The organism is Streptomyces sp. NPDC000151 (assembly GCF_040301705.1).
In the GTDB taxonomy this organism is placed as follows: domain Bacteria; phylum Actinomycetota; class Actinomycetes; order Streptomycetales; family Streptomycetaceae; genus Streptomyces.
This window is the reverse complement of record NZ_JBEPFC010000045.1, coordinates 1-45,263: the sequence shown is the minus strand read 5'-3', so window position 1 is coordinate 45,263 and position 45,263 is coordinate 1. Positions and strand designations below refer to the sequence as shown.

Sequence of the window (45,263 nt, the reverse complement as noted above, 5' to 3'; positions counted from 1 at the left end):
GGCCCGCCCGCCGACAAGCCGCGCCGCCGCGGCGGCCTGATCGCCGCCGTACTGGTCGCGGCGCTGGTCGCGGGCGGCGTCGGCGGCGGCATCGGCTACTGGGCCGCCGGCCAGGACGACACGGCCTCCACGACCGTCTCGGCCTCCGGCGACCCCCAGGCGCTGAACCGCAAGCCGACCTCGGTCTCCGGCATCGCCCAGCGCGCGCTGCCCAGCGTCGTGACCATAGACGCGCAGGGCGCCGGCGGCGAGGGCGGTACGGGCACCGGCTTCGTGTACGACAAGCAGGGCCACATCCTCACCAACAACCACGTCGTGGCGAGCGCCGCGGACGGCGGCAAGCTGACGGTGACGTTCTCCAACGGCAAGAAGTACGACGCCGAGGTCGTGGGCCGCGCCCAGGGCTACGACGTCGCCGTCATAAAGCTCAAGAACGCCTCCGACGCCAAGCTCAGCCCGCTCCCGCTGGGCAAGTCCGCGAACGTCGCGGTCGGCGACGCGACCATCGCCATCGGCGCCCCCTACGGCCTGTCCGGCACGGTCACCACCGGCATCGTCAGCGCCAAGGACCGCCCGGTGGCGTCCAGCGACGGCGGCGGTACGAACGCCTCGTACATGTCCGCGCTGCAGACGGACGCGTCGATCAACCCCGGCAATTCCGGCGGCCCGCTGATGGACGCCTCCGGCAACGTGATCGGCATCAACTCCGCGATCCAGTCGGCGAGCCAGGGCGGCGGCGGGTTCGGCGGCGAGAGCCAGTCCGGCAGCATCGGCCTGGGCTTCGCCATCCCGATCGACCAGGCCAAGCGGGTCGCCGACGACCTGATCCGTACGGGCAAGCCGGTCTACCCGCAGATCGGCGTGCAGGTCGGCATGCGGGAGTCCAGCGACGGCGCGACGATCGCCGACCGAGGCAACGGCGGCACGGCCGCCGTCACCCGCAACGGCCCGGCCGACAAGGCCGGCCTCAAGCCCGGCGACAAGATCACCAAGCTCGACGACACGGTCATCGACAGCGGCCCGACCCTGATCAGCGAAATCTGGCAACACCGCCCCGGCGACAAGGTAACCCTCACCTACGACCGCAACGGCAAGCAGCACACCACAGAGGTAACCCTCGGCCAACGCGTCGGCGACAGCTGACCCGGCACCGGGCCCGCGCCGGCAACAGCGGATCCCCGCGCCGGGCCCGCGCCGGAACCGCTGATACCCGCGCCCGGCCCCCCCGGAAACCGCTGACGTGCTCGAACAGCACGCCCGCCGACGCCGGCCACCGCGCTCGGACAGCGCACGGAGCGAGCTGACGCGCTACCCTGATCCCCGCGTCACCGTCGGCCGGCCGCCGACAGGTGCCGCGGGGAGGCTTGCCCGAGCGGCCTAAGGGAACAGTCTTGAAAACTGTCGTGGCGGCAACGCCACCGTGGGTTCAAATCCCACAGCCTCCGCCACAGGCCACATAACTGCAGGCCAAAAGGGGTGCCCGAGTCGAACGGGCACCCCTTTCGCGTTGATCTTGTCTCACCTCGTAACGCGTGGATCTCGCTTTGGATCAGGCCGTGTGGACCAGGCGTGGACCAGAATCAACGGTTCGAGCGCGGTGACTCGACTTCCCGCTCGCGTCGGCTGGGCGGAGAGCCACCGCTCACGCAACCTGCTGACCAGCAGGCATCTCCTGCAGCCCAACCGACCCGAAGACCGACAGGCACGCTGGGCTGCCTCCTCTTCGATCACTACCTGACCGGCTCCATCGGTGCCGTACTGAGCGGCGGGTCGCCTGGCGCCAGGGCAGCGGTCCGTCTAGTCCGGGATGTGCGTCGAGGACGGGGCGGTGCCCTCACCGGTCTCCGGGGGCGTGCCGGGCGGCACCGCGCGGGAGCGAGGACGGAGCTTGCGGACGCTCCAGGCGCTGGCGGTAAGGACGAGGGCGGCGCCCAGGCTACCGAGGAACTCGGGCAGGGCAGCACGGAGAAGGTTGTACACGGGCAGGCGACGCGCCACAGGGGCGGGGCCGACCGCGCGTCTGCTCCTTCGCGTACGAGGGGATCGTCGGCACCACGCCCCGACCCGAGGACGCTGGCGGGCGGCCCCCGTAGGCAAGAGGCCGTCTGTGCCAACGAGCAGCATGCCGGACGCGCGACCGCCACGAGGTCGGTTCGGCGTTTTCTCCCCGTCTGGCCCGGACAGTGCGCCAAGGCAAGGACGCTGAGCTCGCGACGAAGCGGGGTTGCAGCTCGCGGGCACTGGCCGCAGGGCGGGAGCGCCTTCCCTGACGCGCGAAGATGGTCTGCAGAAGAGCCCCATGGTGGGGCAGATACAAGGGGGGCGCGTGAGCGAGCGACTGGAGAGCATCTTCGTTCCGGACGATGGCCCGGAAGCGCCGAGTGAGGCCAAGAGCCAGGCGCTGAATTTCGTGTGGACCTGGGCGGAGGAAGTCCTCCGGCAGGTGGAGCGGGTGGAGACGACACGCGGCAGGATGCGGAGCGCCGATCGGATGCACGGGGACGAGCCGGGCATCGACCAGGTCTACCTGGATGGGCTCTTCCGGGAGCTGTGGGCCGCGGAGCACACCCTGTTGTGGGCGGCCTACCAGCTCGAACGCTGGCGAAAGCGGCTTGACCGGGAGCGGGGGCACACCGAGCGGGAGTACGACAGGGCTCTGCAGGCCGCCCGCAACGTCCTGGAGCACCTGGATGCTGCCGACTTCGCCGGCGGACGGGCCGTCGCCCCGCCCTGGGAGCCTCCGCAAAAGCAGCGGAAGCCGCAGGATCCGTACCGGAGCCTGCGCAAGCGTGGCGGTTTGGACCTGGGCATCGCCGACGATGGCGCGTTCTGCGGTATCCCCAGTGCTGAACTGCGCGAGCGCGCGCTCGGTGTCGTCCACTCTGTCGAGGACGATCTCGCGGACGAAGTAGTGGACCATCTCGTTGAACTGCACCGCGGGCGCTGAGGCACTCGGCACAATAGACGGCCTCGGTCCGTACTGACCGGGTCCGTGTAGCGAGAGGGGGTCGGGCTACCGCTCTCCGGCCCGCCCCAAGTTCAGCTCGGGGTAGCTGCGGACGTTCTCGTCGAAGCTGCGGTGCTCGTCGGCGAGGGACGGCACTTTGGGTCAAGGGGGTTCGCCAAACCGACCCGGCACCCCCAACTGCGCTTGCATATCCACGGCTTGACACGAACCCGCCAGCTGCGGCAGGCTCGGTGCCCACAACCGAATACAGGCGCACGAGGTTGAGCTCTAGCTCCCTCAAGCGCGACCCGCCCGAGGTGACGCACCACGAGGTCCCTTGGGCGTAGCAACTAGCACAACAAAGGCAGCACTACCGGGGTCGATAGCACCATCTCAATCCCCCGGGCCCAACGGTTTCATCCCGTGGGCACGCCACCACCGGGGTCGATGCACCTCCGTCCCCCGAGTTCCCACATCCCGCACATAGCTCTGCGCGACCCCGATTGCCCTCCGGCGGCCGGGGCCGTTCTGCTGCCCGCGCAGGGATCACAGGTTCGGCACCGTCGTGGTTGCCGAGCTAACTGTCGCCTGGCTCAAGGTTGCAGCCGTGCGGCCCAATCCGTTCCGCCACTCTGCCCCGCGTCCCCGTCCCGGACGCCCGAAAACGAAGGAGACCGCCCATTCCGCCACCCCCGCCGACCCGTCCCCCTCGCCCTAGCCCGAAAGCAAGTACAAGGCCCCGCTCAGCGGGGCCTTTGCCTTTCCGCGGCGGCTTGCGGGGCTAACCCGCCCCTCCTCCACGGTGCCGTAAGTGCCGCCGGGCCGGGGCTCGCCCAGAGCCTGACCGCAGCAGAACGGAGCACGCACGCGGTCCCGCGCCGCAGCTTGCGGGGCTAACCCCCACACCGGCCACGGTGCACCCACCCGCCCCCAATGGCGCCCACGGGGGCGGTGCCCACTCACCTCTACACCTGAAGGAACAACCACCATGACCGTCAGCCACACCGACCCGTCCCCGAGCCCTGACCCGTCCCCGCGGCCGCCCCGGCGCTGGGCCGTCCTGCTCTGGGCGATGGCCTTCGGCCTGATGCTTGCGGCTGGCCTGCTCGTCCTGAGCCTGTGCGTCCCCACGCTTGCCGGGCCGCTGCAGACGGCCATCGCCGGAACCGCGCTGTACGCCGCTCTCGTCCGGCGCCTCATCCGTCGGCTCCTCCGGTAGCCGACGGCCGCTCTGGCTGGGATGTCTCCTCCCGCCGTGTCGCTACTCGGCGGGAGGAGACAGATAGTCGCGCAGCTCGATGTCGTTGACGGTGATCCCTTTGCGTTCGGCGAGGCGCTGCAGCTGTTCTTCCCGCATGGGAAGGGACGCTTCGCCGTCCAGGAACTCTTCCAGCCATTCACCGGTGTGCCGGTTGTACGGGAGTAGCCTCGTCGCGGCGCTGCTTGCCCAGACCGAGGTTCGATTCACTGAGAAGCCTGTGCCCTCGGCCACTTGGCGAACCCGCGCTTCGCACTGTTCGACGAACTGCTTCGGCGGGTGGTCTGAGCCATTGCTGAAAAAGGCGGAGATGGCCCCGGGCTCCAATCGGTCCCTCTTGGCTGTGATGCCTGCCGCCTGGATCGCGGACAGTGCGCTGTCGAAGAGGTCGGCTGGTCCGTAGAGGATCACGTTCACTACGCCGCGTACGTCTTCCATGGCACAACTCTACGGGCGGCTCAGATCGGGCCTCTGCTCAAGTCGGGCGAGCAACCGCAACCGCTGCTGAGCCTGCACGCTTTCACTGTCTTCCTGAGCGCGGCCGCTGGCGGATCAATCGTGGGCCTCCTGACGTCTGCTCAGACTCACTGCTTGCCGGTGCCGCGGCCGTCGGTGGGGGTAGCTTCTGCTTCGACGTGCCGAGCCTGCACAAGCTCGTCGGTAAGGAGCCACGCGGCCGCGGTACGGCACGACGGGGCCCAGGAAACAGATCCGGGCCCCCGTTGGCCAGCGACGTCATGCGCTCACGTGGTCTGGTCGTCGCAATCGTCGATTCCACCTATCGGGATCGCTCGGTCTCGCGCAGGGCCTGCTCGATCTGTGCGTTGGCCTGGTCACGCTTGCCGTCCAGCACCTTGGCGTAGAAGCGGTAGAGCACAGCCACGCTGTGGCCGGCGCGACGGGCGACTTCGGTGGGGTCGACGCCGGAGGCCAGCCACAGCGAGACTCCTGCGTGCCGGAGTGAGTACGGCACCTTCGCGAGCGGCGTCTTGACATGTTCCTCGGAGAGCGCTGCCTTGCGGGCGTCCTTCCAGACCTCTGCGTACTCCTTGGTGAGCAGAACGCCCCCGCGCGACGCTCGGAACAGTCGGCCGTCCGGGGCGGTTCCGTAGCGCGCCAGGTGACCACGTAGGAGAGCGACGAGCACCGGAGGGATGGGTACGTCCCGAGTCGCCGAGCGGGCCCGCCGCTTCAAGCCGCGCTCCTCGTACGACTTCCCGTCGTCCGTCCACGAAGACCCTGACCGGGGCGAACTGCCGGAGAGCAGCAGAGAGCCCCAGCCGTTTTTCGGCAGCGTGCAGTCGGCCTTCCGGAGGTTCATGGCTTCCGCCGGCCGGGTGGCCGCGTAGTAGCCACAGCCGTAGAACGCCTGCAGGTGCTCACCGCGAGGGCCAAGCGTGCCCACTGCGTCTATCAGGGCCTTGGCCTGGCGTGGATTGGGGACGTACCGCCAGTCGATCTCATCGTCGGTGTCCGGGGGAGTCCAGTCCACGAACTGCAGTGGATTGGTGGGTAGCAGTTTGCGCTCGACCGCGTAGCGCAAAGCGTTGTTGAAGACCATCCGCTTCCGCTTGGTGGTGTTGGCCGCGGCGGTTTTGCCGTCGAGCTTCAGGCTCAGCGCCTCCAGAGCGAGCCGGACAGTGTCGGAGTCCTCCAGCCGAGGCATCGGGAGAGACTTCCTGGCGATCCATTCCAGGGCTACGGCGATAGGCGCCGCTGGCTCACCGCGCTGGTCGGAGAAGTTGAAGGCCCAGCAGGACAGTGCCCGACGGAGGACGGCGGGCTTTGGTGCCCCTTTGGAGTCCACCACCAGCGCAGACGTGACGGTGGCGAGCGCGTCGGCACGTGTGGCGCGACTCTTCGCGGAGGATCGCTTCCACTTCATCTCGGCGTAGTGCCTGGCGTGCTCGTACCAGGTCGGTTGCGGCTCCTGAGCGCGCAGTTCAGACTGCGGCAGTCCGGTCTTCACGTCGAACATCTCGCCGCGCTGAGCTGCGGCCATCAACTGTGCCCGCCTGCCATCGGCGAGCGTCTTGGTCCGGAATGCCTTGGAGTGGGGGCGCGGACCGACCTTCCACCGCAGCTGAAACGGCTTGGGGCGGTCCTGCCTCTCACGGATCGAGTAGATGGTGAACTCGAAGGTCAGCACCGAGGGGGCTCCTGAGAAGGGAAGGGGCCCGGCCATGGTGCGGCCGGGCCCATCGGGTGGGTGTCAGACTGCGCAGTCCTGTTCCTGGCTGGCCCACCAGGCATCCAGGTCACTGCGGCGTACGCGGAGCTGGCCGTTCGGGAGCTTGTAGAGCTTGGGTGCCTTGCCGCGGGCGCGCATGCGGTAAAAGGCGGCGCGGCTCATGTCGATCTCTTCGAGAACTTCGGGGAGCTTGAGCATCTTGGCCTTGGGCATGTCAGTGCTCCTCTTGGTGCGAGATGTGCTGCCGGGCTGGGATGGAGCGATAAGCGCGGTAGGGGTGGTAAGCCCTTTGACCTGCGGTTTCGTGGAGGCGGTAAGGGGGCCGGGAAGCGGGGCGATAAGTCTTGGCGCACTGGATGGCTGGCTTATCGCTCCGCTAACCGCTCCTCTTTCCGCGCTGGTGTTTCCACAGGTCGGGAGGCTTATCGGCTATCTCGCCTTATCGCGCTCAGCCCGCATAGCTCACGACGGTGGTGGGGCGACCACCCGTCGGCTTCTGATGGCGGCTGTAACCGGGAAGGTCGAGCAGTTCGGCGACCAGCCGGTCCCGCTCCGCTCGCGTGGTGTTCTTGAACAGGCGCCGGATGCGGTCGGCCGTGAGCCCGTCCGGTCCGGCGGCGCGGACCGCCTCGGCGAGCTTGTTCACCTTCGGGTCGCCGGTGGTGTCGCCGAGGAGGTGAACGGCCGAGGCGCGGGCGTAGTTGAGGAGCTGCCAGGCGGCGCGCATGTGGGCTTCGGAGATGGTGTCGGTGTGGTCGCACAGGGCGTAGACCATGGCGACCCGCTGGACGTACGGGGCGGCGCGGGCGGTGAACTGGGCGATGACGCCGCCGGCGGAATCGTCGCTCAGCGCCGGGTAGACCTCATCGCAGTACAACTCCCAGGCGCCTGAGCTGAACTTGACCTCGTCGACGCGAGAAGCGTCGGCGAGAACCGTGCGCCAGCCGGCGGCGAGGTTGGCCACCAGCTCAGGGCTGGCGCCGCGCGAGCCCGGCAGGACGAGGTTGCGGTGGCAGAAGATCGGCAGGAACCGGTTGTACGTGCCGCCGGCCATCTCCGAGTCCTGCATCTTGGCCCGGAACTCCTCCGGAGTGATGTGCCCCAGAATCGCGATGTGCGGATCCGTGGCTGTCAGCGAGTCCCGGACCATTGAGCCGAGGGAGTCCCCGTCCCATGCTTGCCGCAGCACGCCGGGCAGGGAGCTGCCCTCTCGGCGGCCGCGGCTCATGGTCACCGCGTACTCCGATTCCAGCACCCACAGCCGCTTGTCGATGCTGGCGTGCGAGGCGTCGTCGCTGTCGTCGTCCTTGACGTACTCGATCAGCCCTTCCCCGGAGTTCAGCCCGCGCGGGGTGTGCTCGGGGCCGAAGAAATCCGGCAGGGCCTCCGCCAGCACCCGCCGGGCGGTCGACGTCGCCGACCCCTTGCGGCCCGACGACGTGGGGCCGATGGTCAGGGCCCAGATCAGGGTGGGGTGCCGGTCGTTGCCGATCATCAGGTGCGGGCGCCGGCCGATGGCCGCTCCGGCTGCGGAGAGGAGGTTGGCCAGCACCGCGACCGGATCTGCCTCCGTGGTGGGGTCCAGCTCTCGGACCGTCTCGCCCACCCAGCCGCAGAACACGTCTGGATGCGGCGTGGGGCCAGGCCGGTGCGGGCGGTGGAGGCCCGGACGCCGGTCGTACAGCGGATTGGGCGGGCCGCTCGGTGCCGCGTCCTCGTCGGACGGTTCGGTGGGGCGTGCGGTCAGCTCGGTGATCTGCCGCAGCACCGTGGCGCGGAGCTCGTCAGCGTCGGTGTTCGGGGCGGAAGCCGCCTGTACGAGACGCGTACCGGCTTCGATCAAGCGGCGGCGTTCGGCCTTCTCCCGCACGATCTCTGCGTAGTACTCGGCGTTGGCCGCGGTCGGCACGGCCTGGACGAGGGTGTGGAGGTAGGACGCTCCGCCGACCTTGCGCAGGTCTCCGCGCTTGTTGAGATGGTCCGCAACGGTGATCGGGTCGGAGGACTGCCCGCGGTCGTACAGGTCGCAGATCGCGCGGTGGATCATCTCGTGCGCGGGCCGGTAGTAGTCGCCGGGGTCCATCGTTTCGATCACGTCCGCGATGGCCTGAGCGGAGAGCAGCATGGCGCCCAACGCGGACTGTTCGGCTTCGAGATCCTGGGGCGGCTGGGAGCCGGCCAGGGGTGCGAGGTCGCCGTGGAGAGACCGCACATTGTCGTACGGTGCCGGTGCGGCCTCAGGTGACATGATGGGTGTCTCCTGTTCTGTCTTCGGACGGGCAGGGAGAACCGGGGCGGCGGCGTGTCCTTGCACGGGAGTGCCGCCGCCTCGGCGCATTCAGAGTCAGGTCGCGGTCATCCGCCGCCAGGCCGCGTACTCCTGGCGGACGTACGGCCGGTAGCTCGGGTCCCACAGCGGGGAGTCGGGCGGGATCGGGCCGTTGCTCGTGGCGAACGGTCCGCCGCCACGTTCCCGGTCGTACTGAGCGAGCCGGTGAGCCGCCCTGGCGGCGAGGGTGCTGGCCTCCGCAATGGCCTCGGGGATGCCCTCCCCCTCGGTCTCGCGAAGGGCGAGCCGGTCCAGCAACGCGGCCTTACGGAGCCAGAACTCCCGGCTCAGCCGCATGCCGGAGGCGTGGGTAGCCACCTGGTCAGTGACCCAGGTCATTTCGGCGAGGAGGTGCGGAGCTTCGTCGTACGCGTCGATGGACGTGGTGTGTTCGTGCACGAGCGGTCCCTACAGATTGTGGACGGCGTAGACGACTGCTGCGGTGAGCTGGTTGACCTGGTGGGCGATGCCGGTGGAGGCGAGGTAGAAGCCGAACATCACGGCGATGAAGGCGGAGCCGTAGCCGAGGGTCTTGGAGCGGAGCAGGAAGATCAGGACGAGACCGAACAGGGCGACGAGGGAGACGGTGACAGCCACGAGGGCCTCCTCTGTGGGGTGAGAGGTGAAGGTCAGCGGGTGCCGGTGCGGTGGATGCGGGACGCGATGTTGAAGAGGTGGCGGCCGATCCGTATGCGCTTGCGGTCGCCGTGGCAGCGGCGGCAGAGCTTGCCCGGCCGCAGACGGCCCTTCCGGTCCTTGATGAGCTGGAAGCCGAAGCCACGGCACTTGCGGCAGTCGCCGAACGGGCTGACCGCGCAGAGCGCGGCGTAACACAGCGTGTAGCCCGTGAAGAGCGTGATAGCAGCTGAGGTGAGGGTCATCGCGGGTCCTCTCTGGCGTTTTCAGGGCACGCTCGAAGGAGGCCGCTAGCCGCTAGCGGCCTGGTCAGAGTGGAAATGGGGCGCTAGCGGGGCCGCTAACGTTAGCGAGGGTTGCTGCTAGCGCTAGCGGCCCCGGAGCGTTATCCGGCGTCGCGGTTTCCGTCACGCTCCGCGACAGCGGCGGTAATGTGGGCGCGCTCGATGCCGCGCCGGTTGACGACCTTGCCGTTGATGCGGCGGCCGATCTGGACGGTCTCGATGCCGTACGGCTTGAGCGCCGAGGTGAGCTGTTCGGCGGCCCACTCGCCGTAGACGTCCGGCCGTAGCTCCGCCAGGCGGGCCACGACGGTCTCGCTCCAGACCTTGGCTTCCTCGACCGGGATGACGCCGAGCAGATCGCGGAGCAGGTCGAAGGAGGCCACGGCGGTTTCCGGTTCCTCGCCGAGGGCGTGGCCGGAGAGGGTGCCGGCGTCTTCGCGGGCCTTGCGGGCCCGCAGCGCGATGTTGTCCGCGCCGACGCTGTCGACATAGGTGGAGGCCACGATCCGGGCATCCGCGCCTTCGCCGACGAAGTAGTGCACGCCCTTGTCGGCCCAGGAGAACATCGTGGCCCGCACCCCGCGCTTGTACGCGGAGGTGCCCAGCACCATGTCGTTCTCCAACTGCCCCATGACCTTCAGGCACCACCGGGCCGAGGCGTTCGCGCTGATGCCAGTGGGCAGGGCCTTGGCGTCCGGGCGCTGGGTGGCGAGCAGCAGCACAATCCCGGTGGCGGGGCCGCGCTTGACCAGGTCGGTCGCGATCTCCTCGAACTCGTCCTTGTATTTGGGGTGCTCGAAGAGGACCTGGCACTCATCCACCCCGACCACGATCGGGTGCAGGCCGAGCTCCTTCTTGTCCGCCAGCTCGCTGGTCACCTTCGACTCCGGGCAGATGTCCCGCGGCAGCGAGCGGATCATCTTGGTGCGACGCCGCAGCTCCTGCCGCAGTTCGCGGAAGTCGCGGATGGCGTACTCGATGACCTCGTCATCGTCGCCGGCGCCGTGGCGGTGGGAGACGCGGTCGCCGACCGGATCCAGGTCGCCGGTGCCCTTCATGTCGTAGGTGTGCAGCTCCGCCCGCGGATCCAGCGCCGCGATCAGCAGGAGCAGGCGGAGCAGGAAGGTTTTGCCCATGCGCGGGATGGCGCCGATGATGCCCGCGATGTACATGAGCGTGACCTCGACCCAGCGCCCGCGCGGATCGGTGCCGAACGGCACCGGCTTGAACAGGTCCACGCTGCCGCCTGCCAGCAGCGGCCACATGGGCTTCTTGGCCTTGGACATGTCCTGATCGCCGACCCACAGCACCAGCCGCCCGGTGTGCTCCTCGGGCACCGCCTCGGGCCACACGCAGCCCAGCGGGCGGCGCAGGCCGGAGGCGAGCTTGTCCCGCCGGTCGATGACATCGGTGACCGTCACCCCGTACGGCAGGTCACCCTCGGCCCGCCAGCCGGGGCCGTCCCGGGTGATGGGGGCGGTGAAGGCAAAGCCGTCCCGGCCCTTGGACTGGGCCTGGTTGATGGCCGGGATGCCCAGCGCTCCCAGCGCGCGCAGCACGATGTCGCTGGTGAGCTTGGGCGCCTTGGACGTCTCGACGGCGCGGGTGATGACCGGGGCGTCCGCTTCGGTGCCGGCCGCCCCCAACGCCAGTACCAGGGCGCCGAGGGAGACGGCCTGCAGCCACCCGGGCGCCAGCACGTACAAGGCGAGAGCCGTACCGAGGCCGACCAGGGAGCCGAGAAGGGCGACGAGGGTGCGCAGCCGGACGCGGCCGTCACGTTGCCGGGAGAGCTTGAGGTACTCGGCCGCGTCCTCCCGCCGCACCGCGGCCAGCCGGACCGGCTCACCCTCCTTGTCGGCCACCCACCGCATCGTCCCGCCCAGGAAGCGGGCAGTGCCGCGGGGCGATTGGAAAGCAAGCCGGACGCCATAGATGGGGGTGCGGACGCCGTGGTAGGCGGCCATGTGGCCGTAGTGCCCAGCCACCCACCGCGTCGCGGTGGTCAGCTCCTGCCGGGAGCGCAGCCAGCCGGGCAGCACCGGCCGACGCTTGGCGCCGGACAGCCGGGCCAAGAGGCCGGGGCCGGCCGGGCCAGGGCCGTCGACCGGCACCACCGCGTCCGGATCATCCGAAGCCCCGGACGCCGTACGAGCGGTACGAGCGTGGCGTGCCTTGTCCAGGTCGACGATGTCCGCGCCGCAATCGGGCTTGTCGGAATCGGACTCCTCGGAATCAGGCTCGTCGGAATCAGGCTCCAACTCCGCCTCCAGGCGGCGGAACAGTTCGTTTTCGTCCTCGTGCTTCAATGCGAATGTCCTTCCGATGCCGTGAGGGACGAGTGGGGCGGCCGGTCGCTTGGCCGTGGACGGCCGCCCCACATCAGGACGTCAGGTCAGCCAACGCCTCGCGTACAGGTGCGCGAGGGATTGGCAGTCGTGCAGCGGATCAATCAGGCGCTGAGTTCGAGCACCGCGGCGATGACGGCGTCCTCGAAGCCGTCTTCCTCGGCCAGCCGCCGGCGTGCCGCACGGATGCGATCACCGCCCCACGTCTCGCCGTGTCCGTACGACTTCGCGAGCTCGACGGGATCCGGCGTGCGGTTGTCCAACAGGACTGCGGCAGCCTCGCGTTCGGCCTTCTCCCTCTGCGCCGCACGCACTTCTCGAGGGATACGCGCCTCGTTGTTCGAGGCGCGGTCGTCAGAATTCGAGGCGCCTACGCGGCCGGCTTTCGAGGAACTTTCCGAGGCGGTCCGCGTGTGCCTCATCCGATCGCGCTCGGAGCGGGAGCGCCGTGCGGCTGCGGCCTCGCGCTTGGCCCGCTCGTTCTCCTCATGGGCTCTGGCCTCGGCTTCCGCCTTGATGCGCAGCATTTCGCGCTGGGCCTCTCGGTCACGCTCAGCGGCCTCGATCTCGGCCTGGACCCGGCGGCGCTCGGCCTCACGCCGGGCCGCTCGTTCCTCCTTTTCGCGTTCAATGCGGTCCAGTTCGCGAGCCTTCTCGATTTCTGCCTGCTTGACCTCGCGGGCGAGGCGCGCGGCGTGTTCGCGCTCCTCGCGCTCGGCCTCACGCTGTGCTTGTTCTCTTGCCAACCGGGCCTGTTCGCGAGCCTCTTCGCGCTCCGCTTCCTCGGCCCGCGCACGCTCTTCGCGGGCCTGCCGGGCACGAGCCTCGCGCTCGGCAGCTGCCGCATCCTGATGCGCCTTGATCGTGCGTTGATGCTCTGCGGTCTTCCGCGCGAGGTAAGTGCGGTACCCGGCGGACGCCTCGGCCAAGGTGATGAGGAGAAACGGTGCGACCGAGTGGAGCAGCAGCCCGCCGGCGTCGGCGTGGACCGGGATGAGACGGAAGTCGTCGTCCGGGTACAGGCTCTGCCAGCAGTTCATGATCCAGGTGGACAAGCCTGCGAACCAGCGAAGCATGAACGGCCAGCCGCTCGGCCGGTAGCCGCCTTGCTCGGCCAGCACCCCGTCGACGTACAAGACGGTCAGGAGAGCCAGCGACGCCAACGGATCGAGCATCCACGCGACCCAGCCCGGCACGTCATGCTCGGTAGCGAATCTCGTGACGTTGATGCAAGTGAACACCAGCGCCCCGAACCCGAGGACCAGCAGGGAGCGGGTCACGAGCTGCCCGGTCCTCTCCAACTGCTCGATCGCTCTTCGGGCGGCGGTGGCTTCCTGCTCCGTCACGGACCGCCCGGGAGCCGGCGACGGTACCGGTGCCGGGCTGGAGCAGTCAGTCAGGGATTCCGTCACCGTCCGCGTCCCCCTCCTCGGGCCCGCACTGGCACACCTCCTCGGTCGCGCCCTGCCCCATCCAGCAGGCGCACACCACGGTCAGCCCTCCGACGGTCACCGCCTCACCCGGAAGCAGCCGGCAGCGGTCGCACGTGCCAGCGGTCTCCGACTCGTCGGTCATGACCGCGAGGGCGGTGGAGGGGTAGTCCTGGGTGAAGTCGTAGTCCTCGTAGTCGAAGTAGCCGTTCATCAGCCGAGTCCTTCCGTCGGGGTGTGGTCGTAGTGGCCCGCGAAGGCCATGCAGCTCTGGTGGGCGGCCAGCAGATCGGGCGTTTCCGTCTCGATCGCCTCCACGGTGATGCGGGTGACGAGATCCATCAGCTCCGGCTCGTCGGCGAGGATGTCGCGCGCCGCATCCAGGCGAGCGAGGCGCTCCTCGTCGGATTCGCCCGGCACCCCGAGCCACAGCTCGGTAGGCGTGCCAATGACCAGGTCCATCGGGTCGTCGTCGACGTCCTGGAGGCTGTCGATCACATAGGCCATGAGGCTCTCCTGATCTGAATGAGTAAGCAGGGAGACCCGGGGCGGCAGTGGTGTCCTTTTGCACGGGAGTACCGCCGACCCGGCATATCTGTGCTGAGCCAGCCGCTGTTCTGCGCGAGGCAGCCGCGGCAAACCGCTCGTCGGAGACGAGTGGTCATGGCCGCCGGTGGCTCCTCGCTAGGGAGCCACCAGGGCTAAAGCCACTGGTCAGGGCACGGTCTTGCTTGCCAGGCGCCGTGCCATTCAGTTCTCAAGGAACGTCCTCTTCCAGCTGGCCCCTCGGCGTGCGACGACGTCGCCTTCCCGGGCTTCCGGCTGGTTCGGTACTGCGGGTTCGCGCGGCGCTGCCGGTGCAGGCAGGCATGGGCGAGCAGGGCAAGACGGTCATCAAGACCTCTTGTCCTCAACTCCTCTTTAGGAGTTGCTATGAACATAGGGCTCGCTCCGGTTGTCGTCAACTCCTCTTGAGGACTTATGCTGAATCCGTCCGACGGAGAGGGACGGTGAGCACCGCATGGCCAAGAAGTACGAGCGGATCGCTGACGCGCTGCGGCAGAGCATCCGTGCAGGCCAGCTGAAGCCGGGAGACCGCCTGCCGGCCGAGACCACGCTCGCGGAGCAGTACAAGACCAGCGTGCCGACGATGCGCGACGCGCTGGGAGAACTGCTCGCCGAAGGGCTGATCGACAAGCGGCACGGCGTCGGCAACTTCATCCGCGAGCCGCGGCCACGGGTGGAGCGCAGCAACCAGCGTCATCAGTGGGAAAAGAACCGCGCGCGACTCTTGGAGTCCGAGCGTCTGAAGACCGGCTCCACTGAGCACGACACCGGCCTGACCGTCTCTGATCTCGCCTTCAAGGCCACCTACCGGGAAGTGAAGGCCGACGAGGACCTGGCGGCGGTCTTCTCCGTGCCGGTCGAAACACGCCTGCTGGAACGGGAGTACCGGACCTTCCCCCGCGAAGGCGATGCACCGCTCAGCCTCGTCTGCTCGCACCTTCTCTACGACGCGGTGTCGTCGAATCCCGACCTCCTCGACGACTCCAACGAGCCGTGGCCTGGGGGTACGCAGAACCAACTGCTCACGGTCGGCATCGAGCTGGACCGCATAGTGGAGCGGATCACCGCCCGGCCTCCGACAGCAGAGGAGGCCGAGGAGCTCGGCCTCCAGAAGGGCGTCTCAGTGTTCGTTCTCCGAAAGATCTCCATCGATACCGAGGACCGAGTGGTGGAGGTCTCCGACGTGATCCTGCCCGGCGACGTCACTGAGCTGGTCTTCACGACGCCCCTGGACCGGTGGTGATGATGCCGAACATCATCACGGTCATGACGGCCGTCCATCCGCCGGCCGCCAAGTACCTCGCCGACGCCTACAAGTCGCTGACGGAGCAGGAGCTGCCCGACGGCTGGGACTGGCAGTGGGTGATCCAGGAGGACGGAGAGACGGACGAGGTTCGCCCGCACGTCCCCGATGACCCGCGCATCAGCTTCGGCCAGGGCCGCCACGGTCGCGCCGCGATGGCCCGTACTCTCGCCCTCTCGCGCGCCAAGGGCGAGTACATCAAGGTCCTCGACGCGGACGACATGCTCGCCCCCGGCGCCCTCGCCCGTGACCTGCGCGCTCTGACCAGCGACCCGTCGATCGGCTGGGCAACGGCCCGCGTCCTCGACCTGATGCCCGACGGCTCGACCGTCGGCTTCGACCAGGACCCGCCGGAGGGCCCGATCGAGCGCGGCGCCGTGCTTGAACACTGGGAGGCGCACAACTTCCGCGCCCAGGTCCACCCCGCCACCCTCTGCATCCGCCACGACCTCCTCCTGGCCCTCGGCGGCTGGATGGCCCTGCCGGCCTCGGAGGACACGGGCCTGCTGCTGGCGCTGAGCGCGGTCAGCCGCGGCTGGTTCTCCGCAGAGACTGGCCTGCTGTACCGGAAGTGGCCTGGGCAGGTCACGAGCCAGGCTGCGCACTCCGATGAGGAGGAGCGGGAGGCACGGTTCGCGGTTGTGCAGGCTCGGGCTCGGGCCCTGGCGGCTATGACGAATTGGCGTCACGGATAGGGCTGATCCACTGCAACCGAATGGTCCTGCCGGTGCGTTTCTAACCCACCGGCACTGCCCTTCCGGGGTACTCCACCACCTACTCCATGTCTCGCGCTTCTCGCATCCCAAGGGCCATACTGGAAGTTACGGCAGTTGGCACGCGAGCCCCCGCATCGCGACGCTCGTAAGACCCCGAATGAAGATCTACTGGGCATCTTCGGGCGGATGGAGCGGCAGCTAGTAGAGCGCGCGGCTTGTTCCGCCGTGGAAGGTGGTTTTGAGATGTCTGGAACGCTTCACGCGACATCGAAGGTCGACGAAAAGCATGCAAAGAGATGGGCCGACCAGCTTCGGCCGCACCTCTTTCCTGGCGAGGCCTTGGTCATGCTCTCCAAGACTTCTCACGCCAAGCCCATGGCCAATGCGCTGGCCCTCACAACGACACGCCTTATGGCGTTCGACAGTAGCGGCGGCGGCAGTACGCCAGGGCCACGGATCGAGATGATGTTGGCTGACGCCCGGGCGGCAGAGATGCGATCCCGGATGGGGAGCAAAACACTTCACCTGGTCAGCGCTGATGGTGAAGACATCTCCTTCGGCGCCATTTCGGCAGCAGATGCCGACGAGGTGTTGAAGGACGTCCAGCAGGCTATCGAGCAGGGGCCGGACGTTGAGGTGCACGACCGAGTCGAAGCCGAGCAGCAGCAGACCACTGACGCCTGGGCGAAGACTCTCCTCGTAGGAAAGAAAACCAGCCGAAAGGCGCGGAAGGTGATCGAGGAGCACTGCTCGCCCGGCGAAGCGCCATGGTTCATCCTACATTCTGCTGCCGGATCGGGCGTTCTCGCCGCATTCTCCGACCGCTGCATGATCATCAAGACCGGCGGGATGACCAGCATGATGGCCGGAAGTTTCGGCGGATCACGGATTTCCACCTTCCCCTACCAAGAGGTCACCGCCGTCGAGTACAACTCCGGCATGATCAACGGCGTTCTGGAAGTCCTCACTGCCAGCTATCAAGGGACGGCCAACAAAGACTTCTGGCGAGGCGCTCTGTCTTCGCCGAATGCCAACGCCAATAACCCATACGCCTTGAGCAACACACTTCCGTTGTCCAAGCGCGAATACGCCGCGGCCCTGAACCCTCTCAATGAAATGCGTAAAATGATCACGGAGAGGCGCCAGGTTCCCCCTTCCTCGACAGTGCCTCCAGCCCCGCTCCCCAAGTCGAACGGACTGGCCGAGGAGCTCTCCGAGCTCGTCGATCTGCACTCCTCAGGCGCTCTCACTGACGAAGAATTCACTGCGGCCAAGAAGCAGGCGATCGGCCGCCATCGCTCGTGAAGCTACTGAGCCGGCCAGCACAACAGGAGAGCGGCCGCCTTCAGGGTCGCTCTCCCACTCGCACAGCCACTGCCTATCGGCCGAGGTCAGGTTCCCTCGCGGAAGCCCACTGACGTGGGTGTGGCCCGCTTCGCGGCTTGTGCACGGTCCGTCAGACGCCCAGGGCCAAAAGGTTCGCCACTGGCCTGCGCCTCCACAGCAATAGGAGGCAGCCGACGAGAAGGAGAATGCCGGCTTCGGCGAGCGCGAGGGCGGAGGCGGCGGGGTGGATCGGCCAGGCCCAAGGCTGTGCCGTGCCACCCGGGCGGCGCCCGGCCGCTGCGCAGAAGAGCGGGAGCGCGGCGATGGCGATGGCCGCGATGCCCGGTCCGACCAGTGCCCGCAGAATCAGCGCCACGCCGAGGAACCCGATGCTGTTACGGGCCATGGAGAGCACATCGGGCCGGTCGAAGACGGCGTGGACCAAGGCGGCCAGCACGGTGATGACGAGGACGTAGGACAGGCACAGGACGAGGGTGCGCGGGCGGGCCGGCCGGACGGCGACTTCTTCGGCCATGGTGTCGCCCCGTTCGATGCCGTACAGCAGCACCACGGTGGGCAGCATGCCCAGGATCTCGCCGAAGAGGAGCTGGCCGGAGGGTCCCACGATGGTGGGTACCGGGATCGCTTCGTCCTGGGCCAGGGCGGTCAGCAGCAGGGCGGCGAGCATAGTGGCAATCACCTGCGGCACGGCCTTGGTCTTAAGCCACCAGCTCACTGCGCGCCTCCCGAGGCCTGGGCGGGCAGCTTCAGCTGGGGACGGGTGGTGCAGTCGTGCAGCGCGCGCTCGTTGCGCTGGTACCAGGTGTGCTGTTGGGCTGCGGGGACGGTGCGAATATGAGCGGCGACGGTAGCTTCCTGCTGGCCATAGCGGTTGGCGACCTCGCTCGGGGTGGCTCCCGCGGTCAACGCCAGCCAGGAGGCGAGGGGGCCGAAGGCGGCGTCGCCGGGGAAGTCACCCTTGGCGGCGCAGGCCGGCGGATTGGCGGGCAGCAGCCCGCCGGCGACGCCGAAGCGGACATTGTCGGAGGTGGGCTGCTCCCAGGAGCCGATGTACAAAGCGCCGGCGCCAGGGTGTTCTGCCATGGTGAGTCGGGCCGACACGCTCATACCAGCGTGCTGCAGGCGCTGCCGGGCATCGGCGGCGTCGCGGGTGATGGCGGTCAGGTGGCTGCGCAGCTCGGGCCAGACGCACACCTGCGGCTGGGAGCCGCTGCAGCTCAGCGCGGCGGTGGAGCGGGCATTGGTGGGCTCGGCCGGCAGGCCGTAGGCCAGCGTGCCGCTGCCCAACAGCCCGGCCACCAGTAGACCCGTGGCGCCAATGCGGACCGCTCGCTTGCCCGCGGCTGTCAGGGCGAGCCCGGCCGCCAACACGACGGCCAACGCAAGGACGGTGGCGCTGGCGATGGCACGCCAGCTGAGGGTCTGGTCCAGGGAGCAGCAGCCGTTGACGCCGCCGGTGACCATGTGGCGAAGCCACAGCGGTTCGAGGGTGGCGGGGTAGGCGGTGAGGACGAAGCTGAGGATCAGGGCGAGCGGGGCTGCGATGACCAGCGGCAGCTTGCGGCCGAGGAGGAAGCCGGCCATGGCGTTGGCTAGCACGATCACCAGCCACATCGCGGCCACGCCGAGCGGAGGCGTGCCACCGTGGGGAGCCGTTTCGGTCACGGTGAAGCCGACCGCTACGGCCATGCCGAGCAGGCCGAGGACCAGAACGGGCAAGAGCAGGGGCAAGGCGATGGCCAGGCCGGAGCGGGCCGGTGCCCAGGCGGCGATGTTGCCGCGGGTGATGCGGGAGCCTTCCCAGGCGCCGGCGGCGGCGCAGGCAGGGGTGACAAAGGGCAGGGCGAAGGCGGCCGCGCCGAAGGCGCTGGGCCAATAGCCCGCGGTGACCCCTGCGACCAGGTCATCCCGCAGCAGGAAGGCGACGAAGGCCGCCAGCAAGGGTGCGAGCCAGGCGGCGGATGAAGAACGGAGGACGGTGCGCCAGCGCATGGCCTCAGACCTCCTGTTCGATCAGCTGGGTGTAGGCGCCCTCGGCCCGGCGGGATTCGGGCACCTCGGGGTGGGCCAGGGCCAGGAAGCCGGCGGTGTCGCCCTGGAAGCGGACCTTGCCGCGGTCCAGGACCACGACGTGGTCGTAGACGGCGTCGAGGTCTTCGGTCTGGTGGGTGGAGACCACGAGGTGCACGTCGGTGAGCAGGTCGTCGACCACTTGGCGGAAGACCTTGCGCTGGGAGGGGTCCAGGCCGGCGGTGGGCTCGTCCAGGAGGACGAGTTCGCTGTGGTGTACGAGCGTCCCGGCGATGCCCATGCGCCGCAGTTGCCCCCCGGAGAGCTGGTGGCTCTTGCGGTCGGCGAGACTGCCGAGCTTCACGCGCTCCAACGCCGGGGCAGAGCGATCCCAGGCCTCACGGCGGGCCATACCCTTGAGCCAGCCGATGTAGGCCACGTTCTCCCGCACTGTCAGTCCCGGCATGGGCTTGATGTTCTGCGGGAGCCAGCCGACTGCGGATCGGTAGGCCGCGCGGTCGCGGGCGCTGTCGGGCTTGCGGCCCCGCCAGGCAACGGTCCCCCGAGTGGGAGAAAGCCAGGAGGCGGCGATGCCCATCAGCGTCGACTTACCGGCGCCGTTAGGCCCCAGCAGGACGGTAGCTCTGTGGTCAATGGTCAGGCTGAGCCTGTCGAGGACCGGCACCTTCCGGCCGTACTGGAAGGAGCATCGGGTGAACTGCAGAGACATCTCGTCCTTGCTGGTCGTGGGGGATGACGATGCCGGGCGGGGCGCCCCGCCCGGCGGTGTGTCACAGGCTGTGCGTTACCACTTGATCGTTACGGTCTTGGCGTTGAGGTGAAACGTCCCCGACCCCGAGGCACCGTTGATCTTGTCCAGAACGAAGTAGTAGTCGGCCTTGGCCCGGTCGCCCCATGAAAGCGTCGACGAACAGGCGTTGCTCTTCGATCCGTAGTTGGTGTCGGGCCCGAAGGTGTCCTTCCATACAGAGACCGTCGCGGACGCCTTGGTTCCCGGCGAGCTCGGGATCGAGCAGCCCGAGAATCTGACCGTGGTGCTGGCGCCGTCGGAGTTGGTGTCGTGCCAGCGACTGGACTCGTAACCGGTCGCCCAGTTCGAGATGTATGTGGTCTTGCTTCCTTCGGCGTGGGCCGGAATTACGCCGAAAACCATCGTGGCCACTGCGCCCGAAAGCGCAGCACATGACAGACGCGAAACGCGCATGTCCCCTCCTTGAGATTGACTTCCCCCGCACGCTGGTCAGGCGTGAGTCGATCCGTTCGACTGGGAGCCGTGTGAGCATGCAGTGATCAAGCTGTGCTCGGCAAGAAAAAATCGAACTTTTGCGCCAGTCTCCCCGCGTAGAAGTGTCCGTTTCCTGCATGCTTCGACGGCAAACCGCCATAGAGGACCAGGAGTTATGACCTGACGCGCTCCTGGCATGGATGGCCGGTTGTGTACGGTGTGGCCAGAAAACGACAGCGGAAGATCCATCGAACTGGTATTGCCCCACCGTTGGGGCAGCTGGCGGCGTTCTCTGGGCCGCCCCCGTCCGCTACACGGATGCGTCCAACCTCATCGACACCGCCGCTACGGCTCGATTAAGCCACTGCACCTTTACGGATACCGCCGGTCCACGGAGCACACCGTCAGGCCACAGACGCTTCCTTGATTGTCTCCATGACCCGAAAGGCGCCTGCGCGGAGGGTCGGACCGTGGCGGTGGCAATCGCACACGGACATCCGGAGTCGGCCTCACGCACCGGTCGAGGCGTACTTCGGATGTGGTGACGGGCCCCTACCCGCAGGCCCCGCCACATGGACCGACCAACTCTCAGAGCAACTCTTCAGCGTCCATCCGAGAGAAGATCAGCTCGCTCTCGTCGGTGACAGGGCCACGCCAGCGAGTCGGCACTTGGACACCACGGTGCAGGGCGACCGGATAGCTGCCGGCCGCGTAGTCATTGGCCAGCCGGTACACGTTGAACCCTCGCTTGGTGAACGTCTCCAGCAGCTCGTCGGCGGACTGTCCCAGCTCGGCCATCCGCTGCGGCGTGACCTCTATGGCCAGCTCGACATCGGGGCGAAGCTGGTCGAGGACAGGTTCCAGACCCCGGACGGCGGCCCCTTCGGCGCCCTCGACGTCGATCTTGATGACGCGCGCCTTGGCGAGCTCCTCCGCCGTCAACACATCGGACAGAGGCAGGGCTTGGGCCTCGAACGTGGACTCCGCTTCGCCGGTGTACGGGACGATGCTGTTCGCGCCCATGTTGTGCGAGCTCGCGAGGATGAAGGTCAGCACCTCGTCCCGGTCGGAGATCGCGGCGTTGACGGCGCGCAGATTGGTGCAGTTGTTGGCCTCGGCCTGGTCCACGAGGACGCTGTGGAACCTCGGCGATGCCTCGATGGCCACGACCTTGCCGCTCTCCCCCACCAGATGCGAGGCGAGCAAACTGTAGTAGCCGATGTTCGCCCCGACATCCACGAAGGTGTCCCCGAGCTTGAGCCGGCTCTCAAGCCATTGCGTCAGGTGTGGCTCCCACACCCCGAAGAGGTAGATGTACCGCTGGATGAGGTCCTGCGTGTCCGTCGTGAAGGTGGCGCCGAAGCGGGTCCGGGCCTGGCGGACCACGGGGTGGTCCCGCAGCTCAGCGTTCAGGTAGTTGTCGAGCACGGCAGGCTTGCCGAGGGTGCCCGGTGCGTAACGCACGTACCAGCGCGCCAGGTCCCGCTTTAACCGATGAAGGGCAGCAGTCACGCCGGCTCCCGAGTGTGGTGGATGTCTGCGGGCAGCGGTCCTACGCGCGGTCGATCGGGACCTCGTACACGATCTCGCAGTGTGCGGCGGGAAGGATGATGTCAGCGGTTTCCACCGGCCGACCGTCCTCCGCCATGTACGTGCGCTGGATATGGGTGACCAAGGAGCTACGCGGCACCCCCCAGCAGGGTCGCTTCCGCGTCGGTGGCCTTTCTCGGCTCCGGCTGTTCGACGGCGTGCGTGATCACGACGCCGATCTCCGCCATCCGCTGCACGACGCCACGGCCGGCGTGCGGGCCGCCCTCGGGGAGTACAACGATGGTGCCGCCCGTGATGTCGTACGGCTCCCAGCTCGTCGACAGCTGCACCGGCTTTCCGTCCGCCAGGAACTCGTACTCCGTACGGACGCACAGGTCACCTTCGGGGATGCCGAGGCGCGCCGCGATGTCTGCCGGAGCCGGCACCTTCGCCTCGGTCCGGTGTTCCCAAGATCCGCGCTTACCAAGACCCGCCATGTCCGCCCGGAACGGCGAACCGTCGCGCTGCTCGCGGCACCAGGAGCGGACCATGCGAAGGCGGTCACGAGGCTCCGCCACGTACGTCCCTGATCCCGCGCGGCCTTCGAGTAGGCCCTGAGCGATGAGCAGTTCCTGTGCGCGACGGACGACGTTTTCGCCCACCTCGTACTCGCTGCCGATCTGCGCGCGGGAGGGCAGCCGGTCACCAGGCGACCATTCGCCGCTCGTGATGCGTTGCCGGAGGCGGTCGGCGACGGCGAGATAAGGCGGCTGCTCAGACATATGGCAAATCTAGTCCACTAGCTCTAGGCTAGTTAACTAGCTTCACGGTGGGTAATTTCGTTGCGACGGAGGAGACGTGCCTGCACCTGCATCCCGAGCGCAGGACATCGCGGCACGCCTTGCAGCCGCCGGCTACGAGCCGCGACTGTCCCGCCGCCCCGGCCGCATCCGCATCGAGGTCAGCGTGCCGGAAGCACCATCCGAGGCGAGCTGGCGATTCTTGCTGACCGCCTTAGAACGCGCCGACCGGTTCGGCCTTGAAGGAGGAGCCGACGGGCTCAGTGCCTGGGCGGTCATCTGGATCGTTCCGCATCCGCATGGTCGCGCGGGCCCTGATGAAGCGCCCCGCCGAAAGACGTACGGGCCGCCGCAACCCCGCGAAGACCGGCCCGGCCAAGTCGACGAGAGCAGGCCGTAGGGAGCCGCACACATGACTGGCAGAACGATCCCGGCCGCCGAGCCATCGCACCTCCCGAGAGGAGAACGAGCGCGTTGACCGGACCCCGCCCCCGATCGGAAGTACCGGAGTGGTGCCGCCCATTGAACCCGAGCGAGGAAATGGTGATTGTGGATGGCTAAGCGGTACGAGGTGATTGCTGCGGACATCCGCCGGCAGATCCAGGACGGCTCGCTCCCCGCCGGCTCGCGCCTGCCCGCGGAGACTGCCCTCGCCAGGGCGCACAAGGTGGGCTTGCCCACGGTGCGTCAGGCGCTCGGCGCCCTGCAGGCCGAAGGGCTGATCGAGAAGCACCACGGACGTGGAAGCTTCGTCCGGGCGTCGGGGACTCGGATCGAGTACGCCAATGACAGGCGGAGCAGGCGGCTCGCCGGCCCCGCTCCGGATATCGACGTGGTTGTCACCTGCTGCGAAATGAAAGCCACGGCAGAGCTTGCCGCTCGCTTGAACGTGAAGCCGCGGACGAGCCTGCTGGAATTCAGCTACCGCGGTCGGCGCCAGGAGGACGGGAGCCCATGCAGCCTGGTGCGTTCGTACCTGGTGTACGACATGGTGGCAGCGATACCGATGGCGCCGGTCGTTTCCGTCGGCGATGGCTCACCATGGGGCGACGCGTACGAGGGATGGCTCATCAACGCCGGCATTGAACTGGACCACGTCACCGAACGAGTCGGAGCCCGGCCGCCAACGGCAGACGAGGCCAGGATGCTGGGAATCTTCCCCGGCATCTCCGTCCTGGCCATCCAGCGGACATCCGTCGATACCGCGGGGCGAGTCGTTGAGGTCGCGGATCTGCTGTTGTCCGGGGACCGCATTGCAGCGGTCTACAGGACACAGGCGCCGGTCGCGGCCCACCTGCTCGGCTGAGCTTGAGCTGCTGTCCAGTCGTTCACTCACGCGCTCCGCTCGCCTCGTGCCACCACGTGGCTTCCTGGACACCATTTCGAGCGGCGAGGTAGGCCGTGGCCATGCCCTTGTCTTCTTCAGCCGTGGTGTTCGGAACCGATCGGTTCTTGGTTGTCGGTCGGCCTGGCGACTGGTCAGCGCTTCCACGTTCCAACAAGAGTGCGTAAAGGCGGACTACGGTCCGGAACGGATGAAGGGGCCGCGCCGCCGGACAGTGACGGGGCGGCCCCTTCGACCTCTGGGGGAGGTTTCAGGCAAGCGGCCAGGCCGCCTGAAGCCTGATCAGTCGTCGTCGCTGTCGTTGTCGTGGTCGTCCTGGTCGACGTGCTGGTTGAGGACCTTGCCGCTGGCAGCGTCAATGGTGACGTCGTGGCTCTTGTGGTCCTTGCCGAGGACGTCGACCTCCCAGACGGTGGAACCGTTGCGGTCGTTGTCGTCGAGGCCATAGGAGACGACGGTGCCGGGGACGGCCTTCAGGGCCTTGGCGGTGGCCTTGTCGTGGCCGATCTTGTCGGCCTTGACCTGAACCTGGGTCTCGGCGGCGTCCTGGGCGGCGTCGTCGTCGCGGTCGGTGTGCTTGTTCAGGACCTTGCCGTTGCCGGCGTCGATAGTGACGTCGTGGTTCTTGTGGTCCTTGCCGAGGACGTCGACCTCCCAGATGAGGGAGCCATTGCTGTCCGCGTTGTCGAGTTCGGCGGAGGTCGCGGTGCCGGGGACGGCCTTGAGGGCCTTGGCGGTGGCCTCGGACTCGCTGATCTTGTCGGCCTTGACCTGGGCGCGGTCCTTGGCGGTGTCGTCCAAGTGGCGCTCGCTCTGGGAGAGCTTGACCGAGGAGTGCGGGGCCGGGGCATCGTCGTTCGCGAAGGCGGTCGCGGCACCCGTGCCGCCGATCAGTGCGACGGCGGCGGCCGTGGCGAGGACGACGGCGCGGGGGACGAGCGTGCGCTTGGCGTTGGCCTGCATGGGGACGTTCCTCCGGAGCGTGGTGCGGTCGGTTCCGCCGGCGGGCCTTGTCGCGCCCTTCCGACGTTGATCACAGTGCCGAACGGAACCTGAACACAGCCTGAAGGGCGCTGAAGCGCTCTTCAGGTTCCGGTCCCGGGACGAGTGAAAGGGCCGCCCCGCCGGACAGTGTCGGTATGGCGCCAGTCCTTCTGCGTAACACCCGAAGATCAAGCACAAACTGAGCGGGGCGGCCAGAACCTGCAGGCGGTCGCACCGATCCAAGAGGCCGGTACGACCGCCTTCCACTGTCTCCCGGGCCGCTACTTGTCGAAGTCGAGATCCAGCATCCTGATCGCATTGCCGCGAAGCAGCTTGTACGTCACATCCGGCGGCAGGCCGGCGACGTGGTCGGCAGCGACCTGCTTGGTGTGCGGCCAGGTCGAGTCCACGTGCGGGTAGTCGGTCTCGAAGGTCGCGTTGTCCACGCCGACGGACTCCAGCGAGGCGACGCCGTGCTTGTCGCGGAAGAAGCAGCAGAAGATCTGGCGGTAGTAGTACGTCGACGGAGGCTCGGGGATCAGGTCCCGTACACCGCCCCAGGCCCGGTGCTCCTGCCATACGTCGTCCGCGCGCTCCAGGGCGTACGGCACCCAGCCCATCTGCCCCTCGGCGTAAGCGAGCTTGAGCCTCGGGAACTTCACCAGGACCCCGCTGAACAGGAAGTCCATCATCGAGGCCATCGCGTTGTTGAAGCTGAGCGACGCCTCCACCGCCGGCGGCGCGTCCGGCGAAGCGGCAGGCATCTGCGACGACGAGCCGATGTGCATGCACACCGCCGTGCCCGTCTCCTCGCAAGCGGCGAAGAACGGATCCCAGTAACCGGAGTGGATGCTCGGTAGCCCGAGGTACGTAGGGATCTCGCTGAAGGTCACGGCCCGCACGCCCCTCGCGGCGTTCCGGCGGATCTCCTGGACCGCGAGGTCGACGTCCCAGAGCGGGATGAGGCACAGGGGGATCAGCCGGCCACCGCTGTCACCGCACCACTCCTCCACCATCCAGTCGTTGTACGCACGGACGCAGGCCAGCCCCACTTCGAGATCGCTGGCCTCGGCGAACGTCTGGCCGCAGAAGCGCGGAAAGGTGGGGAAGCACAAGGAGGCCTCGACATGGTTCATCTCCATGTCCTCGATCCGGGCCTTCGGGTCCCAGCAGCCCTTGCGCATCTGTTCACGGGTGATGCCTTCCAAGGTCATCTCGTCCCGTGAGAAGCCCACCGCGGCAATGATCCGCTTGTACGGGAACAGGTTCCCCTCGTACTCCCACCAGTCCGCCAGCGGGCCGTCCGGGTCCGTCGTGAACCGGTACTTGCTCGCGACCCGCTCCAGCCCCCCGATTCCGGCGGTCATGGGCTTCGGTCCGCGGTCCCGGTACTTCGCCGGCAACCAGGTCTGGAAGAGGTGGGCGGGCTCAATCACGTGGTCGTCCACGCTGATGATCATCGGTACGTCGGCAGTGTCGTTCGCCTGGCCAGTCACAGAGCCCTCCCGAGGGTCAATCGGTCACCGATCTGACGGCCCGTCAGGTGGAGGGTATAGACGACCCCTGCAAGCAACAAGAGGCGAGCGGGCCCCCTTCGTCGACCTTCACCGACAAGCAAGGCGACGACCCCGGCGCGGACGCCAAGCCTTCGACCGATTGTGTAGCGCGCCACCTCCTCGCACTCTAAGCTAGTTAACTAGATTTACGCCAGGTGATCACACCTGGTGGTGGCATCGCTGTGCCCTCCTGCGCCGACGCGCACCCGAGCCTGCGCTCCAGGCCCTGCGCTGATCCGAACGGGCACTCCACATGCCGACAAACACACAGCCCCCGCGACCGCGTGACCGGTCCGGGGGCATGGCCAACCTGAGAGCAGGTCGTCATGCCACACCGTATCGCCGGATTCTTCGTTGCGGTCCTGCGCCGGTTACTGCCGGCGCCCGGTAGGCACCGAACCGCGGCCGCATGCCCGGGGGCGAGCCCTTACCGCACCCACCACCCCCGACCTCAACACATCAGCGGCGAGGTACACCAGGTTCACCAGCAAGCAGAGCTGACCTGGGACCTCCCTCTCGTCCGTCCGTACCTACTCGCTCACGAACGACAGCAGGAAGAACGTCGTCGGCTCGCCGCGTCCTCACTCGACGCGTGGTGGAAAGGCCAGTACGTCGCGGAGGTGACCGCATGAATCAGACCCACGTGGTCCGGCTGCTGCCGTGGTCCCGAGCGGACGGCAAGCCCTGTTACCTCAGCACGGACAACAGCAATGGGTACCTGTGGCAGCTGGCCGACAACATGGAAGCGATACAGCTCGGCATGGGTGCCGGGCTCATCGAGCACGCTGAGCAGGTCCTCAGCGCCCCCAAGGTGACCCTCGAAGAGGTCCGCTACCTCGCCAACCGCCTGGTCGAGTCCCTTGCCGACACGCTGCGGATCGCGGAGAGCCGTGGTGAGCGCCTCCAGGCATCGGCACCGGACGGCAAGAGCGATGGGGAGGGAGAGGACGGCGATGGTCCGTCGCTGCCGACGGATGCATTCGGATGATCCGAGCTGCGGAGTGCCGACCTGGGTGAGGATCTGCCTTGCTGTGGACGAGTTCCCGCGCGGACGGGAGAGCGGGCGACCGCACACCTCACCGCACCCCACCCCGAGGCTCCTGAAGAAGGTCCGAGCAAGTTGGGCCCGCGCCCTACTTGAAGCCGATCACGTAGCACTGCACGGCAGGCTCACAGAGGCCGTGCGCGGCTGACGGTGGGCCATCTACCTCGCGGGATGGACCCGAGCTCCGCGCGAAAGTCCGGCTCGCCGTGAACACACCTCGGGCGAGCCGGACTTTCGCGTACCGCAGCACCCACATGCGCCGACAGCCAACCCCTTGCGCCCCCAACAGCGATGCGCTGAACTGACGCCCCGTCAGGTCATGCGCCTGGCTGACGACGCGGGAGGTGCGCACAGTGCAGACGATCTGGTTCAGCGGTGCCGAGTGGCTCGCCGTGCTACGCATCGGGCTCGGGTTGTGGTGGCTGGAGAGCTGGCGACACAAGGACAAGAAGGAATGGTTCAAGGGCGGCGGTGTGACATGGGCGGCGGGCATCGCCGCGAAGCACCGCTGGCCCTTCGTGCGCAGCAGCTTCGATCGCCTGGTCAAGCCGTATCCGCGGGTGATGGCGTACGTCGTCGCCTACGCCGAGCTCGCCCTCGGGCTCGGCCTCATCCTCGGCTTCCTCACGCCCATCGCGCTCGCTGCCGGCTTCGTCCTGAACCTCATCTACCTCGTGCTCATGATCCACGACTGGGCTGAGCAGGGACAGAACTTGATGATGGCGCTGATTTCGCTGGTCGCCCTGTTCTCCATGAGCTGGCAGGTCTGGTCAGTGGACAAGGCATTCAGGCTCTTCATGTAACGCGAGTCATGTAGCGCGACGGGCTCGGCGTGGCCGCGCCGGTCAGTCGATGACCCCGAGCGCGGTGTCCGGCCGGCAGTACGGGCAAGCGCCGATTCCCTGCGCGAGGGCATGAAGGGCCTGCTCCCTAGAGAGGCCGGCCCCCTTCCCCATCCCGCAGTCACCGAGGTGTACGTACACGGGCGCAGCGTCGCGGCCACCAAGACGCTCACGCTCAAGCTTCCACTCGGGCGGTGGCGGCACCTCGTGCTGCGGTTGCACCGTCTGCCGTTCCTCTTCCTGCTCGATCCACCGCCGCGTCTGATCGAGCTGCTGCAGCTGGACCCGCTGCAGGAAGCGCAGCAGCTCCAGGCGAGACGGCAGTCGGTCGTTCATAAGTTCGATTTTAGACGGGCTGAGTGCGCCGATCATGGCGAGGGGCGGCTGTCCTGCGCCATCGAGCCTTGAGCGCGTGACCCTGAAGTTTGAGCGGTAGCTCGTTGGCGGTCTCAGAGCCGACACTGTCAGGGATCTCAAGATTCACATGGAAGACCGTGCGATCTCCTGGTGGTTCCGGACACATCCCGTCCCCACTCCGCCGGCCTCGGCGGTTATCGGCGGAACCGGCGGGACTGGCCGCGCAGCTTGGGCATCCAGCTCGGCCCCCAGGTCATGATGGTCGCCGTCGCGGCCAAGCTGCCGAGTACCACGAGGAAGGCGCCCGGATAGAGGTGGTTCACCCAGCATGGTGCCCACTCGCTGGTGCAGGGCTTCGAGGAGGTCCTCCTTCCGGGGATCGCGCGGGAGACGGCCATCCCGCTCACCACGGCCACGGCCGCCCACGCGATACCGGCCACGGCCCATCGAGGCGAACGCTCACCCTCGGCCGAGTTGACCCGGCGAAAGGAGCGCTTGGCGGCCGTGAACGTGATCGGCAGCAGCACGCCGACGGTGACGCCGAATCCGATGCCGGTAGCCGGCCAGTACACGGCCAGATCCCACAGCTCGTCACCGAGCCACAGCGATACCGCAAGGAATCCGACGAGGGCTATGACCGCAGCGACCTGCTTGGCGTTCTTCTTCCGGCTCGCCTCGGAACGGTTCATCAGCGGGTCCTCTCGGTGGTCTTGCGCGTGCGGTCGGTGCATGGCCATGGCCTCGGTGAGCCCTCGAGCGCCGGGTTGGTCATAGGTCATCGCTCAGCTCAGCTGCGTGGGCCCCGTAGATTCCCAGCGGAACGGCCGCACGGGCGCCACCAGCTCCAAACGGACACCCAGCAAGAGGCGAGAGACCGCCGAACTTGTCCGCCGCCTTCGAAGAACCTCCGGTCAAACGCCACAGCGCCCGGATTTGCGTACGGCGCACGCTGCCGCGAGCTCCCCCACTGTCACCCCTGACGCCCCAGCACGTCATGCCACTCCAACTTCGGTGGCACAAACCTAATGATCACCACGGCACGCCGGCAATGATCAAGGTTCGATGACGCGGGGCAGCGGCCCCCTGTACGCCCGCCGTGCCGCTGCTCCCTGATTCGCGATGCGGGACGTCTCTGGCCGATACACCTCACCCAAGCCACTCGACATCCCTTTCCAGCCATCAACGAACCGCGTTGTCGCGATCATGCCTAAGATCCTCAACACATCAAGATGAGTGTTGGGTCTGAAGCATGAGTGCTGGGTCGGGGGGCGCCGTGGGAGCCGGCGAGCAGCTAGTAACGATCGCCGCTGTACTGCTCGGTGCGCTGACGTCGTACGTCGGGAGCTACCTGTCCGAGCGGAACCGCACCAGGTACGAGCTGCTGACGAGGTGGGACGACAGGAAGCTCACCGCGTACGAGGGCTACATCGACCGGATGAGGGCGGTCATCTTCCTGGCCGTCCAGCTCTACGAGGACCGAGAGGGCATCCGCGCAGCGGACAAGACGCAGGAAGAGATGCTCGTGGAGCATCTGGAAGCGAGCCGTCTGAGAGGACGCTCCTTCGAGCGGATCATGCTCCTCGGAGGCGACGACGTCATAGAGGCGGCCCACGAGCTCAACGCCATCGCCCAGGAGATCGACTGGCAGGCGACGGGCAAGACCGAGGGAACCTTGGAGGAGTGGCGCAGCCGACACCGCTCCGTGTTCCGCGCGATCAACAACTTCCACGAAGCAGCCCGCACAGACCTCGGCGTCCAGGGCAACGCGACTGGCGAGAAGCATCCTGAGCGGGACCTTCTACTTCCCCCGGCGCGCTCCGAAGACGACAACAGGGCATGAGCCCTCTCAGCTCGCCAGCCCACCCAACCGAGACAGTCCGCCACAAAGCTGCCGACTCGTCTCGACGCCCCCGATACCGGCCGTCAGTGCAATAGCCAGGCTGAGTAACTACCTTCTTTTGCGAGTTCAAGGCGGCTCGCTCCGCTCATCGCGCGCCGCCCGGCCCCCGGCCCGGCCTGCGCTCCTGTCTACGCCCCGCTCCAGACCAGCCAGCGCCCGTACCGCACGCACAGCATGCATCCACCTGACGCCAGAGCTGGGCTACGTCGTGGCAGGGGCGGTCGACTCCACGGCTTTAGACAGCCACTTTGGGGCGAGCCTCTACGATCACGGCCCCCAACGTCGTGCTTTACCGGGCAGGTCCACAGACTGCCCGACGCGCCGCAAGCTTGCGGGGCCGTGATCACTCGCCCCCAAGCAGCCTCACCCCAAAGCTGCTCCATCGACCTCGTTACTGTGTGCGCCTCTCAAGAACGACAGCCGTCGCCAGAGCCATTGGCGAAGCCAACTCAGGGACGTAGTAGGCGGCAGTAAACATGCCCACCGCCACTGCCCAGCGGGCAGCTCGCTGACGCTTCGGCTTGTTCCACCAAACCGTGCGAGAGCGCCAGACCACTCCCGCCGACGAAACCTTCTTGGACAACGATTCCTCCTCAGGCTGAACCCGCCTCTCAGCACCACGCGGTCACGCAGCGCTGTGGGCCTGACCGTTCCACCGCGCTGCCGGAGCTTGAAGAGAACAGGGACTACTCAGCTGGGGCTGACAACTAGGCTGGTGGTCAGGGTCGTTGTCCGAGAGGTCCATGTCGGACCTGCCAGGACTGAGTACCAAACGAGGCCGGGGGTGCATGTGACTGGAGACAGCCCAGCTCAAACGCTGCAAGAGGAACTCAGGTCACTTGAGCGACGGGCTCAGTCCGTCCGTAAGGGGCAAGGGCGAGCATGGACTCGGAATGCGGCCGTTCAGCTTTCAGGGCTTTCAAAGCAAACAGTAAGCGGCTGGTTCAGCAAAACGAGTCCGAGGATTCCCAAGAATTCTGATGACCTCTGGAAATTGGTAGCGACCTACAGCTCTTGGGCGAATGAACAGCTGCGTCGCGCCTTCTGGAATGACCTCTGGGAGGCGGCCGCCAGGGTCAATAATAAGGGATCATTAGTAACCCTAGGTCAGAAAATAAAGCACTGGACCGACCCATTCCTCCTTGAAGTTCACCGTTCCATTGATGTCGGAACTGGCCAACCAGAGCTGCCTCACCTTCCGGCTTATGTCAGACGACGCCACGATGATGAACTCGACGATATTGTGGCCCATGCAGTCGACGGTCAGAGCGCGCTCGCAATGCTGATCGGAGAGTCGGCTACAGGGAAAACCAGAGCATGTTGGGAAGCCGTTCAGAAGTTGCCCGACTCATGGAGTCTGTGGCATCCGATCAACCCTGGTCATGCAGAGTCACTACTCGACTCTCTCCGCAAGGGCATCCCACCAAGAACAGTTCTCTGGCTTAACGAAACACAGCTCTACCTGGACACACCCGCAAGCACCCTTGGGGAGAAGGCGGCTGCTGGCCTGCGCGAGATCCTCAGGGACCCAGGGTCCAGTCCTGTACTAATCCTTGGAACAATATGGCCAAGATACTGGGATAAGCTAACACGATACCCATATAGGGGAGGCGAAGACACACATTCACAAGCGCGGGCTCTCCTTGCCGCATCAGATATTGCAGTTCCAAGCAGCTTCTCAGAAGATTCATTGGAGAAGTTGAAAGAACTCATGAAAGTCGACCCCCGCCTAGCGCAGGCGTATCACTACAGCGAGGGGAAGCAGGCACGCATCACGCAATTCCTCGCAGGTGCACCTGCTCAAATGGAGCGCTATCGGAACGCCCCCGAAGAAGCTAGGGAAATTATTGATGCCGCTATTGATTTGCGCCGATTCGGTCATACGCCAACTATCCCAGAGCCCTTGCTGGCTCAACTGGCCTCTGCGGCCCTCGATCCCGAGGTACTTAATGCGCTGGATGAGAACTGGTTTCACGAATCGCTTGAATATACCCTTGCCCCGTGCAAGGGCGTAGGTGGTCCCCTCAGCCGAGTACGAAGCCGTCCGGGGGAGTCCAAGCGGGCGGCCTCATACCGACTTTCCGACTACATAGAGCAGGCGGGCCGAGCAAAGCGCGGCACGATCTTCCCTTCAGTCGAATTCTGCCCTATATTGCTCAGAAACATTCGAAAGGCTGAGCAACTCCGCGCTATCGCCTCTTCACTAGAAGACGCTGGGCGAACCTTTTACGCGGCACAACTCTACCTGCGAGGAATGGAACTCGGGGATTATCACTCCGGTCATCAGCTCGCTGAAATATTGGAGTACGTAGGCGATACGTGCGGAGCGCTGGAGGTCGCGCAAATCCAGTTTTCTCATGGTGACCCAGATGGCGCCGAGCACCTTGCGCACTACCTCTACGCAGAAGGCAAGACAGCGGCAGCTGAAGAGCTATGCATTGGTGAATTCGACAAGGGTAACTATAGACCTCTTGCGAAATTGCGCGAAAGCTACGACTTCGATGGAAATGCGGAAGCCTACCGAACTCTTGAAGGTAAGGTACTGAGCCCTAGGCTGCCTGGGCTGTACTTTATAGCGTTCGAGTCTGGGGGGGCTGGATCTCCATACGATAAATCGGTTAGAGAGGCTGTCAAGCGCCTTCAAGTATCTGAGGATGAGGCGGCGAGAATAGTCAACGAAGAGCTCCAAAACATGAAGCCTCGGCTTGATCTTATTGTGCGCAGCCTTAAGGAACGCACCGAAGAAATGGCAGCCGCAACCGTTCGCCTGCAAAATCTTATTGACGAGGGTCCCCATGGAGAGCGTAAGGCAATCCATGAAGAGATTATGGAACTGCACGCAAAGGGAGACCTGGAAGGGGCTCGGAAGGAAATCGTCAAGGGGTTGAACGCTGGCTTGATTGGCCTAGAAGCCATGGAAAAACATCTAGTGCTTTGCGGTCAGTCGAATCCTGAGGAACCCGTAATGCGCCTAGGTGTCGACTGGGACGCTAATCCAATGGGCGCTTGGAACCTCGCTGAGGTTCGGCGCGCTTGCCGCACGGCTGTCGATCCCTGTGACTCTCTTGATCAGTAGCAACTTGCCGTCGAGCAGTCCTAGCCCGCGACAGGGAAAGCGCACCAGGCGGGGCAGGGACCAGCGGCCAACGGCGGTTTCTGGGCGACGGTCGCCGGCGGGGTGTTAGGCATTCTTCTTACTGGGTCAGCGAGCACATCGACCGCAAACGATCAGTGATTGCCAAGCTAAGGGCTTCCTGGCCCGGGAGATCGGGACCACCGGCCGCGTGGAGTATGCCCGCACCTCGCCACCCACTACCTGGCCTTGTCTTCGACTCTTCCGGCGCTCATTCGGAAGTTCCCGTTGGAGTGCAGCGTGGGGCGGGCCTCAACGTGGTTACCGCTGTGCTTCTCCGCGTACTGGGCCGGGGCGTCGCCGGGAACGATGAAGTCTCCTCGCGCGCGTGGACCATCTGTGGACCACACCACGGGTCCTTCAAGGCCGAGCAAGTAATTCAGCAGGTCAGGGCCCATGACTGCGCTCGAAGCAGCCTTCTCTTGAAAACTGTCGTGGCGGCAACGCCACCGTGGGTTCAAATCCCACAGCCTCCGCCACAGGCCACATAACTGCAGGCCAGAAGGGGTGCCCGAAGCAACCGGGCACCCCTTTCGCGTTGAGCCTGTCTCACCACCTGGGCTCGCCTATACCCCGCCCGCGACAAGTGGGTGCGGCCAAGCCGCCGCTTGGATCGGTCTCGGCAACGTACTTCGTGCAGCGGTTTGATGAGGCCATCGCCGCTGGTAAACACGCTGTCGCGACGCTATGTGAGACGAAGGACCCGTCCGTGCCGGCAAGGCCATGGGAGAACTCGCCATCACCGTGCTCGCCGCCCAGGCCGACATCATGGAAGTGCGAGCCAGGTGGCGGCGCGCCGCAGTCGCCTATAAGTAGGCCGATGCCAAGAAACAGGGTACGGAAACGGAATAATGTATTCCGTGTGACTTCTCTTTGCGCGGGGGCGTCCATGGGTAACGCGGTTAGCGTTTGCGGGAAGTGGTCTTCGCTTGCTGTGATCGCCGGGGGTGTGGAGCTGTGGTTTGCGAGAAGGCGTTTTTGTGAGACGGCTTGCTCGCCCGAATGGTTCCACGCGATGAGCAGTGTCACATTCGCCGCTGCAGTGGATTAAACGCTTGCCAGATCCCGTGGACTCCGCTTGGATCTTGGTCGGAAGTCATGCGCAACCAAGAATCGGGGGATTCATGGGTATACGTAGAGCCGGAACGACCATTGCCGTAGCTCTTCTGCTGTCCGTTGGGGCAGCCATACCGGCATCCGCGGACAGCAGCGGATCAGGTGTCGAATCCACTGCCACTTCTGATGTCTTCGGGCGGAGCGCTTCCGAGGGGGCAAAAGGAAACCTCAGGGCAGCTGCCGAAGCCGGTGTCTTCATCACTGATGGCGACCGGGTTCACATCTCCAGCAACAAGAAGGAAGGCCGAGTCGCTTCGGCTCACGGCTGGTGGCGGAAGATAAACGGCCCGGGCACGAAGGCGAAAGTGACCGTTTGGCTCCAGGTAAAGGCAAAGAGCGGTAACAAGTGGCACTCGGTAAGCAAGAAGTCTTCCAACGTCAAGTCTGCCAATAAGCGCAGCAGCAAGCCGCGCACAACTGCCCGCAAGAAGTGCAGCAACAAGCAGAGTCGGCAATGGCGGACTGTGATCGACGTGGATATCATCGGCGTGAACGACTCGCCGGAGAAGGCGTACACCAAGCCCGTGAAGGTCCGCTGCGGCGTCTGATTTCAGTTGGCTGGCCGGTTGGGGGTAAATATGCATAGCGGGATGACAGTGGAAGTGCACGGAATCCTCAACCGGCACCACTGGCTCGAAAATATCGGTGAGGAACAGCTCCGCGAATCAACCATGGAACTTTCCATGCAGCGCGCGGAGGCCTACGGCTGGCACGCGCCCTACGGCTGGCGGACTCGGAACGGGAAGAAGTTCTTTCACCTGCCCGACCGTTGGCTCGACTGTGACACGGGCGGTGACTGGTCGGGAGCCCCGGAGATCAGGGAGTTGGCCTGGGTCCAGGCGGATATCCCGGAGGACGGACTCTATCCCCGTCTTCCGGTGCTCCCAATGGCCCGGACTGTCTTCGATGCCCTCACTCGGGTGGGCACGGTGGACTTCACGGCTCTCCGCACCTACCTCCCATTGCAGGTTGCCGCAGGTGATGCCTCTGGTGACCTCGATGACATGCGGGAATGGTTCGGGCTCGCGTCGCCCGCCGAGCGCGTGGACAGCTACCTGACGCTATCGGCCGCTCCTTCGGCGGCGTGGGCCGCTGGAGAGTGGAAAACTCGGGTTCAGAGCGCCATGACGGAACACCTGGGTGACGTGGCCACAGTTGAGGCGCGCAGCAAGATCAGTACGTCGCATCTTGCGGCACAAGCAACGGGCCGGTCGCCCATCGAAGGAGCTCAACCCGTGGGGCAGTTCTTGTTCCGCACGCGTGAGTGGACACCGGACGTCGCGGTGTGGCTGAGCGAAGTAGCCGGGGAGGCTCTTCGGGTAACAGGGCACGCAGTACCTGTCATCGTGACTGTCTCGGTCGCCCGCGCGAACTGACCAGGTTCGCGTCGGTGGTCAGCCGGTCGAGTCGGCGACTCTGTACATCTCGGCGGCGAGCCGGGAGCCCCGGCTCCCGGCTCGCCGCCGTGTGGGTACCGCGATTCGTCCTGCAGCAGGCGGCCAGGCGGAGTTTGGAACGTGGCCTGGCCGCTCACCGAGGGCAGGGCGACGATGGAGGCGCAGTAGGAGACACCGTTCCATGATGTCGTCTTCGTGGTGCCGGCGGCTTGGCGGAACTCGGAGCCGTAGTGGTTGGTGTCGGATCTGCTGTAGCCCAGTCTCGCTGTGATTCCCGAGCCGCCAGAGGGGGCCCGAGTCGAGCGGGCACCCCTTTCGCGTTCGCCATGACGTACTCCGTGGCCGTGCTCCGTGGCCGTACTCTGCCGCCCTGCCGGGCTTGGGCCTTCGTGGGGTCCGCGGGCCCCCGGGCACTCTCCCGGTACCCCCTCGCGCCCCCGTTGGTTGTCGGCTGCGACGTTTGACGGGTGGGGCTCACGCTTGCGGGGGAATCGGGGGTGGTTGTCGGTTCGGGGGGTGCCGCATGGGCAGTTCTGGTGCGCGACGTCGTTACGCAACAGACCCGGGGGGGTCGGCCAACCACCCAGGGGTTACCCGTACAAGTGGTTCCGCAGGAGGAAGTCATGGCAAGCATCCGTACCGCTCGCACCATCGCCGCCGTTGCCGCGCTGCCGCTCGCAGCAGCCCTGTTCGCCGGGGTCGCTCACGCGGACAACGGCTCGTTCGCGTCGGCCGGGTCGGGGGCGGTGTCGGCGAGCCAGGAAGGCACCGGCGTCGGGAACGACAACAACGGCAACTCCACCACGACCCAGCAGGTCGCGAACGGCGATGGAGCGTCGAACCAGAACAACACCGCGAGTGTGAACGGCTCGGGGTTCACCCACGTCGACCAGTCGAACGCGACGGTGAACTTCACGAACCTCTGGTGACCCCTGTGGTGACCTGAGGACGACGGGCGGCCGGCGCTGGGGAGAGCCGGCCGCCCGTACCTGTGCAATCTTCGAACCCTCGAACCCTCGAACCCTCGAGTCTTCGAGTCTTCGGATCTTGACAGTGGGCGGTTTCTGACGGACAGTCAGGAACCGCTTGTTCGTGTGTCGGTGTATGGAGGAGAACCAGGCGGAGGGGGCGGCGGTGAGCGGTATGGAATCCGGGCTCGACGAGCGGCTCAAGGCTTACGCGGGGCGGGCCGCCATCATCGGTGGGGCCGGCAAGGATCCGGTCAACGCGGCGATGATCCGGCACTGGTGCGAGGCGGTCGGCGACACCAACCCGGCGTACGCAGGGGACGCGGCGATCGCGCCACCCACCATGCTCCAGGCGTGGACCCTGGGCGGACTCTCTGGGCACGCGGGCAGGTCGGCGGCGTACGAGGAGCTGTTCGCGCTGCTGGACGACGCCGGGTACACGTCGGTGGTCGCGACCGACTGCGAGCAGGAGTACCTGCGGGCGCTGCGCCCCGGGGACGAGGTCCGCTTCGACGCGGTGATCGAGTCGGTGTCGGGAAGGAAGACGACGAAGCTGGGGGTCGGGTACTTCGTTACGACTCGGATGGATGTGTGGGTGGGAGGGGAGGGGGCGTTCTCAGCCTCTGGGGGAGCCAGGAGAGAAGGGCGGGGTGAGGGCGGGAAGGGTGCGGTCGTTGGGACGCATCGGTTTCGGGTGCTCAAGTACGCGCCTGGTGGGACCGGGATCGGGGCCGCGGAGAAGGAGGGTGGGGCGCGTAAGGAGGCCGCGCGTCGGCCTCGGCCCGTGGTCAATCGGGACAACGCCGGATTCTGGGCGGGCGTCGCCGAGCACCGGCTGCTGATCCAGCGGTGCGGCGACTGTGAGCGGCTGCGTTTCCCCTGGCTGCCGGGGTGCAACGGCTGCGGGAGCCAGGAGTGGGACACCGTCGAGGCGGGCGGCGACGGCGTCGTCTTCTCGTACGTGGTGATGCATCATCCGCCGTTCCCCGCCTTCGACCCGCCGTACGCGGTGGCGGTGATCGAACTGGCCGAGGGGGTGCGGATGGTGAGCGACGTGGTGGGCGTGGCCCATGACGAGGTGCGCATCGGGATGCCCGTACGGCTGGAGTTCCAGCGGGTGGCTGGGGAGTTGGTGCTGCCGGTGTTCCGCGCCGTCACCGAACCTGTGGAGGAGGCGGTAGAGGGGCCGGTACAGGAGCCCGTACAGGAGCCAGTACGGGAAGCGGTGCAGGAGGCGGTGGCGGCGAGGGCGTGTGTGGGGAGTGAGTTGCCGCCTCTGGTCGTGCCGGTCACCCGGACTTTGATCGTCGCCGGGGCTCTTGCCTCGCGGGACTACCAGGACGTGCATCACGATGCCGAGGCGGCCAGGGAGAAGGGTTCGCCGGACATCTTCATGAACATCCTCACCACGAATGGGCTGGTCGGGAGGTACATCACCGATTATTTCGGGCCCCGGTGCGTACTCCGCAAGGTGGCCATTCGGCTGGGGGCGCCCAACTACCCCGGCGACACGATGACATTGCGGGGGACCGTCATAGCGGCAGAGGGCGCGGAGGAGACGATTGTCGTGCGCGTGACCGGGGAGAACGGTTTGGGGCGACATGTGACCGGTACCGTCACCGTCGCGCCGGCCGGCGGGGCCGCCGTATGAGCGTGCGGAGCGGGGACGGGCTCGGCGGGCGGGCAGCGATCGCGGGGATCGGCGCTACGGAGTTCTCCAAGGACTCAGGACGGAGCGAGCTGAAGCTGGCGGTCGAGGCGGTGCGGGCCGCGCTGGCGGACGCCGGGCTGGCGCCGGGGGACGTGGACGGCATGGTGACGTTCACCATGGACACCAGCCCGGAGATCACCGTCGCGCAGGCGGCGGGCATCGGCGAGCTGTCGTTCTTCTCGCGCGTGCACTACGGGGGCGGCGCGGCCTGTGCGACGGTCCAGCAGGCCGCGATGGCGGTGGCGACCGGCGTCGCGGAAGTGGTGGTCTGCTACCGCGCGTTCAACGAGCGCTCCGGGCGCCGCTTCGGATCGGGCGTGCAGCGGCGCGAGCCGTCCGCCGAGGGCGCCGCGCTCGGCTGGAACCTCCCGTTCGGGCTGCTGACGCCCGCCTCCTGGGTGGCCATGGCCGCGCAGCGGTACCTGCATGTGTACGGGCTGACGCCGGAGGCGTTCGGGCACGTGGCGGTCGCCGGGCGCCGGTACGCGGCCCGTAACCCCGCCGCGTACTTCCACGGCCGGCCGATCACCCTCGCCGAGCACGCCGCCTCCCGCTGGATCGTCGAGCCGCTGCGGCTGCTGGACTGCTGCCAGGAGACGGACGGCGGGCAGGCGATCGTGGTGACGTCGGCCGAGCGGGCGCGTGACCTGCGGCGCCCGCCCGCCGTGATCACCGCGGCGGCGCAGGGCGCGGGCCGCGCGCAGGAGCAGATGACGAGCTATTACCGGGACGGCCTGACCGGGCTGCCCGAGACGGGGGTAGTGGCGCGGCAATTGTGGCGGAGCAGCGGGCTGACGCCGGGGGAGATCGACGTCGGCATCCTGTACGACCACTTCACTCCGTTCGTGCTGATGCAGCTGGAGGAGTTCGGGTTCTGCGCGCCGGGCGAGGCGGCGGACTTTGTCGCGGCGGACGCGCTGCCGCTGAACACGCACGGCGGGCAGCTGGGCGAGGCGTACCTGCACGGCATGAACGGGATCGCGGAGGGCGTGCGGCAGATCCGCGGCACGTCCGTGAACCAGGTGCCGGGCGCGTCCCGGGTGCTGGTCACGGCGGGCACGGGGGTGCCGACCTCCGGGCTGGTACTGGGGGCGGACGGCGCCTGACGGCCGGTGGCTGACGGCCGGTGACTGACGGCCGACATCGGCTCCGGCGCGGAGCACGGCGACCGACCGGCCAACCGACCGACCGACCGGCCACCCGGCCACCCGGCCACCCGGCCACCCGGCCACCCCCGCACACGCCCACCCCCACCCCCACGCCCGGCATACGGCTGAACGGGCGGAGTCGCCCGCGTGTCCGTTCCCGGGTGGCGGAGTGCGCCCCGTTCACTCGGCGTATGAGATGGACAAAATCCGCAAAAAGTATCGCCTTGCTGGCGCTGCTGCCGACCGTCGGGCTGGTCCTCGCCCTGCTGGCAGCGCTGATGCCCTCCTGGTTCTCCGCCTCCCCGAAGGCCGGTGACGCGCGGCCGGCGGAGGCTTCCGGCGCCGGTAAGGCCGGCCGGGCGGCCGAGGCCGCGGCCGCCGACGACCCCGCCGCATCTCCCGGCCCCGCGGCCCGGGCCCCCGCCAAGGCCCCGCCGGACGGCCCGTACCTCTACAAGGGCTTCGGGCTCGACACGTGCGAGGCCCCGGCGGTCAGCTCGCTGCGGGCCTGGAACAGCACTCGGTACCGCGCCATCGGCGTCTATTTCGCGGGCCACGGCCGCGCCTGTCCCAAGCAGCACAATCTCAGCCCGCAGTGGTTCCAGGGCGCGAAGTGGGCCGGCTGGCGGGTGCTGCCCATCTACCTCGGCTCGCAGTCGCCGTGCGTGAAGAACAAGCACAAGCGGCGGTACGCCATCGGCGCCGACCCCTTCACCCAGGGCGTGACCGAGGCCAGGGTGGCGGTGAACCGGGCACGCGCGTACGGGATCATGCCGCGCAGCCCGATCTACCTGGACATCGAGGCGTACAGCCTGAGCAACCGCGCCTGCACGGATGTCACGCTGCGCTTCATCCGCTCCTGGAGCCGCGAGGTGCGCCGCTTCGGCTACCTCGCGGGCTTCTACAGCAGCGCGAACTCCGGCGTGCGGCACATGGCGCAGGCGCGCGCGCAGGGCGTCACCGACCTGCCGTCGGTCATCTGGTTCGCGCGCTGGAAGACGCCGCCCTCCGCCTACGGTGAGAAGTGGCTGCCGGAGCTGGCCTGGCACCCGAACCGCCGGATCCACCAGTACGCCGGCCACACCGTGGAGACGCACGGCGGCCGCGCGCTGCGGATCGACCGCAACTGGGTCGACGCTCCGGTAGCGGTGATCCAGTGACCGGCCACCCCCGTCGGGACGGGCCCGGCCGGGAGAGCTCCGTCGGGCCGACCCTGACGGGGGTGGGGTCGCGCTCCGCCCTGAGGAGGTGGCGGCAGCCCCAGCCGTACAACCTGAGGCGGATGCGGCTTCGGCACCTCGGGCCGATCCCCGCCGAGCCCGGCGCTTCTAGCGTGGAGGGCATGACCACGCCAGTGTGCAAGGGCGCCTCGACCGCCGCGGTGGCACCGTCGCCGACGGCGCTCCCGTCGTCCTCGTCGCTCCCTTCCGCCGCCTCGTTCCCGTCCTTCCCGTCGTTCGCGGCGTACGTACGGGACCGGGGCCCGGCGCTGCTGCGCGCGGCACGCTCGCTCACCGCGAACCCCAACGACGCGGAGGACCTCCTCCAGACCGCGCTGACCAAGACCTTCGTGGCCTGGGAGCGGATCGAGGACCACCGGGCGCTGGACGGTTACGTACGGCGGGCGCTGGTGAACACCCGTACCTCGCAGTGGCGCAAGCGGAAGGTCGAGGAGTACTCCTGCGACGAGCTGCCCGAGCCCGGCCCCGTGCCGGCGGCGCCCGATCCCGCGGAGCGGCAGGTGCTGCGGGACGCGATGTGGCGCGCGGTGCTCAGGCTGCCCGACCGGCAGCGGGCCATGGTCGTGCTGCGGTACTACGAGGACCTGAGCGAGGCGCAGACCGCCGAGGTGATGGACGTCTCGGTGGGCACGGTCAAGAGCGCCGTCTCCCGGGCGCTGGCCAAGCTGCGCGAGGACCCGGACCTGGCGCGGGCGGCCTGAGGGTCTGCGTCTGAGGCGGACGCGGCAGCGGCGGCGCTCCCGCCTCCCGCACGGCGATTCCGCACGTCAGCCGGACAGTAGCGTGACGGGTAACACGCCTGATTTTCCCGCGCGGTAGTGACATACCGCGTGGTACGGCAGCAGAATCAGCGGAAATCTACTCACCCGTAACCGGTCTTCGGGAGGCTCGGTGCTGAGCACGATGCAGGACGTACCGCTGACAGTGACCCGCATCCTTGCCCACGGGTCCACCGTGCACGGCAGGGCCGAAGTGATCACCTGGACCGGGGAGGGCGAGCCGCACCGCCAGACCTTCGCGCAGACCGGCCTGCGCGCCGCGCGGCTGGCCCACGCCCTCCACGACGAACTGGGCGTACGCGACGACGAACGCGTCGCGACCCTCATGTGGAACAACTCCGTCCACCTGGAGGCGTACCTCGCGATCCCCTCCATGGGCGCGGTCCTCCACACCCTCAACCTCCGGCTGCCCGCCGAGCAGCTGGTCTGGATCGTCAACCACGCCGCCGACCGGGTCGTCCTCGTCAACGGCTCGCTGCTGCCGCTGCTCGCCCCGCTGCTCCCGCAGTTGCCCACACTGGAGCACATCGTCGTCGCGGGCCCCGGCGACCGCTCCGTACTCGAGGGCACCACCGCGCAGGTCCACGACTACGAGGAGCTGCTGGCCGGGCGCCCCGAGACGTACGCCTGGCCCGAGACCGACGAGCGCCAGGCCGCCGCGCTCTGCTACACCTCCGGCACCACCGGCGAGCCGAAGGGCGTGGTCTACAGCCACCGCTCGCTCTACCTGCACTCGATGCAGGTCAACAACGCCGAGGCGTTCGCCATGAGCAGCCGCGACACCGCGCTGCCGGTCGTCCCGATGTTCCACGTGAACGCCTGGGGCCTGCCGCACGCCGCCTTCATGGCGGGCTCCTCGCTGCTGATGCCCGACCGCTTCCTCCAGCCGGCCCCGCTCGCCGAGATGATCGAGACCGTACGCCCCACCATCGGCGCCGCGGTGCCCACCATCTGGCAGGGCCTGCTCGCCGAACTGGACGCCACCAAGCGGGACGTGGCCTGCCTGGCCACGGTCGTCATCGGCGGCTCGGCCTGTCCGCCCTCGCTCATGAAGGCGTTCGAGGACCGGCACGGCATCCGCGTCGTGCACGCCTGGGGCATGACCGAGACCTCGCCGCTGGGCAGCGTCGCGCACCCGCCGGCCGGCGTGACCGGCGACGAGGAGTGGCGTTACCGCTGTACGCAGGGCCGCTTCCCGGCCTCCGTGGAGGCGCGGCTGGCCGGGCCCGGCGGCGAGTACCTGCCCTGGGACGGTGAGTCGGCCGGCGAGCTGGAGGTACGCGGGCCGTGGATCGCGGGCGCGTACTACGGCGGCGCGGCCGGCGAGGACTTCCGCCCCGAGGACAAGTTCAGCCCGGACGGCTGGCTGCGCACGGGTGACGTCGGCACGATCACGCCCGACGGCTACCTCACCCTCACCGACCGCGCGAAGGACGTCATCAAGTCCGGCGGCGAGTGGATCTCCTCGGTCGAGCTGGAGAACCACCTGATGGCCCACCCGGACGTCGCCGAGGCCGCCGTGGTCGCGGTCCCGGACGAGAAGTGGGGCGAACGCCCGCTGGCCACGGTCGTCCTGAAGGAAGGCGCCACGATCGGCTACGAGGACCTGAAGACCTTCCTCGCCGGTCGCATCGCCCGCTGGCAGCTCCCCGAGCGCTGGGCGGTCATCCCGGCCGTCCCGAAGACGAGCGTGGGGAAGTTCGACAAGAAGGTGCTGCGCAAGCAGTACGCGGACGGCGGGCTGGACGTGACGCGGCTCGGATGACCGGGGGAGCGGTACGTCCGGGAGCGCGTTTCCCGGACGTACCGCGTTGCCTCAGCGGCGGCCTGGGCGGTGGCGCGGCCGGCGAGGAAGGTCTTGAGGCCCTAGTTCGTACCGATCTTGGCGAGCAGGTCGACGATGCGGCCCTGGACGTCCGGGCTGGTGGACCGCTCGGCGAGGAACAGTACGGTCTCGCCGGACACCAGCCGCGGCAGCTGCGCCGGGTCCATGTCGGCCGAGGTGTAGACGACCAGCGGGGTGCGGTTGAGCAGCCCGTTCGCGCGCAGCCAGTCCACGATCCCGGCCCGCCGGCGGCGCACCTGCATCAGGTCCATCACCACGAGGTTGGGCCGGACCTGGGTGGCCAGGCTGACCGCGTCCGCGTCCGTGGCGGCCCGCGCGACCTGCATGCCGCGCCGCTCCAGCGACGTGGTGAGCGCGCCCGCGACGGCGTCGTTCTCCTCGATCAGCAGGACGCGCGACGGGTGCTGCTCGCTGTCGCGCGGCGCGAGGGCCTTGAGCAGTACGGCCGGGTCGGCACCGTACGCCGCCTCCCGGGTCGCCTGGGCCAGGCCGGCCGTCACCAGGACGGGCACCTCGGCGGCGCCCGCCGCCTGGCGCAGCGACTGCAGCGCCTTGCGGGTGATCGGCCCGGTCAGCGGGTCGACGAAGAGCGCGGCCGGATACGCCGCGATCTGTGCGTCCACCTCCTCGCGGGAGTTGACGATGACCGGGCGGTAGCCGCGGTCGCTCAGCGCCTGCTGGGTCGAGGCGTCCGGCGCCGGCCACACCAGCAGCCGGCGCGGGTTGTCCAGCGGCTCGGGCGGCAGCTCGTCGTCCATGGGCGGCGGCTGGCGGTCCACGACCTCTATGGCGCCGTTCGGGCCGTCCAGCGGCTCGGGGCCCTCCTGGCCCTCGCCCGGCGCGGAGATCGCGAACGCGCGGCCCTCGGTGGACTCCATCAGCGACGGCTGCGGCTGCCCGCCCTGCGGGGCGCGGGCGGCGGGCACCATCTCGGAGCCGGTGCCGCGCGCGTC

38 protein-coding genes, 1 tRNA gene and 3 pseudogenes are annotated in these 45,263 nt (G+C 67.6%); 20 read left to right on the top strand and 22 right to left on the bottom strand.

Annotated elements, in window-relative coordinates; genetic code table 11:
- From ABT381_RS15675 to ABT381_RS15660, 4 genes are all read left to right on the top strand, one after another.
- Positions 1-1,143, top strand: a 1,143-nt coding sequence (locus tag ABT381_RS15675) for a S1C family serine protease (protein WP_351593524.1), incomplete at its 5' end; no start/stop codon positions are given.
- A 215-nt stretch (positions 1,144-1,358) separates the two neighbouring features.
- Positions 1,359-1,448, top strand: a tRNA-Ser gene (locus ABT381_RS15670).
- An 878-nt stretch (positions 1,449-2,326) separates the two neighbouring features.
- Entirely contained in the window at positions 2,327-2,947 is a 621-nt protein-coding gene (locus tag ABT381_RS15665) for a hypothetical protein (RefSeq protein WP_351593521.1), read from the top strand.
- A 988-nt stretch (positions 2,948-3,935) separates the two neighbouring features.
- The gene (locus ABT381_RS15660) at positions 3,936-4,166 is read left to right on the top strand and encodes a hypothetical protein (RefSeq protein WP_351593519.1); all 231 of its coding nucleotides are present in this window, start codon (positions 3,936-3,938) and stop codon (positions 4,164-4,166) included.
- A gap of 42 nt (positions 4,167-4,208) precedes the next feature.
- Here the strand turns inward: ABT381_RS15660 and ABT381_RS15655 are convergent, their stop codons facing one another.
- From ABT381_RS15655 to ABT381_RS15605, 11 genes are all read right to left on the bottom strand, one after another.
- Complete coding sequence (locus tag ABT381_RS15655; protein ID WP_351593516.1) at positions 4,209-4,643, bottom strand: hypothetical protein; 435 nt, start codon at positions 4,641-4,643, stop codon at positions 4,209-4,211.
- A 340-nt stretch (positions 4,644-4,983) separates the two neighbouring features.
- Complete coding sequence (locus ABT381_RS15650) at positions 4,984-6,354, bottom strand: tyrosine-type recombinase/integrase (RefSeq protein WP_351593513.1); 1,371 nt, start codon at positions 6,352-6,354, stop codon at positions 4,984-4,986.
- Between the two features lie 63 nt (positions 6,355-6,417).
- Positions 6,418-6,609 carry a helix-turn-helix transcriptional regulator gene (locus ABT381_RS15645; protein WP_351593510.1) on the bottom strand — a complete coding sequence of 64 codons (192 nt, stop codon included), beginning with the start codon at positions 6,607-6,609 and terminating at the stop codon, positions 6,418-6,420.
- Between the two features lie 235 nt (positions 6,610-6,844).
- Positions 6,845-8,644 (bottom strand): DnaB-like helicase N-terminal domain-containing protein, encoded by a 1,800-nt coding sequence (locus ABT381_RS15640; protein WP_351593507.1) that lies wholly within the window; start codon positions 8,642-8,644, stop codon positions 6,845-6,847.
- Between the two features lie 96 nt (positions 8,645-8,740).
- A complete protein-coding gene (locus tag ABT381_RS15635) occupies positions 8,741-9,124 on the bottom strand; it encodes a hypothetical protein (RefSeq protein WP_351593504.1) in 384 nt (127 codons plus the stop codon).
- A 9-nt stretch (positions 9,125-9,133) separates the two neighbouring features.
- Positions 9,134-9,322, bottom strand: coding sequence for a hypothetical protein (locus ABT381_RS15630; RefSeq protein ID WP_351593501.1), 189 nt, complete (start codon positions 9,320-9,322; stop codon positions 9,134-9,136).
- A gap of 32 nt (positions 9,323-9,354) precedes the next feature.
- On the bottom strand, positions 9,355-9,606 hold the full coding sequence (locus tag ABT381_RS15625) for a hypothetical protein (RefSeq protein WP_351593499.1): 252 nt from the start codon (positions 9,604-9,606) through the stop codon (positions 9,355-9,357).
- Between the two features lie 140 nt (positions 9,607-9,746).
- Entirely contained in the window at positions 9,747-11,954 is a 2,208-nt protein-coding gene (locus ABT381_RS15620) for a cell division protein FtsK (RefSeq protein WP_351593497.1), read from the bottom strand.
- Positions 11,955-12,097: 143 nt separating this feature from the next.
- Positions 12,098-13,339: a hypothetical protein gene (locus tag ABT381_RS15615; protein WP_351593494.1), complete on the bottom strand. Its 1,242-nt coding sequence runs from the start codon at positions 13,337-13,339 to the stop codon at positions 12,098-12,100.
- Between the two features lie 46 nt (positions 13,340-13,385).
- Positions 13,386-13,637: a hypothetical protein gene (locus ABT381_RS15610; RefSeq protein ID WP_351593492.1), complete on the bottom strand. Its 252-nt coding sequence runs from the start codon at positions 13,635-13,637 to the stop codon at positions 13,386-13,388.
- Positions 13,637-13,930: a hypothetical protein gene (locus ABT381_RS15605; RefSeq protein ID WP_351593489.1), complete on the bottom strand. Its 294-nt coding sequence runs from the start codon at positions 13,928-13,930 to the stop codon at positions 13,637-13,639. Before ABT381_RS15605 ends, ABT381_RS15610 begins: the two co-directional genes overlap by 1 nt.
- A 514-nt stretch (positions 13,931-14,444) precedes the next feature.
- Here ABT381_RS15605 and ABT381_RS15600 point away from each other — a divergent pair.
- From ABT381_RS15600 to ABT381_RS15590, 3 genes are all read left to right on the top strand, one after another.
- Positions 14,445-15,233 carry a GntR family transcriptional regulator gene (locus ABT381_RS15600; protein ID WP_351593486.1) on the top strand — a complete coding sequence of 263 codons (789 nt, stop codon included), beginning with the start codon at positions 14,445-14,447 and terminating at the stop codon, positions 15,231-15,233.
- Positions 15,234-15,235: 2 nt separating this feature from the next.
- Positions 15,236-15,988, top strand: a complete 753-nt coding sequence (locus ABT381_RS15595; RefSeq protein WP_351593484.1) for a glycosyltransferase family 2 protein — start codon at positions 15,236-15,238, stop codon at positions 15,986-15,988.
- 135 nt (positions 15,989-16,123) lie between these two features.
- Complete coding sequence (locus ABT381_RS15590; RefSeq protein WP_351593482.1) at positions 16,124-17,314, top strand: SHOCT domain-containing protein; 1,191 nt, start codon at positions 16,124-16,126, stop codon at positions 17,312-17,314.
- A gap of 151 nt (positions 17,315-17,465) precedes the next feature.
- On the opposite strand, the gene ABT381_RS15585 is transcribed toward ABT381_RS15590, so the two are convergent.
- The 6 genes and pseudogenes from ABT381_RS15585 to ABT381_RS15560 form a co-directional block, all read right to left on the bottom strand.
- Positions 17,466-18,071, bottom strand: a complete 606-nt coding sequence (locus ABT381_RS15585) for a hypothetical protein (protein ID WP_351593479.1) — start codon at positions 18,069-18,071, stop codon at positions 17,466-17,468.
- Complete coding sequence (locus ABT381_RS15580) at positions 18,068-19,348, bottom strand: DUF7224 domain-containing protein (protein WP_351593477.1); 1,281 nt, start codon at positions 19,346-19,348, stop codon at positions 18,068-18,070. Before ABT381_RS15580 ends, ABT381_RS15585 begins: the two co-directional genes overlap by 4 nt.
- Before the next feature lie 4 nt (positions 19,349-19,352).
- A complete protein-coding gene (locus ABT381_RS15575) occupies positions 19,353-20,096 on the bottom strand; it encodes an ATP-binding cassette domain-containing protein (protein ID WP_351593475.1) in 744 nt (247 codons plus the stop codon).
- Positions 20,097-20,171: 75 nt separating this feature from the next.
- On the bottom strand, positions 20,172-20,591 hold the full coding sequence (locus tag ABT381_RS15570; protein WP_351593472.1) for a hypothetical protein: 420 nt from the start codon (positions 20,589-20,591) through the stop codon (positions 20,172-20,174).
- 609 nt (positions 20,592-21,200) lie between these two features.
- Positions 21,201-22,124 carry an FkbM family methyltransferase gene (locus ABT381_RS15565; RefSeq protein WP_351593469.1) on the bottom strand — a complete coding sequence of 308 codons (924 nt, stop codon included), beginning with the start codon at positions 22,122-22,124 and terminating at the stop codon, positions 21,201-21,203.
- Between the two features lie 40 nt (positions 22,125-22,164).
- Positions 22,165-22,924 (bottom strand): annotated as a pseudogene (locus ABT381_RS15560) (GntR family transcriptional regulator).
- A 571-nt stretch (positions 22,925-23,495) separates the two neighbouring features.
- Here ABT381_RS15560 and ABT381_RS15555 point away from each other — a divergent pair.
- The gene (locus ABT381_RS15555) at positions 23,496-24,248 is read left to right on the top strand and encodes a GntR family transcriptional regulator (protein ID WP_351593466.1); all 753 of its coding nucleotides are present in this window, start codon (positions 23,496-23,498) and stop codon (positions 24,246-24,248) included.
- Between the two features lie 321 nt (positions 24,249-24,569).
- Here ABT381_RS15555 and ABT381_RS15550 read toward each other — a convergent pair whose 3' ends face one another.
- Both ABT381_RS15550 and ABT381_RS15545 read right to left on the bottom strand, forming a co-directional pair.
- Complete coding sequence (locus ABT381_RS15550) at positions 24,570-25,250, bottom strand: PepSY domain-containing protein (protein ID WP_351593464.1); 681 nt, start codon at positions 25,248-25,250, stop codon at positions 24,570-24,572.
- Between the two features lie 302 nt (positions 25,251-25,552).
- Positions 25,553-26,731, bottom strand: coding sequence for an amidohydrolase family protein (locus ABT381_RS15545; RefSeq protein ID WP_351593527.1), 1,179 nt, complete (start codon positions 26,729-26,731; stop codon positions 25,553-25,555).
- Positions 26,732-27,455: 724 nt separating this feature from the next.
- Between ABT381_RS15545 and ABT381_RS15540 the strand changes: the two genes are divergently transcribed.
- Entirely contained in the window at positions 27,456-27,815 is a 360-nt protein-coding gene (locus ABT381_RS15540) for a hypothetical protein (RefSeq protein WP_351593461.1), read from the top strand.
- 410 nt (positions 27,816-28,225) lie between these two features.
- On the top strand, positions 28,226-28,675 hold the full coding sequence (locus tag ABT381_RS15535; RefSeq protein ID WP_351593458.1) for a DoxX family membrane protein: 450 nt from the start codon (positions 28,226-28,228) through the stop codon (positions 28,673-28,675).
- Between the two features lie 42 nt (positions 28,676-28,717).
- Here ABT381_RS15535 and ABT381_RS15530 read toward each other — a convergent pair whose 3' ends face one another.
- Positions 28,718-29,050, bottom strand: a complete 333-nt coding sequence (locus ABT381_RS15530) for a DUF6233 domain-containing protein (protein WP_351593455.1) — start codon at positions 29,048-29,050, stop codon at positions 28,718-28,720.
- 215 nt (positions 29,051-29,265) lie between these two features.
- Complete coding sequence (locus tag ABT381_RS15525) at positions 29,266-29,760, bottom strand: hypothetical protein (RefSeq protein ID WP_351593452.1); 495 nt, start codon at positions 29,758-29,760, stop codon at positions 29,266-29,268.
- 560 nt (positions 29,761-30,320) lie between these two features.
- Between ABT381_RS15525 and ABT381_RS15520 the strand changes: the two genes are divergently transcribed.
- The 10 genes and pseudogenes from ABT381_RS15520 (at position 30,321) to ABT381_RS15475 (ending at position 44,229) form a co-directional block, all read left to right on the top strand.
- Positions 30,321-30,911, top strand: a complete 591-nt coding sequence (locus ABT381_RS15520; RefSeq protein WP_351593449.1) for a hypothetical protein — start codon at positions 30,321-30,323, stop codon at positions 30,909-30,911.
- A gap of 1,771 nt (positions 30,912-32,682) precedes the next feature.
- A complete protein-coding gene (locus ABT381_RS15515) occupies positions 32,683-34,047 on the top strand; it encodes a hypothetical protein (protein ID WP_351593446.1) in 1,365 nt (454 codons plus the stop codon).
- A 1,181-nt stretch (positions 34,048-35,228) separates the two neighbouring features.
- Positions 35,229-35,768 carry a hypothetical protein gene (locus tag ABT381_RS15510; protein ID WP_351593443.1) on the top strand — a complete coding sequence of 180 codons (540 nt, stop codon included), beginning with the start codon at positions 35,229-35,231 and terminating at the stop codon, positions 35,766-35,768.
- Positions 35,769-35,810: 42 nt separating this feature from the next.
- The gene (locus ABT381_RS15505) at positions 35,811-36,596 is read left to right on the top strand and encodes a hypothetical protein (RefSeq protein ID WP_351593440.1); all 786 of its coding nucleotides are present in this window, start codon (positions 35,811-35,813) and stop codon (positions 36,594-36,596) included.
- Between the two features lie 644 nt (positions 36,597-37,240).
- Positions 37,241-37,546 (top strand): hypothetical protein, encoded by a 306-nt coding sequence (locus tag ABT381_RS15500; protein WP_351593437.1) that lies wholly within the window; start codon positions 37,241-37,243, stop codon positions 37,544-37,546.
- 214 nt (positions 37,547-37,760) lie between these two features.
- Positions 37,761-38,742 (top strand): annotated as a pseudogene (locus ABT381_RS15495) (bifunctional MaoC family dehydratase N-terminal/OB-fold nucleic acid binding domain-containing protein); the annotation flags it as partial.
- A gap of 490 nt (positions 38,743-39,232) precedes the next feature.
- On the top strand, positions 39,233-40,402 hold the full coding sequence (locus tag ABT381_RS15490) for a lipid-transfer protein (RefSeq protein ID WP_351593434.1): 1,170 nt from the start codon (positions 39,233-39,235) through the stop codon (positions 40,400-40,402).
- Between the two features lie 233 nt (positions 40,403-40,635).
- Positions 40,636-41,604: a DUF1906 domain-containing protein gene (locus ABT381_RS15485; protein WP_351593431.1), complete on the top strand. Its 969-nt coding sequence runs from the start codon at positions 40,636-40,638 to the stop codon at positions 41,602-41,604.
- 182 nt (positions 41,605-41,786) lie between these two features.
- Positions 41,787-42,386 carry a SigE family RNA polymerase sigma factor gene (locus ABT381_RS15480; RefSeq protein WP_351593428.1) on the top strand — a complete coding sequence of 200 codons (600 nt, stop codon included), beginning with the start codon at positions 41,787-41,789 and terminating at the stop codon, positions 42,384-42,386.
- 190 nt (positions 42,387-42,576) lie between these two features.
- Entirely contained in the window at positions 42,577-44,229 is a 1,653-nt protein-coding gene (locus ABT381_RS15475) for a long-chain fatty acid--CoA ligase (protein WP_351593425.1), read from the top strand.
- A gap of 101 nt (positions 44,230-44,330) precedes the next feature.
- On the opposite strand, the pseudogene ABT381_RS15470 reads toward ABT381_RS15475, so the two are convergent.
- Positions 44,331-45,263 (bottom strand): annotated as a pseudogene (locus ABT381_RS15470) (PAS domain S-box protein); the annotation flags it as partial.

What these genes read in the sequence shown, in the direction of transcription:
- ABT381_RS15575 (WP_351593475.1), bottom strand. Translation starts at nt 20,096, where the DNA reads ATGTCTCTGCAGTTCACCCGATGCTCCTTCCAGTACGGCCGGAAGGTG.
- ABT381_RS15595 (WP_351593484.1), top strand. Translation starts at nt 15,236, where the DNA reads ATGCCGAACATCATCACGGTCATGACGGCCGTCCATCCGCCGGCCGCC.
- ABT381_RS15500 (WP_351593437.1), top strand. Translation starts at nt 37,241, where the DNA reads ATGGCAAGCATCCGTACCGCTCGCACCATCGCCGCCGTTGCCGCGCTG.
- ABT381_RS15605 (WP_351593489.1), bottom strand. Translation starts at nt 13,930, where the DNA reads ATGGCCTATGTGATCGACAGCCTCCAGGACGTCGACGACGACCCGATG.
- ABT381_RS15480 (WP_351593428.1), top strand. Translation starts at nt 41,787, where the DNA reads ATGACCACGCCAGTGTGCAAGGGCGCCTCGACCGCCGCGGTGGCACCG.
- ABT381_RS15540 (WP_351593461.1), top strand. Translation starts at nt 27,456, where the DNA reads ATGAATCAGACCCACGTGGTCCGGCTGCTGCCGTGGTCCCGAGCGGAC.
- ABT381_RS15485 (WP_351593431.1), top strand. Translation starts at nt 40,636, where the DNA reads ATGAGATGGACAAAATCCGCAAAAAGTATCGCCTTGCTGGCGCTGCTG.
- ABT381_RS15505 (WP_351593440.1), top strand. Translation starts at nt 35,811, where the DNA reads ATGACAGTGGAAGTGCACGGAATCCTCAACCGGCACCACTGGCTCGAA.
- ABT381_RS15660 (WP_351593519.1), top strand. Translation starts at nt 3,936, where the DNA reads ATGACCGTCAGCCACACCGACCCGTCCCCGAGCCCTGACCCGTCCCCG.
- ABT381_RS15610 (WP_351593492.1), bottom strand. Translation starts at nt 13,637, where the DNA reads ATGAACGGCTACTTCGACTACGAGGACTACGACTTCACCCAGGACTAC.
- ABT381_RS15640 (WP_351593507.1), bottom strand. Translation starts at nt 8,644, where the DNA reads ATGTCACCTGAGGCCGCACCGGCACCGTACGACAATGTGCGGTCTCTC.
- ABT381_RS15510 (WP_351593443.1), top strand. Translation starts at nt 35,229, where the DNA reads ATGGGTATACGTAGAGCCGGAACGACCATTGCCGTAGCTCTTCTGCTG.
- ABT381_RS15570 (WP_351593472.1), bottom strand. Translation starts at nt 20,591, where the DNA reads ATGCGCGTTTCGCGTCTGTCATGTGCTGCGCTTTCGGGCGCAGTGGCC.
- ABT381_RS15555 (WP_351593466.1), top strand. Translation starts at nt 23,496, where the DNA reads ATGGCTAAGCGGTACGAGGTGATTGCTGCGGACATCCGCCGGCAGATC.
- ABT381_RS15580 (WP_351593477.1), bottom strand. Translation starts at nt 19,348, where the DNA reads ATGCGCTGGCGCACCGTCCTCCGTTCTTCATCCGCCGCCTGGCTCGCA.
- ABT381_RS15490 (WP_351593434.1), top strand. Translation starts at nt 39,233, where the DNA reads ATGAGCGTGCGGAGCGGGGACGGGCTCGGCGGGCGGGCAGCGATCGCG.
- ABT381_RS15530 (WP_351593455.1), bottom strand. Translation starts at nt 29,050, where the DNA reads ATGAACGACCGACTGCCGTCTCGCCTGGAGCTGCTGCGCTTCCTGCAG.
- ABT381_RS15520 (WP_351593449.1), top strand. Translation starts at nt 30,321, where the DNA reads ATGAGTGCTGGGTCGGGGGGCGCCGTGGGAGCCGGCGAGCAGCTAGTA.
- ABT381_RS15645 (WP_351593510.1), bottom strand. Translation starts at nt 6,609, where the DNA reads ATGCCCAAGGCCAAGATGCTCAAGCTCCCCGAAGTTCTCGAAGAGATC.
- ABT381_RS15600 (WP_351593486.1), top strand. Translation starts at nt 14,445, where the DNA reads ATGGCCAAGAAGTACGAGCGGATCGCTGACGCGCTGCGGCAGAGCATC.
- ABT381_RS15525 (WP_351593452.1), bottom strand. Translation starts at nt 29,760, where the DNA reads ATGAACCGTTCCGAGGCGAGCCGGAAGAAGAACGCCAAGCAGGTCGCT.
- ABT381_RS15655 (WP_351593516.1), bottom strand. Translation starts at nt 4,643, where the DNA reads ATGGAAGACGTACGCGGCGTAGTGAACGTGATCCTCTACGGACCAGCC.
- ABT381_RS15625 (WP_351593499.1), bottom strand. Translation starts at nt 9,606, where the DNA reads ATGACCCTCACCTCAGCTGCTATCACGCTCTTCACGGGCTACACGCTG.
- ABT381_RS15515 (WP_351593446.1), top strand. Translation starts at nt 32,683, where the DNA reads ATGAAAGTCGACCCCCGCCTAGCGCAGGCGTATCACTACAGCGAGGGG.
- ABT381_RS15550 (WP_351593464.1), bottom strand. Translation starts at nt 25,250, where the DNA reads ATGCAGGCCAACGCCAAGCGCACGCTCGTCCCCCGCGCCGTCGTCCTC.
- ABT381_RS15545 (WP_351593527.1), bottom strand. Translation starts at nt 26,731, where the DNA reads ATGATCATCAGCGTGGACGACCACGTGATTGAGCCCGCCCACCTCTTC.